The sequence below is a fragment of the Pseudomonas sp. FW300-N2A2 genome, assembly GCF_017351735.1.
GTDB classification, from domain to species: domain Bacteria; phylum Pseudomonadota; class Gammaproteobacteria; order Pseudomonadales; family Pseudomonadaceae; genus Aquipseudomonas; species Aquipseudomonas migulae.
Map to the genome: position 1 here is coordinate 112890 of NZ_JACNDU010000009.1, position 56097 is coordinate 168986.

The window sequence follows — 56097 nt, forward strand, 5'->3', positions numbered from 1 at the left end:
CCTGCCGCCGTGCTGGAAGGCTTGCGTCACGCACTCCGACAGCCTGCTCATTTGCGTCGTGCCCGTAAGATCTGGTGGGAAAAGCTGCACACGGTCTGCCTCAATCATCAGATATGGGACTGGCAGACCAGCGAAGTCGCCGTGGTGAAAAGGATTGCCAGTGCGACCAACATGATTTATTCGGCTTGCTATGAGCCCGAGACGAACAAGACCTTGCTGGCGCTGTTTGGCGTTTCGGAGGGTGTGGAGATCAAGTTATGAAATCGATAGAGGCGAAAACACTGGCGGATCGGCCTGTGACAGAAGCCGCGCTGGATACGGCCATCCGTCGTGGGCAAGCGCGTCACAAAGGTGGTTTTCAGGTGACGGCCGTGTCCTTTGTGGAGCCGTGTCTGGCAGTCAGTTTCGTTGATGGCAGTGGGGTGCTGCTGCCGGTGCAGCACTATCCGGAGTTCGATGGATTCGAGGTCGAGGATTTCGCCGACCTGAAAGTCGGTTTTTCCGGAGCCGCCCTCTGCCATGAGGGCAAGGATTTGCATGTATCCATCGCTGGCATGATCTCGGCGAGCAAGCCGCTGATGGACATGGCCGCCTCGGTCATCGCTTCTCGCAATGGTCGCCAAAGCAGCGCCGCCAAAGCGGAGGCGGCGCGAGCCAATGGTCGCAAGGGCGGACGTCCGCGCAAGCCAGAAATCACCGAATGAGCACGCACAAAAAAGCCGTCGAAATGACGGCTGTTTTGTATCGAACGGCTGCAATCAACGCCGGGTCAACAACACCCCGGATTCCATGTGGTGAGTCCACGGGAACTGGTCGAACATTGCGCATTGGGTAATGCGGTGGGTGTCGTGCAACTGGGCGATGTTGGCCGCGAGGGTTTCCGGGTTGCAGGAGATGTACAGGATATTGTCGAAGCGTCGGGTCAACTCGCAGGTGTCCGGGTCCATGCCGGCGCGAGGCGGGTCGACGAAGACGCTGCCGAACTCGTAGCTCTTGAGGTCGATGCCGTGCAGGCGACGGAACGGGCGAACTTCGTTCAGGGCTTCGGTCAGCTCTTCAGCGGACAGGCGCACCAGCGTGACGTTATCCACCGCGTTTTCGCTGAGGTTGCTCAGCGCTGCGTTGACTGAGGTCTTGCTGATCTCGGTGGCCAGCACTTTGCGTACGCGGGTCGCGAGCGGCAGCGTGAAGTTGCCGTTGCCGCAATACAGCTCCAACAGATCGTCGGGACGATCGCCGAGTGCGTCAAAAGCCCAGTTCAACATCTTCTGGTTCACGGTGCCGTTGGGCTGAGTGAACGCGCCTTCCGGCTGGCGGTAGCTGAACGTGCGGCCACCGACTTCAAGTTTTTCGACGACGTAATCGTGGCCGATGACTTCGCGTTTGCCTTTCGAGCGACCAATCACGCTGACGTTCAAGTCGGCTGCCAGCTTCGATGCCGCCGCGTGCCAGTGTTCGTCCAGTGGACGGTGGTAGCACAACGTGATCATTGCATCGCCGGCCAGGGTGGTCAGGAACTCCACCTGAAACAGCTTGTGGCTCAGGGCCGCACTGGCTTTCCACGCGGCCTTGAGCTGCGGCATCAGTTGATTGATGCGCAGGCTGGCAATCGGGAACTCTTCGATCAGGATCGGCGTGCGTTTGTCTTCCTGGGAAAACATCGCGTAGTGACGCTCGCCGGCTTCACGCCACAGGCGGAATTCGGCACGCAGGCGGAAGTTCTTCAGCGGCGAGTCAAATACGGCTGGCTCAGGCGCATCGAACGGGGCCAGCAGGTCGCGCAGGCGCGTGACCTTTTCTTCGAGCTGAACGGTGTAAGCCTGGGAATCAAAAGTCATGCGTTGAACCAACCCAACTTGATCACAAACAGAATCGACAGAATCACCAGCGCCGGGTTCAGCTCACGGCCGCGACCGGACAGCAGCTTGATGGCGGTCCAGGAAATGAAACCGAAGGCGATGCCGTTGGCGATGGAGTAAGTGAATGGCATGGCCAGCGCAGTGACCACGACCGGTGCGGCAACGGTGATGTCGTCCCAGTCTATTTCGGCCAGGCCGGAAGTCATCAGGACTGCGACGAACAGCAGTGCCGGCGCCGTGGCAAATGCCGGAACACTGGCGGCCAGTGGCGAGAAGAACAGCGCCAGCAGGAACAGGATCGCCACCACAATGGCCGTCAGACCGGTGCGGCCACCGGCGCTCACGCCCGCTGCGGATTCGATGTAACTGGTGGTGGTCGACGTACCCAGCAACGAACCGGCCATGGCCGCGGTGCTGTCCGCGATCAGCGCGCGGCCCATTTTCGGCATGTGGCCGTCCTTGCCCATCAGGCCGGCGCGTTTGGCGACGCCGATCAGAGTGCCGGAGTTGTCGAACAGGTCGACGAACAGGAAGGCGAAGATGACGCTGACCAGACCGATGTCCAGTGCACCCTTGATGTCCAGTTGCAGGAAGGTCGGCGCCAGCGATGGCGGCATCGACATCACGCCGCCGAACGGGGTGAAACCGAGGGCAATCGACGCAATGGTCACGACCAGAATCCCGATCAGCACCGCACCGCGCACGGCGAGGGCTTCAAGGGCAACGATCAGGGCAAAACCCAGGGTGGCGAGGATCGGTGCCGGTTGTTTCAGGTCACCGAGGCCGACCATGGTCGCCGGATTGCTGACCACGATGCCGGCGTTGTGCAGGGCGATCAGCGCCAGGAACAGGCCGATACCGGCAGCAATCGCCGAACGCAGCGGCAGCGGGATGCTGTTGATGATCCATTCCCGGATGCGGAAGATCGACAGCAGGAAGAAGCACACTGCCGAGATGAATACCGCGCCCAGCGCCACTTGCCAGGTGTGGCCCATGTGCAGGACCACGGTGTAGGTAAAGAAGGCGTTCAGGCCCATGCCCGGTGCGAGGGCGATCGGGTAGTTGGCGATCAGGCCCATGGTCGTGGAGCCGATGGCGGCTGCCAGACAGGTGGCGACAAACACCGCACCTTTGTCCATGCCGGTCTCGCCGAGGATGCTCGGGTTGACGAACAGAATGTAGGCCATGGCCAGGAAGGTCGTGACGCCCGCAAGAATCTCGGTCCGCACGTTGGTGTTGTGTGCCTTGAGTTGAAACAGCCTTTCCAGCATGTCTGCTCCCCGTGGCGCGCCCGGCGCCGTGAATGTATCGACCTCAACAGCAAAGCACAGACCGCTGCAGGCGCCTGGTAATTTTCTGTGGGTCGGAAAAAGCCGCGCATCATACCAGCCGCGTGGGGTTGTGGCTGCTTATGGTGGTGATCGTCGTCGATGTTTTGCGTTAAAGCCAAGTGCGCCATACTGCGCGCTGGTTTTGGGGGACATGGGGATTGCATGAAAAAGCGTCTGGTTAACGTATTTGGAGTATTGATTGCCTTGATGCTGGGGGCGCAAACCGCTTCGGCTGCCTCGGCGGCGCCGTTGAGCCAGGTCAAGGTGCTCAAGGTCGAGTCGCCAGCCTGTGGGTTTGAAGACATTGGCGAGGGGCAGGAGGCAACACGCTGCGATCACAGCGGGCCGAGCATCAAGATCTACGTGCTGGAAGTCGGCTATGGCCGCAAGGCGCAAGTCGGGCTGGACGGTTTTGATGTGGACGGCACCCGAACCCCGATCTGCGCCTTTGATAACGGCAACCTGACCGATTGCACCGTCGGCAGAAAAACCGTGGGCTATCTGTATGTCTTCGATCTGGCCGGCAAGCAAGAAGGCACGTTCACCTTCAGCAACACGTCCATCAATGCGCCGGGCAACACGCTGTCGACGCAGCTTTACATCAAGTAACGGCCGGCTCGAACAAGGGTCAGGAAAGCTGACTACGCTTTAAAGATCATCCTGTGGATTGCGCCCATGACCTTTAGAGCCCTGATTACCCTCGCCGAGGGCATCGATGACCTGCAAACCGTGACGCTGATCGATGTGCTGCGCCGCGCCAAGGTTGAAGTGGTGGTGGCCAGCATCGAGGGCCGGCGCATGCTCACCTGTGCCCGCGGCACCCGCGTGACGGCCGATGCAATGCTGGTGGATTTGCTGGCCCAGCCGTTCGACCTGGTCGCGCTGCCTGGCGGTGCCGTCGGCGCGCAACATCTGGCAGGCCATCAACCCTTGCAGCAATTGATCAAGGATCAGGCGGCAGCCGGCCGTCTGTTCGCCGGCATCGCCGAAGCCCCGGCCCTGGCACTTCAGGCCTTTGGCGTCCTGCGTCAACGGCGGATGACGTGCCTGCCGACCGCTAGTCATCAACTGTCGGGTTGCAACTTCGTCGACCAACCGGTGGTGGTCGACGGCAACTGCGTGACCGCTCAAGGTTCAGGCGGCGCTTTGGAGTTTGCCCTGACACTGGTGGAACAACTTTGCGGCAAGGCCATGCGTGCGACGGTGGCGGGGGAGTTGATGGTTTAGAACGTGTCAGGCGTGGACTGCGAGGGGTTTGATGACCGGTTGCTCCCGCTGCTCTGCTTGCCAGAGATCGTAGTCGGTCTGAACCCCTAGCCATATCCGCGCCTTACCAATTCCGGCCCGCTCCAGACGGACTGCCAGGTCTGGACTGATCGGCGCATGGCCATGCAGCACCCGCGAAAGGTGAGGGCGTGCAAACCCCAAATGCCGGGCAAGTTCCGTCACGCTGATGCCCAGTTCGGGCAGGACGTCCATCAACAGTGTTTCGCCAGGGTGTGGCGGGTTGTGCATGGGCATGTCCTGCCTCCTGTCAGTGGTAGTCCAGATAGTCGACCAACTCGATATCCGAACCGATAAAACGAAAAATAACCCGCCAGTTTCCTGAAACGCTCAGTGCCCAGAACTCGGCCAATTCGCCCCTGAGCGGGTGTAATCGCCATCCCGGTAGATCGAGGTCACCCGGTGCCATTGCGCGGTCCATGAATTGCAGCATCCGAGACAGACGCTTTGCATGGTCTGCCCGGATTCCACGCGTCGAACCTGTTTCATAGAAACCGCGAAGGCCTTTGTGCTGAAAGGATTTGATCATGGGTTGAGTGTAAGGCGTTACATTACACTCAATGCACTATCTATGTATTGCACCTGGTCGGCAAATTTGTGCTCTGCCTCAGTATTTCAAACCTTGGCTTCTTCCACTGGCACATGCATGCGATCCCGGTTGGCCAGGGTCGGAAACAGTTTGATCCAGACCCCGGTCACCACCAGCGTGCCGATGCCGCCCATGACCACCGCCGGCACGGTGCCGAACCAATGGGCGGTGAGACCGGATTCGAACTCGCCCAGCTGGTTCGAAGCGCCGATGAACAGGCCGTTGACGGCGCTGACCCGGCCGCGCATTTCATCCGGGGTTTCCAGTTGCACGAAGGACGCGCGGATCACCATGCTGATCATGTCTGCTGCGCCCAACACGACCAGCACCGCCAGCGAGAACCAGAATGAAGTGGACAGGCCGAACGCAATGGTCGCGACGCCGAATACACCGACGGCGGTGAACATCACCCGACCGACCTTGCGATCCACGGAGAACCGCGCCAGCCATAGCGACATCAGCAACGCGCCCACTGCCGGAGCCGAACGCAACAAGCCCAGGCCCCATGGCCCGGTCAGCAGAATGTCCTTGGCAAACACCGGCAGCAAGGCCGTCGCGCCGCCGAGCAGCACGGCAAACAGATCCAGAGAAATCGCCCCGAGAATATCCGGTCGGCTGCGAATGAAGCGGATACCCGCCAGCAGCGAGTCCAGGGTGGCCTTGCCTTTGTTCAATGGCGTTTGCCGTGCGGGCAGGTTGAGCATCAGCAGGCAGGCGATCACATAGAGAATCACGGTCGGGCCGTAGACCCAGACGCTGCCAAAGGCATACAGCAAGCCGCCGAGGGCCGGCGCGACGATGGTCGCCGATTGTTGGGCGGACTGTGCAGCGGCAACGGCGCGGGGGAACAGCGCGGAGGGAACGATACTTGGCAGCAGCGCCTGGGTGGTCGGCATCTCGAAGGAGCGCGCGGCGCCGAGCAGAAACGCGAGGATGAAGATCATTTCCCGGGTGACATGGCCGGTGGCGCCGCCAATCGCCAGGGTCAAGGCAATCAAGGCTTGCAGCGACTGACAGATCGCCGCGACTTTGCGCCGGTCGTAGCGGTCGGCGACATGCCCGGTGTGCAACATGAACAGCACGCGTGGGGCAAATTCCACCAGGCCGACCAGGCCCAGATCCAGCACGTTGCCGGTCAGTTGATAGAGGTTCCAGCCGATGGCCACGGTGAGCATCTGAAAGCCGCTGGCGGTAAACACCCGGGCCAGCCAGAACGCGATGAAAGGGCGGTGATGACGTAACAGCAAAGGCGCTTGGCTGGGCATCGGAGGCAGATCTTGAGCGAGGGGAGGCCCGAGATTATCACCAACCTGTAACCAAAAGTTGCAGAGGCAGGAAATTTAGTTAGCTAGACACCGATCCCGAAATCCCTGAAATCCCCTGTGGGAGCGAGACCGGCTTGCCGGCGAAGGCGTCGGTACATACAACCTATAAGGGACAGACAGACCGCTTTCGCGAGCAGGCTCGCTCCCACAGGAATGTGTTGCCAGCTATGACTGTGGCTATGAGGCAACCTGTCACGCGGCAAAAGACCACACCGTCCATCGCCAAAAACCGGACTACTCTTTTACCCATGCTTGATCCAGATCAAGGCCTTTGCGGAATTGATCTGGTGGCCAGATGGCCGAATTCCCTACGTGTGATGTTTGTAAAAAGAAGAACGAATTCAAATTCGCCACACTCCTATTCGTGGGGGCCGTGGGTGTAGGCCGCAAGCCTTCAGCCGGTATTACCTGACAGAGGAAGACTTATGTTCGGTTTGGAGGCGCTTGATCTCGCCCGAATTCAGTTCGCGTTCACCATCTCGTTCCACATCCTGTTCCCGGCCATCACCATTGGTCTGGCGAGTTACCTGGCGGTACTCGAAGGCCTGTGGCTGAAAACCAATAACGACACCTACCGCGATCTGTACCACTTCTGGTCGAAGATCTTTGCCGTCAACTTCGGCATGGGCGTGGTCTCCGGGCTGGTCATGGCCTATCAGTTCGGCACCAACTGGAGCCGTTTTTCGGACTTCGCCGGTTCCGTCACCGGGCCGTTGCTGACGTACGAAGTACTGACCGCGTTCTTCCTTGAAGCCGGTTTCCTTGGGGTCATGCTGTTCGGCTGGAACAAGGTCGGGCGCAATCTGCACTTCTTCGCCACGGTCATGGTCGCCATCGGCACGCTGATCTCGACCTTCTGGATTCTCGCTTCCAACAGCTGGATGCAGACCCCGCAGGGCTTCGAAATCGTCAACGGCCAGGTAATTCCAACCGACTGGCTGGCGGTGATCTTCAACCCGTCGTTCCCGTACCGCCTGATGCACATGGCGACGGCCGCGTTTGTCGCGACCGCATTCTTCGTCGGTTCCTCGGCGGCCTGGCATTTACTGCGCGGCAAGGACAACCCGGCAATCCGTACCATGCTCTCGATGGCCATGTGGATGGCCTTGATCGTCGCGCCGATTCAGGCGGTCATCGGTGACTTCCACGGTCTCAATACGTTGAAGCATCAACCGGCGAAAATCGCCGCGATCGAAGGCCACTGGGAAAACCACGGCGATGAACCGACCCCGCTGATCCTGTTCGGCTGGCCGGACATGAAAGAAGAGAGGACCAAGTTCGCCATCGAGATTCCGTACCTGGGCAGCCTGATCCTCACGCACTCGCTGGACAAACAGGTGCCGGCGCTCAAGGAGTTCCCGCCGGAAGACCGGCCGAATTCGACCATCGTGTTCTGGTCGTTCCGGATCATGGTCGGCTTGGGCATGCTGATGATCTTTACCGGTCTGTGGAGCCTGTGGCTGCGCAAAAGCGACAAGCTGTACACCTCGCGACCGTTCCTGTACCTGGCATTGTGGATGGGGCCGTCCGGCCTGATCGCGATCCTCGCCGGTTGGTTTACCACTGAAATCGGTCGTCAGCCTTGGGTCGTCTACGGCCTGATGCGCACGGCGGATGCGTCCTCCAATCACAGCTTCATGCAGATGAGCATCACGCTGATCCTGTTCGTCGTGGTCTATTTCGCGCTGTTCGGTGCCGGTCTGGGCTACATGATGCGCCTGGTGCGCAAAGGGCCGAAGATCGACGAAGGCAAGGAAACCAACGACGGTGGTCCCGGCCAGAAACGCACACCGGCGCGTCCCCTGTCTGCGGCTGACGATGATGGCGCCGAAAACGACCACAGCCCCAGCCTGACCAAGGAGATTTGAGTCATGGGTATTGATCTTCCGCTGATCTGGGCCGTGATCATCATCTTCGGCATCATGATGTACGTGGTCATGGACGGCTTCGACCTGGGCATCGGGATTCTCTTCCCGTTCATTCCGGGCAAGACCGACCGTGACGTGATGATGAACACCGTCGCACCGGTCTGGGACGGCAATGAGACCTGGCTGGTGCTGGGCGGTGCGGCGTTGTTCGGCGCCTTCCCGCTGGCGTATTCGGTGGTGCTCTCGGCGCTGTACCTGCCGCTGATTTTCATGCTGATCGGGCTGATCTTTCGCGGCGTGGCGTTCGAGTTCCGCTTCAAGGCCAAGGACGACAAGCGCCACCTCTGGGACAAGGCGTTCATTGGTGGCTCCATCGCTGCGACTTTCTTCCAAGGCGTCGCGTTGGGGGCGTTCATCGATGGGCTGCCGGTGGTCAACCGTCAGTTCGCCGGCGGGTCACTGGACTGGCTGACACCGTTCACGATGTTCTGCGGCGTGGCGTTGGTGGTGGCTTATGCGCTGCTCGGTTGCACTTGGCTGATCATGAAAACCGAAGGCAAGTTGCAGGAACAGATGCACAACCTGGCGCGGCCGCTGGCGTTCGTGGTGCTGGCGGTGATTGGTATCGTCAGCATCTGGACGCCGCTGGCTCACGCGGAGATCGCCGCGCGCTGGTTCACGTTGCCGAATCTGTTCTGGTTCCTGCCGGTGCCGATTCTGGTGTTGGTGACCATGTACGGCCTGATCCGCGCTGTGGCTCGCAATGCGCACTACACGCCGTTTCTGCTGACGCTGGTGCTGATCTTCCTCGGCTACAGCGGTCTGGGCATCAGCCTGTGGCCGAACATCGTGCCGCCGTCGATCTCGATCTGGGACGCCGCCGCACCGCCGCAAAGCCAGGGCTTCATGTTGGTCGGCACCTTGTTCATCATCCCGTTCATCCTGGGTTACACCTTCTGGAGCTACTACGTGTTCCGCGGCAAGGTCACCCATGAAGATGGTTACCACTAATCCTGTAGGAGCAAGCTTGCTCGCGATGGCGTCATCACTGACGCCATCAACCTTGAAGAGGAGGGTTGGAACGCCATGACTGGTAAACACACTTTGGAAGAAATCCAGGCGGCAGAGAAAAAGCCGCTCTGGCAGCGGCTCGGCTGGCTGGCGATGATCTGGACTGGCAGTGTGGTGGCGCTGTTCATCGTTGCGAGCCTGATGCGCATGTTCATGAATGCCGCAGGCCTGTCGACCCACTGAATTCGCAAAATCCCATCCCGATGCCTTGCGGCACGGATTTACAACCCTCCTGCGCTGGAGGGTTTTTTTTGTCCGGGATTATTTTCGGGCTTTGAGGATCACGAACTTCGGTGTGGCCGCCACTTGTTCGACGCCACGGAACAACCGCGCCAGTTTGCTGTGATAACCCAGATGACGGTTGCCGACGATGTACAGCGCGCCGCCCACCACCAGCGCTTCGCGCGCTTGCTGGAACATCCGCCAGGCGAGGAAATCGCCCACGACTTGTTGTTGGTGAAACGGGGGGTTGCACAGCACCACGTCCAGTGACTGCGGCTCCTGCCCGGCCAGACCATCCCCGGCACGCACGATCACGTTCCGGTCACCCAGCGCCGCGCGCCAGTTTTCGGCGGCCGATTGCACGGCCATGAAGGATTCGTCCACCAGCGTGTAATGCGCCTGCGGGTTTTGCAGAGCGCTGGCAATGGCCAAAACGCCGTTACCGCAGCCCAGATCCGCGACCCGTGCCGTGCCGAGGTTTGTCGGCAAGTGCGGCAAAAAGGCTCGGGTACCGATATCCAGCCCTTCGCGGCAGAACACATTGGCGTGGTTGAGCAGTTCAATCGCCGGCGCATCGAGCTGATAGCGAGTCGGGTAGGGCGACGTTGCGGGTGCTTTGGCTTCAACGGTGGTCATCAACAGCCGAGCCTTTTTCACCGCCAGCGAGGCTTGAACCGGACCGATGTAGCGCTCCAGCAAATCCCCGGCGGCGCGTGGCAGATGCTTGATCATGGCGCCGGCAATCACTTGGGCGCCGGGCGCCAGTTGGCTTTGCAGACGGATCAGTTGTTCTTCCAGCAAGGCCAGGGTTTTCGGTACACGAATCAGGACCCGATCAAACGGGCCGCTAAACGCTTCGCTGGCAGGTACGCGAGGCACGGCATCAAATGCCTGAGCGTTACGGATCAGATTTTTTTCCAGGCCCTGAAAGGCCAGGAACGAGTCGCCGCTGCTGGTCACCTGAACCTTGCCAGCGAGGCTGGCAGCCAATGCGCCAAAGCTGTCGTTGAGCACCAAAACACGCGTATCCGGAGTCGGTTGTTGTTCGGCCAGGTGATTGAGCAGGTATTCGTCGGCGGCATCGAACGCTTGCAGCGGTTCGTTCTGCTGTTCTGGCTGGCGGATCAGGTCGAGGCGGGCGAAGGGTGTTTCGAGCAAAGGCATGGGGCGGGGCTCTGGGTAAATCAACGGGTATCCCGCGGCCCAGGGGCGTTGTAGCGGGCGAGGCCGTCCGAGTGCACTGCGTCGTGAAGGTTCACACGTCAACACTCAGGAGGAATCGCAAATGGTACGTTACTCGCAGGTTTTAATCGATCAACGTGTCGAGGTGCTTTTGAGGTGACCGGCCTTGATCGCGGCGATGATCGCGGCAATCTTGTTGCTGACTCCGAGTTTCAAAATCACGCTTTGAATGTGGAAATGGATGGTCCGTGCGCTCAGGTTGAGAATTCGCGCGCTTTCTTCAGCCGTCTTGCCGGCTGCCGCCAGTTCCAATACGTCGATTTCCCGTGGAGATAAATGCGCAGCGGGTGGTTTCAGCATTTTCTTGGGCAGCGATTGCGCGATCAGCGCATGAAGATGACGGCACATGAATACCGAGAAACCGAGGTTTTCATACAGCTCCAGGGCCGTGATCGGGCAATGGCTCCTTGCCAGGCTCAGAATGCTGCACAGGCCGCTGTCTTCGTCATGCAGCGATTGTGACCAGCCGTGCTGCAAACCATGCGTTTCCAAGGCCTCCCACAGGGAAGGAACCTTGGAGAAAAGAGTTTCGCTCCACATAATGGGCAGCATTGAGTGATTGCAATGAGCTACTACCGGGTCCACCGAGCTTAAGTTTTTCTGTTCATAATACTTGTTCCAGATGGTTGGGTAATTGTTGTGTCGGATAGTGTTGAGCTGGTTGTTTTTTGTTTGATAAGTGGTTGAAAAAGCGAAAAATTTAAACCCGATGTTTTTCGCGAATTCAAGTGCGATCGGGTACGCGGCATCAATATGCTTCGTGCTCGATAGTTGGTTGAGTTGTGATTCCTTCCACCGCTCCATCATGTATCTCCATTTTACAATCTGCCGGGGTGCTGATTGGATCCGAAATCCTGCACGAGCCGAGTGTAGGACGAATCCTACATAAAAGTGAGATTTTTTGGCTTTACTGCGCTTTAAAAAATAAATATCAAGTTCTAATGGAGTTTTTAAAAATACGGCGGGTTTTGAATGTTGAGTTTAATTTCATTAACCGTTTTATTAACTGAATGGTACGTCAAAAAAAATCAAATACTCTTTGTAATGTTCAGGTTGATAATAAAAGGCACTACAAATCGTCGGTGTTTGTTTTCCCCGCTTTGCGGGACACTGGATGCTATCTGTTGAATGGAGCGCCCCATGACTGCCAGTGCAGAAAAATTCACGCGCCAGACCCTGCTCGACGTCAAGCCGTTGACCCCGAGCCTGTTCACCCTGCGCACGACACGGGACCCGGGCTTTCGTTTTCGTGCGGGGCAATTCGCCCGTCTGGGCGTGACCAAGGCAGACGGCAGCGTTGTGTGGCGTGCCTATTCCATGGTTTCTTCGCCTTATGACGAGTTCCTCGAATTCTTTTCCATCGTGGTGCCGGGGGGCGAGTTCACCAGTGAGCTGAGTCGGCTGGGCGTCGGCGATACGCTGCTGGTCGACCGCCAGGCCTTTGGATACCTGACGCTTGACCGCTTCATCGATGGGCGTGATCTCTGGTTGTTATCCACAGGCACGGGCGTGGCGCCGTTTCTGTCGATCCTGCAGGACTTCGAGGTCTGGGAGAAGTTCGAGCGAATCATCCTGGTCTACAGCGTGCGCGAAGCCCGGGAGCTGGCGTATCAGGAACTGATCGCGGAATTGATGCAGCGTGACTATCTGGCCGAGTACGCGCACAAGTTTCAGTACATTGCCACCGTCACCCGCGAACAGCATCCAGGTGCCTTGAATGGCCGGATCACCACCTTGATAGAGAGTGGCGAACTGGAGCGGGCGGCAGGCGTGGCACTGACGGCCGAGCATTCAAGGGGCATGCTGTGTGGCAACCCGCAGATGATCGATGACACGCGAAAACTGCTAAAACAGCGTGACATGCACTTGAGTCTCAGCCGACGCCCCGGGCACGTGGCGGTGGAAAATTACTGGTAAAAAAAACGGCGTCACGAAGGCGCCGTTTTTTTATCCGCATCAGATCATTCAGGCCGATTGTTCTGGGCCTTCAACAGATCGCGAATCTCACCCAACAGCTCTTCTTCCTTGGTCGGAACCGGCGGCAGGGTAGGCGCAACGGCTTCTTCGCGCTTCAAGCGATTGATGGCTTTGACGCCCATGAAAATCGCGAACGCGACGATGATGAAGTCGATCATGCTCTGGATGAATTTACCGTACGCCAGCACCACTGCGGGGGCGTCGCCGCTGGCGGCCTTGAGCGTAATGGCGAGATCACTGAAATCCACCCCACCGATCAGCAGGCCGATTGGCGGCATGACCACGTCGCCGACAAACGACGAAACGATCTTGCCGAAGGCGGCACCGATGATGATACCGACGGCCATGTCGACCACGTTGCCTTTTACCGCGAAGGCCTTGAACTCATTTAGCACGCCCATAGGTTATTTCCTTGTTACAGATGAGGTTGGTAACGCAGTGTAAATCAGCCAAATGGTTCTTGCCCGAAACAACTGCTTACAGCGCTTGCCTGCTATCGACCGGGGCAACGGTAAAAAGTTTTCAAAATGCCATCATTGGTGCATTGATCTGCGTTTTTCAGGTGTGTGCCCGCTATCCATCTGAAGGGTGTTGTTCGTCATTCAGTCGCTTGCGCTGATCAGCGATGGAGGTGGTGGTCCTTATCAAAAGTGCGTGCGTCACAGGAGCGACTTGTTGAGTGTAATGGGAGAGTGCGTGCTATAAGTTTTACAGCGGTTAACTTCAAGTATAAGTTCCTGGTTCGGAAAATAGTGGCTGGAAAAACACAGAATGCGTGATGCCGTAAAGCCATCGATTTGATTTTCAGTATTAAACTCTTGGTTTGTTAGGTGATGTTGTACGTTAAGTTTGCAGAGTGTTAAGAGTTGTACAGCTTTGTGGGTTTTGGATTTAACGTTGGTCGAGTTATTTTGGCAGCGCGTTGTACAAGTTATGAAAGTTGCAACGCTGTCGTTGTCTCGAGAATCGAACAAGTTGCCGCCCAATTCCATTGGGCAACTCTGTCGCACTGATCCAGTCCAGCTGAGCTATCATCGCGGTTTTTGCCGGGAGTTCAGATGGCCAAGGCCAAGCGCATGTACGGCTGCACCGAGTGCGGCTCAACCTTCCCCAAGTGGGCCGGCCAGTGCGGCGAGTGCGGGGCCTGGAACACCTTGACCGAAACCATGGTCGAGAGCGGCGGTGCCGCAGCCCCCAGCGGCCGCACCGGCTGGACCGGCCAACAGGCACAAATCAAGACCCTGGCCGAAGTCAGCGTCGAAGAAATACCGCGCTTTTCCACTGCATCCAGTGAGCTCGATCGCGTCCTGGGTGGCGGGCTGGTGGACGGTTCGGTGGTTTTGATCGGCGGTGATCCGGGCATCGGCAAATCAACCATCCTCCTGCAAACCTTGTGCAACCTCGCCAAGAGCATGCCGGCGTTGTACGTCACGGGCGAAGAGTCCCAGCAGCAAGTGGCCATGCGCGCCCGACGCCTGGGATTACCGCAGGATCAACTGCGGGTCATGACCGAAACCTGCATCGAAACCATCATAGCCACCGCCCGGGTCGAAAAGCCCAAGGTCATGGTGATCGACTCGATTCAGACGATTTTCACTGAACAGCTGCAATCGGCACCGGGCGGCGTGTCCCAGGTGCGGGAGAGCGCGGCCTTACTGGTGCGTTATGCCAAACAGAGTGGCACAGCGATTTTCCTGGTTGGCCACGTGACGAAAGAAGGTGCGCTGGCCGGACCGCGCGTGCTGGAGCACATGGTCGATACCGTGCTGTATTTCGAGGGCGAATCCGACGGTCGCTTGCGCTTGCTGCGGGCGGTGAAGAACCGTTTTGGCGCGGTCAACGAACTGGGCGTGTTCGGCATGACCGACAAGGGTTTGAAAGAAGTCTCCAACCCTTCGGCGATTTTTCTTACTCGTGCACAGGAAGAAGTCCCGGGCAGTGTGGTCATGGCAACGTGGGAAGGCACCCGACCGATGCTGGTGGAGGTTCAGGCGTTGGTGGATGACAGCCATCTGGCCAACCCGCGTCGGGTCACGTTGGGGCTGGATCAGAACCGACTGGCGATGTTGCTGGCGGTTCTGCATCGACACGGCGGCATTCCGACCCACGACCAGGACGTGTTCCTCAACGTGGTGGGCGGCGTGAAGGTGTTGGAAACCGCTTCCGATCTGGCGCTGATGGCGGCGGTCATGTCCAGTTTGCGTAACCGGCCATTGCCCCATGACCTGCTGGTGTTCGGCGAAGTCGGTTTGTCTGGCGAAGTGCGTCCGGTGCCGAGTGGGCAGGAACGCTTGAAAGAAGCGGCCAAGCACGGCTTCAAACGGGCCATCGTGCCCAAGGGCAATGCGCCGAAGGAGTCTCCGCCGGGATTGCAGATTATTGCCGTGACCCGCCTCGAACAGGCCCTCGACGCACTCTTCGAATAACCTGCCAGATAGAACACCGATCCTGTGGGAGCGAGCCTGCTCGCGATAGCGGACTGTCAGTCAACATCATCGTTGAATGATAAACAGCTATCGCGAGCAGGCTCACTCCCACATTGGATTGGTGTCGGGTTTTCAGACTTCGATCAGGGCGCCCAACTCGCGCTCCAGCTCCTGCGGATCCCCCAGATTGAGCTCGATCAATCGCCGCAGCCGCTCGATGGATTCCAGGCTGATATATCGGCAAACGAATCCCAAATGGCGAGGATCGTCGTGCGTCAGTTGCACATCCATCTTGATGTCAAAGTCCTTGCTGAGATGAATGTCGACAGAAAAGATCTTTTTCGGGTCGCCCAGCCACGGCTCGGGTCGCTCGATCAGTACTCCCTTGAGCGACAAGTCAATCAGCTTCACTGGCCAGATGAATTCCCCTTGGCAAAGCTCGGTTTTGGCATCGAACGCAATACGTTTGAAGCGGCGGCGATTGGCAGGGTGTTCGCTCATGGCTTATTCCTCTTACATGTCCGCTGACTATAGACCCGCATTGTCAAAGCCTGCCAGCTGACACAGGCGTCTAGACCAATGTCGGGTATGGCCTTTGCCGTCAGGAGAGCTAAACTCGGGGTGGCTGTCTTTCTTGTCCACCCTGGCTGGAATAAAAAAATGAAAAATAATAATAGCCCGCTACGCCACCTACCCTGGCTGCTGCTGGCAATCGTAGGAGCGTGCGCCCTTGGTGTAGTGGCATTGCGCCGCGGCGAGGCAATCAACGCCTTGTGGATTGTGGTCGCTGCCGTGGCCATTTATCTGGTTGCGTACCGTTACTACAGTCTGTTCATCGCTAACAACGTGATGCAACTCGATTCGCGACGGGCCACCCCCGCCGTGCTCAACAATGATGGTCTGGACTATGTCCCTACCAACAAACACATTCTCTTCGGTCACCACTTCGCGGCCATCGCTGGCGCGGGGCCGTTGGTCGGTCCGGTGTTGGCGGCGCAGATGGGCTACTTGCCCGGCACGCTGTGGCTGATCGCCGGCGTGGTGCTGGCCGGTGCGGTTCAGGACTTCATGGTCCTGTTCATGTCCACCCGCCGCAACGGCCGCTCCCTGGGCGATATGGTCCGCGAAGAAATGGGCCGCATCCCCGGCACCATCGCGCTGTTCGGCTGCTTCCTGATCATGATCATCATCCTCGCGGTGCTGGCGCTGATCGTCGTAAAAGCCCTGGCTGAAAGCCCGTGGGGCATTTTCACGGTGATGGCGACCATCCCGATCGCGATGTTCATGGGCATTTACATGCGCTACATCCGCCCGGGCCGCATTGGCGAAATCTCGGTGGTCGGCGTGTTGCTGCTGCTCGGTTCGATCTGGCTTGGCGGGCAGATTGCCGCGGACCCGGTCTGGGCCAAAGCCTTCACCTTCACTGGCGTGCAGATCACCTGGATGCTGGTCGGTTACGGTTTTGTGGCCGCCTCGTTGCCGGTGTGGCTGATTCTGGCGCCGCGTGACTACCTGTCGACGTTCCTCAAAATCGGCACCATCATCGCACTGGCGATCGGCATCCTGGTGACCATGCCCGAGCTGAAAATGCCGGCGCTGACCCAGTTCATCGATGGCACCGGTCCGGTATGGAAAGGCGGCCTGTTCCCGTTCCTGTTCATTACCATTGCTTGTGGCGCGGTCTCGGGTTTCCACGCGCTGATCTCCTCCGGCACCACGCCAAAACTGCTGGATAACGAGGTCAACGCCCGTTACATCGGTTACGGCGGCATGTTGATGGAATCGTTCGTGGCCATCATGGCGATGGTTGCCGCTTCGGTGATCGAGCCAGGCGTGTATTTCGCCATGAACAGCCCGGCGGCCGTCGTCGGTGGTGACGTGGTCGCGGTTGCACAAACTGTCAGCAGCTGGGGTTTTGCAATTACCCCGGAAGCGCTGCAAACGGTGGCCAAGGACATCGGTGAAACCACCATCCTGGCCCGTGCCGGCGGTGCGCCGACCCTGGCGGTCGGTATCGCGCAGATCCTGCACAGTGTCCTGCCGGGTGAAAACACCATGGCGTTCTGGTACCACTTCGCGATCCTGTTCGAAGCGCTGTTCATCCTGACCGCAGTCGATGCCGGTACCCGTGCCGGTCGCTTCATGCTGCAGGACTTGCTCGGCTCCTTCGTGCCGGCGCTGAAACGCACCGAATCCTGGACCGCCAACCTGATCGCCACCGCCGGTTGTGTGGCGATGTGGGGCTGGTTGCTGTATCAGGGCGTGATCGATCCGCTGGGTGGCATCAACACCTTGTGGCCGCTGTTCGGTATCTCCAACCAGATGCTGGCCGGTATAGCGCTGATGCTCGGCACCGTCGTGCTGATCAAAATGAAACGCCAACGCTACGTCTGGGTGACCATGGTGCCAGCGGTCTGGCTGCTGATCTGCACCACCACCGCCGGCTTCATCAAGCTGTTCGACGCCAACCCGGCGATCGGCTTCCTGTCGCTGGCCAAAAAATACAGCGATGCGCTGGCCAACGGTCAGATCCTCGCCCCGGCCAAGGACATCACCCAGATGCAACACGTGATTTTCAACGCCTACACCAATGCAACGCTGACCGCGCTGTTCCTGTTCGTGGTGTTCAGTATCCTGTTCTATGCCCTCAAGGTCGGCATTGCCGCCTGGGGTAAAAAAGAGCGTACGGATAAAGAATCGCCATTCCAGGCCTTGCCGGACGCGTAATCGAGGATTGCAGCATGTTCAATGACCTGAGTCGCCTCGGTAAATACCTCGGTCAGGCCGCGCGCCTGATGGTCGGCATGCCCGACTACGACAACTACGTCGAGCATATGCAGACCAAACACCCGGACAAACCGGTGATGAGCTACGAAATGTTCTTTCGGGAACGTCAGGAAGCCCGTTACGGTGGCAAGGGTGGGCCGAAGTGCTGTTGACCCGGTTGTCGGGTTAACAGCAATCCCTGTGGGAGCTAGCCTGCTGGCGATGGCGGCTGAACATTCAACATCACTGTTGATTGACAGTCCGCCATCGCTAGCAGGCTAGCTCCCACATTTGTTTTATGTTGTTTTCTAATTTTGTAAAGCAGGAGACTCCAGTTGTCCTCTCCCATCCCCGTCACGATCCTCAGCGGCTTCCTCGGCGCCGGCAAGACCTCGCTGTTGCGCCACCTGCTCAAAGCCGAGCACGGCCTGAAAATCGCCGTGATCGAAAACGAATTCAGTGACGCCGGCATCGACACCCAACTGTTGGGCGACGAGCCGGTGCAGGTGATGACGCTGTCCAACGGCTGCGTCTGCTGCACCATCCACACCGACCTGACCAAGGCGCTCTACCTGTTGCTCGAACGCCTGGACAGTGGCGAAATCGCCTTCGACCGTCTGGTGATCGAGTGCACCGGCCTGGCGGATCCGGCACCGGTGGCGCAAACCTTCTTCATCGACGAAGAACTGCGTGAGCGTTACATCCTCGACGGCATCATCACGTTGGTCGATGCAGCGCACGCCGACGTACACCTGACCCAAACCATCGCCCAGGCGCAGATTGGTTTTGCCGACCGCTTGCTGGTGAGCAAACGCGATCTGGTGGACGAGCCGACCTTCACCGCGTTGAGCGAGCGCCTGACCCGTATCAACCGTCGCGCGCCGATTCGCGTGGTCGACCACGGCCAGATCGATCTGGCCGAACTGCTCGATGTGCGCGGCTTCAACCTCAATGCCGACCTGGGTGGCGGCGTGAGTTTGCGCCCAGTCAGCAAAGCGCCTTCCATCGACCGCATTTCCAGCCTGGTGCTGCGCACCGACAAGCCGCTGGATATCGACAAGCTCAGCGAATTCATGAACGAACTGCTGGAAGAACATGGCAAGCAGTTGCTGCGCTACAAAGGCGTGCTGAACATCCTTGGCGAGCCGCGGCGCATGGTGTTTCAGGGGGTGCTGAAGTTGTATGGCTTCGACTGGGACACGGAGTGGGCAGAGGGCGAGGCGCGGGAAAGTGTGATTGTGTTTATTGCCGATGAATTGCCGGAAGAGAAGATCCGCGAGGGGTTTGCGCGGGTGGCGGCGGATTGAATCGTTTCGTTCGTCAGTGATAACGCCTTCGCGGGCAAGCCTCGCTCCTACAGTCGGTGATATCCGTAGGAGCGAGGCTTGCCCGCGAAAGCGGTCTAACCAGCAACACGATCCTGACTAAGCCCAAGTCCTGAGTTCAGCAATATTTCCTCAAGATCATCCAGGTGCCCGCTCAGCAGCGAGACCGCCTTCACCGCATCCCCACGCGCCACCGCATCCAGAATTGCGGAATGCACCCGCCAATCGCAATAACCCTCCGCCGATACATCAAACTGCGCAATCGCCAGCGAAGTCAGTGGCACCAGGCTGCCCAGAAAATGCGCCAACGGTGCATTCCCCGCCATTTCGGCCAGCTGCAGATGAAACGCCCCCGCCAACCTGATCGCCGAGCCATGCGCGGCACATTGGCGCTCGCGATCAATCAACCCACGCAGACACTTCAAGCCTTGTGCACGGGGCTGCTGGCACGCCAGCCGCACCACCGTGGTTTCGGTCAGCCGCCGCGCATGCAGCGTCTGCCGGACTTGCTCATGATCGAGCGCAGCGACTCGGGGGCGATGGTGAGTGCGCAACACGATGATCTGCTGATGGGACAGCTGCGTCAGCACCCCACGCATGTCACTGCGGCGAACGCCGAACATCTGCGCCAGGCTTTCTTCGGTAAAGCGACTGGCCGCATCGATGCGCTGTTCAAGAATGGCGTCGAAGACTCGCGAGTAGAGATCATCCGTCGGCGCGGGAAAGGGCAGGGCAACAAGAGTTTGCGCTGAAGCGAAGCTGTTCATGGCCTGTCTCCGGTTCCAAGAGGGTTCAACTGCCGAGGTTGTCGTCCGGGATATTCAATTCGATGCCCATCCGCTGGCCTTCGCGAAGAATGTGCCGACGCATTTCGGCACTCGCCAGGGCGCTGTTTTTGCTGCGGATCGCGCGTACCACGGCTTCGTTTTCTTCGAGGCGTTCGGCCAGATGCTCAGGTGAGTTGCGCAGCACCTCGGCGCTTTGCTTGAGGGCGTTGCTGGTCTGCTGTACCACGCTCTGGAAAATCGGATTCGAGGTCAGCGTGAACAGCTCTTCGTGGAACGCGATGTAGGCGTTGACCCCGGCTTCGCTGTCGTTCGCCTCCAGGGCTTCGCGCATGTCCATCAGGGTCAGGCGCAATTGCCCGACTTCCTTGCTGCTGATCGACTGCGCCACCAGGCCGACGATAAACGGCTCAAGGGTGTAGCGCAGTTGCAGCACGTCTTCCAGGCTCGCGCCGGCCACTGCACTGTCGTGGCTTTGGCTGTCTGTCAGTTGGGCATCGAGCACCACCACGCCTTTGCCCGGCATCGAGCGCACCAGGCCGAGGGTTTCCAGGACGATGACCGCCTCGCGCAGGCTCGGGCGGCTGATGCCCAGTTGCTCGGCCAGTTCACGTTGCCCCGGCAGCATCTCGCCGGAGCGCCATTGCCCACGTGCCAGCGCAGCACGAAGTTTTTCCACTACTGAATTTACGACGGTTGACGAGGTAATCACTGTTCGCTCCAAGTCGCGATAATGTGCCTGCCCATAGGCAGGCACACGTTGTTTAAAATTCCTGCTGGTGCGCGGGCGCGACCGGTTTTCGAGGCTGGAAGGTATAACCCACCTGACCGGAAAGCACCTTGTTTGCGCGTTGGATATCGATGTCTTTTTCCCATCGGGCGATGGCCACGGTGGCGACGCAGTTGCCGATCAGGTTGGTCAGCGCGCGGCCGATGCCCATGAACCAGTCCACCGCCAATACCAGCACCAGACCGACCACCGGAATCGCCGGGATGGCCGTCAGTGTCGCTGCCAGAATCACCAGCGCCGAGCCGGGAATCCCGTGAGCCCCTTTGGAGGTGATCAACGACACCAGCAAAATGGTCAGCAAATCAGTCATGGCCAACGGCGTACCGGTGGCATTGGCGATGAACACAATGGCCAATGTCAGGTAGATCGAAAAACCGTCGAGGTTGAACGAGTAACCGGTGGGAATCACCAGCCCGACCGTTGAACTGCCGATGCCCAGATGTTCGAGCTTGCGCATGATTTGCGGCAGCACGGCGTCGGACGAGGCGGTGCCCATGACGATCATCAGTTCTTCGCGCAGGTATTTGAGCAGCGGCCACATGCGCAGGCCGGACAGGCGCATCACCAGGCCGAGAATCAGCGCCACGAACGCGACACACGTCAGGTAGAAAAGACCGACCAGACTGCCCAGGTGTTGCAGGGAGTCCAGGCCATATTTGCTGGTGGTGAAGGCAATCGCGCCGAACACGCCGATCGGCGCCAGGCGCACGATCATGCCCATGATGCGGAAGATCACGTGGCTCAGCTCATTGATCAGCCGGGAAATGCCCGACGCGGCTTCGCCCACCAGGTTCAGTGCGCTGCCGAACAGCACTGAAAACAGCAGGACCTGCAGGATGTTGTTGTCGGCAAAGGCGCCGATCACCGAAGTCGGAATCAGGTCCATCAGGAACTGCGTGGTGGTGTGCATGTGCTGGCCGCGCTGGGCGATGTCGCCCATGTCGGCGGCAGACAGTTGCTCCAGATGAATGTTCGCGCCGCTGCCGATGCCGGTGCTGAAGGCGAACACCAGGCCAATCACCAGGGCGATGGTGGTCAGCACCTCGAAGTAGATCACCGATTTGAGGCCGATGCGCCCGACCTTCTTCAGGTCGCCGGCGCCGCTGATGCCGCTGACCACCACGCAGAACACGATCAGACCGATGAGCATCTTGATCAGTTTGATGAAACCGTCGCCGAGGGGTTTGAGCTGGGCGGAGTATTCGGGAAGGGTCAGCCCGCAGACGATGCCGAGCACCAGTCCGAGAACCACTTGAAGGAAGATTGAACGCGAGCACCATCTGAGCATGGGAGGAATCCTGGTCGGTGTCCTGGCTGCCGTGCGCTGCGCGCATCAGATTCAGGACTTAATTATTGTGGTCTTACCGGTATGTCCAGTGCAGGCGCAGTCTACGCCGGATTTTTTTACGATTACAAGTGAAAACCTGAAAATTGGCATGACCGGTCTGACCAGCGAAGCTGGTTGTGTAGGAGCCGGCTTGCTGGCGATGGCGCCAGAAAGATCCCTACAAGGCTCAAGAACAAGCGCTCCAGCCAGCCACCTCCTACAAATCGCAGGCGAAAAAAAACCGGCCATCACTGGCCGGTTTTTTCTAACTACGGTTTAACGGGCTGATTAAGCGCCGTACACCGGCAGCTTCTTGCAGATAGCCTTGACCTTCTCACGAACGGCGTCGATCACCGCTTCGTTGTTCAGGTCAGCCAGGATGTCGCAGATCCAGCCGGCCAGCTCTTTGCACTCTGCTTCCTTGAAGCCGCGAGTGGTCACAGCCGGAGTGCCGAAGCGCAGGCCGGAGGTGACGAACGGGGAGCGTGGATCGTTTGGCACGGAGTTCTTGTTCACGGTGATGAATGCTTTGCCCAGAGCGGCGTCAGCGTCTTTACCGGAGATTTCCTGCTTGATCAGCGACAGCAGGAACAGGTGGTTTTCAGTACCGCCGGAAACCACGTCGAAACCGCGCTCGATGAAGACGCTGGCCATGGCCTGGGCGTTTTTCACCACTTGTTGCTGGTAAGCCTTGAACTCAGGCTGCAGTGCTTCCTTGAAGCAGATCGCTTTAGCAGCGATCACGTGCTCCAGCGGGCCACCCTGGGCGCCCGGGAATACTGCGGAGTTCAGCTTCTTCTCGATGTCGGCGTTGGCGCGAGCCAGGATCAGGCCGCCACGTGGACCGCGCAGGGTCTTGTGCGTGGTGGTGGTCACGACGTCAGCGAATGGCACCGGGTTCGGGTAGACGCCAGCGGCGACCAGACCGGCCACGTGGGCCATGTCGACGAACAGGTAGGCGCCAACCTTGTCAGCGATTGCGCGGAAGCGCGGGAAGTCGAGGATCTGCGAGTAGGCAGAGAAGCCGGCCACGATCATTTTCGGCTTGTGCTCAACGGCCAGGCGCTCGACTTCGTCGTAGTCGATCAGGCCATTGGCGTCGATGCCGTACTGAACGGCGTTGTACAGCTTGCCGGAGGACGAAACGCTGGCACCGTGGGTCAGGTGACCACCGTGAGCCAGGCTCATGCCCAGGATGGTGTCGCCAGCTTGCAGCAGGGCCAGGTAAACGGCGCTGTTGGCTTGCGAACCGGCGTGCGGCTGAACGTTGGCGTAATCGGCGCCGAACAGTTCTTTGGCACGGTCGATGGCCAGTTGCTCAACGACGTCGACGAACTCGCAACCACCGTAGTAGCGCTTGCCCGGATAGCCTTCGGCGTACTTGTTGGTCAGTACCGAGCCTTGAGCTTCCATCACCGCAGGGCTGGTGTAGTTTTCCGAAGCGATCAGCTCGATGTGTTCTTCCTGGCGCTGAGCTTCTTGCTCCATGGCGGCAAAAAGATCGGCGTCGTACTTGGCAATAGTCAAATCACGGCTGAACATGGCGGTCCTCAAGGATCGGGGCAGAAAAGGGGGGCATTCTAACCCAATGGGATTTAGATGGCATATGAAAGGGCATCATGTCGCAGACAAGTGGGCTTCATGTCGGGATCAGCGGTGATCATGCCGCCCACATCGCCGGCAAGCCGGCTCCTACAGGGGAACGCATTCCAAATGTAGGAGCCGGCTTGCCGGCGATGGCGTCATTTGCCTCACCACAAAATTTCAGTCGAACATGAAGAGCGCATCATTACTGAACTGCGCTTCAAACCGGCCCGCCGGCATCGGCCGCCCGAACAGGTAACCCTGAACCTCATCACAGCCATGCTCACGCAGGAAGTCCAGCTGCTCATGGGTTTCCACGCCCTCGGCGATCACCGCCAGGTTGAGGCTGTGGGCCATGGCAATGATTGCCCGGGCGATCTGCGCGTCCTGTTCACCCGACGGCAAGCCATCGACAAAGGTACGGTCGATCTTCAGCACGTCGATCGGGAACTGCTTGAGGTAGTTGAGCGACGAATAACCGGTGCCGAAGTCGTCGACCGCGATGCTCAGCCCGAGGTTTTTCAGCCCGGCCAGAATCTGCATCGCCTCGCTGACTTCGCGCATCAGGATACTTTCGGTCAGCTCCAGCTCCAGGCACGCCGGCGGCAGGCCTGTTTCCTTGAGGATGGTGGCGATCCGCGTGCCGAGCTGGCCGTCGGAGAACTGCCGGGCAGAGATGTTGACCGATACCTTCGGCACCCGCACCTTGGCCTGATGCCAGGTCTTGAGCTGACGGCACGCCTCGCTGATCACCCAGTCGCCGACGTCCACCACCAGGCCCAGTTCTTCGAGCACCGGAATGAAATCCCCCGGCGGCACCAGGCCACGGCGCGGATGACGCCAGCGCAGCAAGGCTTCGGCACCGGTCAGGCGTTTGCCGTCGCCGCTGAATTGCGGCTGGTAGTACAGAACGAATTCGTTCTGTTCCAGGGCGTGACGCAAGTCGCTTTCCAGCTCCAGACGCTCGAGGGCACTGGCGTTCATGTCCGCCTGATAGAACTGGAAGTTGTTCTTGCCGCGTTCCTTGGCGTGATACATCGCGGTGTCGGCGTTCTTCATCAGCTGACTGAGTTCGTTGCCGTCCTGCGGGCTCAGGGCGATGCCGATACTGGCGGTGACGAAGAATTCGCGGCCTTCAAGCACGAACGGTTTCACCAGGCTGGCGAGAATCTGTTCGGCCACGTGAATCGCCCGATTGAGGGCGATTTCACGGTTGGCCCGCGGTTGCAGGAGCAAGGTGAATTCGTCGCCGCCCATACGCGCCACGGTGTCGTCGTCATCGACGCAACCGAGCAGGCGCGTGGCCATTTCCTTGAGCATGCGATCGCCGGCGGCGTGGCCCAGGGAGTCGTTGATCGGCTTGAATCGGTCGAGGTCGAGGAACATCAGCACCACCCAGGACTTCTGCCGTTCCGCCGACTGCAGCGCGGTGTGCAGGCGGTCCTGGAACAGCGTGCGGTTGGGCAGGTGCGTCAGGGCGTCGTAATAGGCGAGGCGGTGAATCCGTTGTTCACTGGCCTTGCGCTCGCTGATGTCGCTGAAGAAACACACGTAACTGGCCAGATCGCCTTCATCGTCGAGCACCGCTGTGATACCGACCCACGCCGGGTAATGCTCGCCGTTACGACGCCTGAGCCAGACTTCGCCTTCCCAGGTGCTGTGCTGATTCAATTGCTTGAGCACATAGCGCAGGTGCGCTTCCTGCTGCTCGTCGACGGTCAGCATGTTCGGCAACTGGTCGAGCACTTGCTCCACCGCATAGCCGCTCACGCGACTGAACGCTTCGTTGGCCTGCACGATATAGCCTGCCGGGTCGGTGATCAGGATCGCCGACGTCGAGTGTTCGAATACCGTGGCCGCCATGCGCAGGTCTTTCTCGGCGCGGCGTTGCTGGCTGATGTCGCGACCGACACCGAGCACGCCTTCGAAGGCGCCGTGTTCGTCCCAGACCAGCACCAGCCGCAACTCGATCGGAATCTTGCGCCCATCGGCACGCAGGCAGTCGAACAGGAACAGTTGGGTCTGCACCTGGCTGCGCAACAGCGCCAGTTGGTCGGGTTTGCCCAGCGCTTTGCTGACGCGGTCCATCAGGTTGTAGATGCCGGTCAACTGTTGCGGGTTGGCGATGGTCGACTGCCAGCCGTTCTGGAAAATCCAGTCGGTGTCGTAGCCCAGCACGGCTTGCACCGACGGGCTGACGTAGTTGAGCGAGAGCTTGCTGTCGGTGGAGAAAATCACGTCGCTGATGCTTTCGGCGAGCATCCGGTAGCGCTGCTCGCTGTCGCGCAGGGACTCACTGGCCTCGATTTGCTCGGTGATGTCCTTGGCCACGCCGATGATCCGTGTGACCTGGTCGTGTTTGTCCCGCGCCAGTGCCTGTTCACGAATATCGAAACGCCGCCATTTGCCGTTGCGGTGACGGAAGCGCAGTTGGCATTGCAGCAATTGCGTATAGCCCGCGTGCCGCTGGGTCTGTCGCGCCCGGTGGTAGTGGTCGGCATCTTCGGGGTGCAGCAGGATTTCCCAGAAGTACTCGCCCATCTGGTGCAGCTCGGTGCGGTTGTAACCGAGTGTCTGGCCCAGGTGGTGGTTGCTGAAGATCATGCGCTGGCTGATCACGTCCTGGACGTACAAATGATCCGGCACGGTGCGCACCACGTCGGACCAGAACCCTTCACGCTCAAGCAGCGACAGTTCGATGAGCTTGCGACTGGTGATGTCGCTGATGCTCAGGATCACCGCTTTATAGTCGTCCTGGTTTTCCGGCAGGCGCATCACCAGCCACAGGTGTTGATCGCGGCCATTGGCGTCTTGCAGTTTTATTTCCAGCTCGAACTGTTTCTGCTGGTTGAGTACCGCTTCGAGCACTTGATTGCCGATGGCGGTGCCATCCAGCGGATTGCCGTCGATCAGCAACTTCCAGGCTTGTTCACAGGAATTGACGTTGAGCAGTTGCAGGGCGACCTGGTTGACCTCGGTGATGCGCAGTTCCTGCAACAGCTGCTGGCGCTGTTCCGGGGTTTCCAGCCAGGTTTGCAGGTGTTCGGTGCTGAGCAACTGGTTTTTGTCGAAGACGTTCTTGAGGCCCGACACATCGAGCACACACAGGGCGACGCCGGTGCCTTCGAAAATATCCTGATAGCGCCGGCGACCTTCACTCACCTGGCGCTGACGACGGCGTATGTTCAACAGGGCGATCAGCGGCAGCAGAGAGAGCGCCAGCCCCAACAGGCATTTACCGATAAACGCCGGCAGCAGTTCTTCGATCACGCGTTGCCGGTCGAACAACCCGCGCAGTTGCCAGTCGCTGCCGGTCAGGGGAACCGTCAGCACGCTGTTGGCCACATCATTTGCGGTCAGCTCGCTCGGCTTGGCCAGGGGCTGTGAATCATCGCGGCTGATGACCTGGTGATTGACGCGGTTTTCCACCAGCCACATTGGGCGGATACCGGCCTCGCCTGGTTTGGTCAATGACGAGAAAAAGCTCGGCGTCAGGCGCAGGACCCAATAGCCCCGAGAGCTGCCGCTGGCTTGATGCAGCAACAGGTGCACCACCGAACCGTTATCGGCGTTGCTGAAATAATGTGCCTGGGTACGGCTGCGGCGTACCAGTTCGACGAGGTAGTCGGCGTCGTCGCTGTCGGCGGTGGTGTCGCTGATGACTTTCCCTGAGGGGCTCAACAACGCGAGGCTGCGCAGGTCGGGCAAGGACTTTTGCAGCTTGCGCAGCAGCTCCTGCTGTTCGTCGGCGCTTTGCGGCTGTTCGACGATCGGTAGCAGGTTGAGGGCGATCTGCGCATTGAGCGACATGTTCAGGCTGACTTGTGCAGCCAGATCGGCGGTGTAGTCGATGGTGTATTGGCGCTGGTTTTTCTGGGTTTCGCGCAGCTGATCCAGCAGTTGCCAGAACAGCAACGCGAGCAGCAAAAGCACGAGTGTCGCCAGCGCACCCTTTAATGTTCCGCGCAGGGGGGAACCGGACACAGCAGTCGGTGCACGGGTGGTCAAGGGCGGAGTGACATTAGACAAACTGTAATCCTGCGATTTAGCTGGACTGGCGCGACGTGCACTATAAGCCGGACGCCCGGAGGGCGGCTAGCATGCCTTGAGTTGTGGCAAAGTGCCAGACCCTCCCGGCTGGACTGCCTTCTGTCAATAAGGTAGCTTTGCCGGTTACGCGGGAGCGTTCCAGCTCCTAGAATCAGGTTTTTTCAGCGCGCAGCATTGATACCTATCAGTCGTCGACGCGCACGGCCTGGCCGGGCATCGCCTGCGCTCCAATCATTCATCTGTCACTGACCCAAGGTTCTCCATGGCTCAATACGTCTTCACCATGCATCGGCTGGGCAAAGTTGTTCCGCCGAAGCGGGAAATCCTGAAAAACATTTCGCTGTCCTTCTTCCCCGGCGCCAAGATCGGCGTGCTCGGCCTCAACGGTTCGGGTAAATCCACGCTGCTGAAAATCATGGCCGGCGTCGACACCGAGTTCGAGGGCGAAGCACGTCCGATGCCGGAGCTGAACATCGGCTACCTGCCACAGGAACCGATCCTTGACCCGACCAAGACCGTGCGTGAAGTGGTCGAGGAAGCGGTCAGCGTGATCAAGAACGCCCAGGCACGCCTGGACGAGGTCTACGCGGCTTACGCTGATGAAGATGCCGACTTCGACAAACTGGCCGCCGAACAGGCCAAGCTCGAAGCCATCCTGCAAGCCAGCGACGGTCACAACCTGGATCGCCAACTGGAAGTCGCCGCCGATGCGCTGCGCCTGCCGGCCTGGGATGCCAAGGTCGAATTCCTTTCCGGTGGTGAAAAGCGTCGTGTGGCCCTGTGCCGCCTGCTGCTGTCCGCACCGGACATGCTGCTGCTCGACGAACCGACCAACCACCTGGACGCCGATTCCGTCGCCTGGCTGGAACACTTCCTCCACGACTTCCCGGGCACTGTCGTTGCGATCACGCACGACCGTTACTTCCTGGACAACGTTGCTGGCTGGATCCTCGAGCTCGACCGCGGCGCCGGTATCCCGTACGAGGGCAACTATTCGGGTTGGCTTGAAGCCAAGTCCGATCGTCTCGCTGCCGAATCCAAGCAGCAGTCGGCCCACGAAAAAGCCATGAAGGAAGAACTGGAATGGGTGCGCAAAGGCGCCAAGGCCCGCCAGTCCAAATCCAAGGCACGTCTGCAACGCTTCGAAGAAATGCAATCGCAGGAATTCCAGAAGCGTTCGGAAACCAACGAGATCTACATCCCGGCCGGTCCGCGCCTGGGTGACAAGGTCATCGAGTTCAAGAACGTTTCCAAGGGCTATGGCGATCGCGTGCTGATCGACAACCTGTCGTTCTCCATGCCTAAAGGCGCCATCGTCGGCGTGATCGGCGGTAACGGTGCCGGTAAGTCGACGCTTTTCCGCATGCTGATGGGCAAGGAACAACCGGATTCGGGCAGCATCGAAGTCGGCGAAACCGTGCAACTGGCCTGCGTCGATCAGAGCCGCGAAGACCTGGACGGCAGCAAGACTGTGTTCCAGCAAATCTCCGACGGTTCGGATCAGATCCGCATCGGCAACTACGAGATCCCGTCGCGTACCTACGTCGGTCGCTTCAACTTCAAGGGCGGCGATCAGCAGAAGTTCGTCAAGGACCTGTCCGGTGGTGAGCGCGGTCGCTTGCACCTGGCCCTGACCCTGAAAGAGGGCGGCAACGTCCTGCTGCTCGACGAACCGTCCAACGACCTCGACGTTGAAACCCTGCGTTCCCTGGAAGAAGCCCTGCTGGACTTCCCGGGCGCCGCCATTGTGATCTCTCACGATCGGTGGTTCCTTGACCGCGTCGCGACGCACATCCTGGCGTACGAAGACGACTCGCAAGCAGTGTTCTTCGAAGGTAACTACACCGAGTACGAAGCCGATCGCAAGAAACGCCTCGGCGAAGCGGCTTCCCAGCCGCATCGTGTTCGGCACAAGAAACTGGCCTGATTTCGGGTTGGTTGCATGAAAAAACGGAGCCTTCGGGGCTCCGTTTTTTTATGGGTTTTTTCAGGTACACCGAGGTGTATTCATCGCGAGCAAGCTTTGCTCCTACAGGGGGACGCGATCAACTGTAGGAGCAAAGCTTGCTCGCGAAAGCGGAATCACTACTGGTGCATGATCCAATTTGTGAATCCCTTTTTAGGTGCGAAATCAGCCTGAAAATGGAGGTTATTTATATCCTGCGCACCATTTAATTTCATAAACGCGACATTTTGCTCTATTACTGTGCGCTCTCCGTTTGCTAAAGTCCGGCCCAATCTCTTCCAACGACAATAAATTTGCCGAGACTTTTCCATGATCGAATCCGTCGAAACCTTCCTTGCCCGACTGAAAAAACGCGACCCGGACCAACCTGAATTCCACCAGGCCGTCGAAGAGGTCCTGCGCAGTCTGTGGCCATTCCTCGAAGCCAATCCGCATTATCTGACCTCCGGCATTCTGGAGCGGATCTGCGAGCCGGAGCGGGCGATTGTGTTCCGCGTTTCCTGGGTCGACGATCACGGCAAGGTGCAGGTCAATCGCGGTTTCCGCATCCAGATGAACAGCGCGATCGGTCCGTACAAGGGCGGCTTGCGTTTCCATCCTTCGGTGAACCTCGGCGTATTGAAATTCCTCGCCTTCGAACAAACCTTCAAAAACTCCCTGACCTCGTTGCCCATGGGCGGTGGCAAGGGTGGCTCGGACTTCGACCCGAAAGGCAAAAGCGACGCGGAAGTCATGCGCTTCTGCCAGGCCTTCATGAGCGAGTTGTACCGCCACATCGGTGCAGACGTTGATGTGCCGGCCGGCGACATCGGCGTCGGTGCCCGCGAGATCGGTTTCCTGTTCGGTCAGTACAAGCGCCTGAGCAACCAGTTCACCAGCGTGCTGACCGGCAAGGGCCCGAGCTATGGCGGCAGCCTGATTCGTCCGGAAGCCACCGGTTTCGGCTGCGTGTACTTCGCCGAGGAAATGCTCAAGCGCAGCGGTGAAGCCGTCGAAGGCAAGCGCGTAGCGATCTCGGGTTCCGGCAACGTTGCGCAGTACGCGGCGCGCAAGGTCATGGACCTGGGCGGCAAGGTGATTTCGCTCTCGGACTCCGAAGGCACGCTGTACTGCGAGGCGGGTTTGACCGAAGAACAGTGGCTGGCGCTGTTGGAGCTGAAAAACGTCAAGCGTGGACGGATCAGCGAGCTGGCCACGCGTTTTGGCCTGGAGTTCCGTGCGGGTCAGTGCCCGTGGGATCTGGTGTGCGACATCGCGCTGCCCTGCGCCACTCAAAACGAACTGGATGCCGAGGCCGCGCGCACGTTGCTGCGCAACGGCTGCATCTGCGTGGCGGAAGGCGCGAACATGCCGACCACCCTGGAAGCCGTGGACCTGTTTATCGAGGCCGGGATTCTGTTCGCGCCGGGCAAGGCGTCCAACGCCGGCGGTGTCGCGGTGAGCGGGCTGGAGATGTCGCAGAACGCCATGCGTCTGCTGTGGACCGGCGGGGAAGTGGACAGCAAGCTCCACGGGATCATGCAGTCGATCCACCACGCGTGCGTGCATTACGGCGAAGAGAACGGCCGCATCAACTACGTCAAAGGCGCGAACATCGCCGGCTTCGTCAAAGTCGCCGACGCCATGCTCGCCCAGGGCGTGGTTTAAGCCGGTTCGATGCGGATGATTTCGATCGTCTGATCGCCGGCCGGGCGTTGCCACAGCACCTCGTCGCCGAGTTGCGCCCCAAGCAATGCCCGGCCCAGCGGTGAACCCCAGTTGATCAGGCCCGCAGACGCGTCGGCCTGGTCTTCCCCGACCAATTGCACGGTTTGCTCGGTGCTGTGCTCGTCGGCGAAGGTCACGCGGCTGCCGATCTGCACCTTTTGCGTTGAACTGGCGGCGGTCACGACTTGAGCGCTTTGCAGGCGCTGATTGAAGTAGCGCAAATCCCGCTCAAGGTCCACCAGGCGTTGCTTGTCGGCCTGCTCGCCTTTGGCCGATTGTTCATTGTGCAATTGTTGCAATCCGGCAACTTTTGCCTGCAACTGGGCAAGGCCTGCGGGCGTGACGTAATTGGGCTGCGTGCTGACCTGCCGTTCGACAGGCTGATCAACTTGCGCGGCGGCATTATCTTCATTGACGAAGGCGCGACTCATGATTTCCTCCCGTTATAGGGTTTAGGCCATGGTCACAGGCTTTTAGTTTCGGCGGATGTCTGTCAGCGACTCATTGCGAGCGAAACGCACGGGCGGCGTCCTGATCTTTCTGTTGTTGCCAGGCTTTTTCACGTTCGTCCCAGTGATGGCTGCGATAGTCCTCGCGGTCTTCGCTTTCGCGCATGGCCTGGCATTGGCGGAAGCCATCGCTCCAGCCTTCGGCGTATGGCTTGTCCTTGAGATACCGCGGCACGTTCTTGCGAAATTCACCGGTGATCGCCCCGGCAGCCTGTCGACCACTGCTGCAGCCGTCATCGAAACCATCGGCGAATGCCGGAGGATAACCCTTGGCAATCAGGTCTTCGTGAGTCGTCTGGCAACCCGCGCACAACAGCAACACACCCATCACACCCACACAACGCCACATCTCGGACTCCCGGCCGTTCAACGGCCTATGGTTCAAGTCTAGAAGTGCATTCGTGAGACCTTCGTGAAAGGCCTGTGATGAATCCGTTGAACAACACAGATCCCTTGTAGGAGCCGGCTTGCTGGCGATCGTATCAACACGGTTTTTCAGATTCACCGCGGTGATGCCATCGTCGGAACGCCGCCCGCAGCAAGCCGGCTCCTACAGGTCAGTAGTGATACCACTTCAGCTCAAGCATCACTTCATTCTCAGGTGTGGCCAGATGGCTGAATTCGCGCTGGGCGCTCAGACGCAGACCCAGGTTGCGCGACAATTCCCACTGCTGGTTCAGACTCAAACTACGGCGCACTTCGCCATTGGTGAAGAAATCCCCCTTGGCCTCCAGGCTGAAATTCCCCAGCGGATTCTTCCATAGCACACCGCTGTTGAAACCCGCCGCCGGGGCGATGAAACCGGCGAAGTCGTTATTGTGTTCGACGCGCACGGTGCCCAAGGCAAAACCGAGCATGTCGTCGCCCAGTTGCCACGTGCCGCCACTACCGCCATTGACATGACTGACGAGGGTTTCATCGTCATGTTTGCCCGGCACCCGCTCCAGGCCGCCGGTGACCTGCCACGACAGCGGTTGCAGCAGCTCGTTGCGCGGGGTCAGGGAGCGAATGGTCGCCAGATCCAGTTGCTGCAACTGCCACTGATTGCCTTCGTACTGGCGCAGTTTCATTTGCAGGATTTCGATCTGCGCGCCGAGGGGAAAGCTTTCCGAGTTGTCGTTGAGATCGTGATACGCCATGCGCAGGCCATATTCACCGAAGGCCTTGTCGCCCCGGGTGCCGAGGCCGGCCTGCCAGGTGCGCGATTCATGGCCATCTTCGGGCAAGCCCGGTTGCGGGATGTCCAGCTCCGGCGCCGGGTTCTGGTTGATCGCCCGCAGCAATTCAAAACTGCGCTGAGCCCGCTGCGGGTCGCGTTCCTGGCCGTTGGCGCGGTAGCGTTCGAGCCGGTAAGCCGCGTCGATGATCAGCGCCTGACGTTCGCGCGGTTGCGCCTTGAACGCCGGTTCCTGCAACTGTTTCTGGTCGGCGCTGACTTTCAGCACCCATTGCTGCTCTTCAGGATTCAACGGTTCGGCGCGGCTCAGCAGTTCGCGTTCGCGGGAAGGCCGATATTGAATGGACTCCACCAGGCCGGCTTCTTTCACCGCTTTGACCGTGTCGGTGGGAATGGCGGTCAGCGGGAACTGTTCGGTCAGGCGCAGGCTTGGACGCGCCACTTGCAGCAGTTCCAGCAGGCGATAGGAGCAGTTTTCGTCGAAGAAGAAATAGTCGAACTGGATCTGCTTGAGTTCCCAGACGTGCTCGACCATGCGCTCGGTTTCCTGCTGTGTCAGGTTCAGCCGGTATTCCCACAGGTCACGGTTTTCGAGGCTGCGGTATTCCGAGAGTTTTTCCTGATACGGCACCAGCGCAAACAGGCCCGGGTAGCCGCCCATCAAACCTTTCCAGGCGTAGAGAATGCTGTTGTCGGAACCTTCGATGTAGGCGCCGAAGTTGATGGCGTAGCTGAGCAATGACGTTTTGTCGCTCTGCACATCCGCCTGATCGATGCGCAGCAGCGTGTGGCCGAACATCGATGACGGACTGTTCAAGTAGGCTGCCGGGAAAATCATCACCGCGCTGTGGGGCGAGACATCCTTGAACCATTGCTTGAATTCGGCACATTCCAGGGCCGGCAAGTCAGTCAGGTTAAGTTGCGCCTTGAGCCAGCGGGTACGCGCCGGGTAGACACATTGCGCATGCTTTTCGCCGGCACTGGCCGGTGCGTACAGCGCCTGTACGGTGGCCGCCAGTTCGTGGTCGGGGTGTTCGTTGCCATCGGGCGCCAGAAAGAACTTCCTGTCGCTGACATAGCTGCGCCAGCCACCGAGCTTGGCGGTTTCGTAATGCCCCAGGGAAATCCAGAAGGGGTCGTTGGCCAGTTGCTGCAAACGTTGATTGTCGATGTGAGGCGCGGCGGACAGCGGGGCGCAGACACAGAGCGCCAGCCAGGCAAGGCGTTTGAGCATAGTGGGCAACTTAAGTCGAAAAAAATAAAGACCCAGCGCGGTAGACACCGTCAATGTAGGAGCTGGCTTGCCAGCGATGGTCTCAAAGGCGCCGTGTTTATCCAGTAAGCACGCGTCATCGTTAACGATCATCGCTGGCAAGCCAGCTCCTACAGTTAAACAGGATTACCAAAGAGGGCAGGTCCAAAAAATAAAACCCGCTCCCCGAAAGGAGCGGGCGGGTCGAGCTTAAGCTTGAGTTGCGTACTTGGCCAGACGAGGGTCGGCCTTCAAAACGGCCAGGGTGTTGGTATGCACATCTTCTGCAGTCACGTCAGCCTTGCTGAAGATCTGCTGGAAGTGCTCGTGAGTCACAGCCGCGAAATGCGCACGGTCTTCCGGCGCCACGCCCAGTACCACGGCGTAGGTCGTCAGCGCTTCGCCGTTACCTTTAGCCATGTCTTCGGACAGCTCGTTCATCATGCCATTCATGGCAAACCAGGATTTGCCGCCATAAGTCAGCGACGCATTAGTCGCGCAACCGTTGGTACCAGAGGTCATACCGAACGTTGCGTTGCCGGAAGTGCCGTTGGTGGTGGATGCCAGGAAGTGTGCCGGGGTGCCACGCTGACCTTCGAACAGCATGTTGCCCCACCCGCAATCCGGGCCGCCTGGCGCCTGTGCCATAGCGTTGATGGATACAGCGGTGAAGAGAGTACCGAGAAGAATCCGTTTCATAGCTTTGTTCTCTTTATGTGCGTACCAATGGACAAGGGTTCTGGCCCGGCTCTGTACGAAAACTGCCTGCGCGACGATCAGGCTGCGTTGAAAATAGACTCGGAATGCTCATGTGGGTCCCCCACACTCCGCTTCCTCGTCTGTTTTCGCCTTGCCTGATCGCCGCTCGGCGAGTTTTCGTACAGACCACTACGGCGCCAGTGGGCCGGTTATTGTTCCAGCCGCGCAGCTTGGAGTTTAGGCACGTTCCAAGGGTTCCGTTACTTTTTACGAAACATTCGTTGAAAACATTGATTTAGACCCGGCCCGCCTGGGGATGCCCGTTTGGCTATGCTTTGGCGAAAGGCGCGCCTTGCAAGTGGGGTATGGGCAGCGCCAGAATGCCGCTATCTGCCCCGCCTGATGTAAGGAAGCCCGATGCCTGATCCTGTTGCTGCCAGCTTGCGTCTAGCGCCCGAAGCGCTGACCCGTCCGTTTTCCGCTGAACAGTTCAGCTTCTCTACCACCAATGATCTGGAGCCCTTCCGCGGTGTGCTTGGCCAGGAACGTGCGGTCGAAGCCTTGCAGTTTGGTGTGGCCATGCCACGCCCCGGTTACAACGTATTCGTCATGGGCGAGCCTGGCACTGGCCGGTTTTCGTTCGTCAAACGCTACCTGAAGGCCGAAGGCAAGCGCCTGCAGACCCCAGCCGACTGGGTCTACGTCAACAATTTCGATGAGCCCCGCGAGCCGCGCGCCCTGGAATTGCCATCGGGCACGGCCGGCGCGTTCATCGGTGATATCAACGCTTTGATCGACAACCTGCTGGCGACCTTCCCGGCGGTATTCGAACATCCGTCTTATCAGCAGAAAAAAAGCGCCATCGACCGCGCCTTCAACCAGCGCTACGACAAGGCGCTGGACATCATCGAGCGCCTGGCGCTGGAAAAAGAAGTCGCGCTGTACCGTGACGCGAGCAACATCGCGTTTACCCCGATGAGCGAAGGCAAGGCGCTGGATGAAGCGGAATTCGCCCAGTTGCCGGAAGCCGATCGCGAACGTTTCCACGAAGACATCTCCGGCCTGGAAGAGCGTCTGAACGAAGAACTCGCCAGCCTGCCGCAGTGGAAGCGCGAGTCGAGCAATCAGCTGCGCCACCTCAACGAAGAAACCATCACCCTGGCCTTGCAGCCGTTGCTGTCGCCGTTGTCGGAAAAATACGCCGAGAACGCGGCGGTGTGCGGTTACCTGCAAGCCATGCAGGTTTACTTGCTGAAAACCGTGGTCGAGCAATTGGTCGACGACAGCAAGGTCGATGCGGTGGCGCGCAAGATGCTGGAAGAGCAATACGCGCCAAGCCTGGTGGTCGGTCACTCGGCCAGCGGCGGTGCACCGGTGGTGTTCGAGCCGCACCCGACCTACGAAAACCTGTTTGGCCGCATCGAATACAGCACCGATCAGGGCGCGCTCTACACCACGTATCGCCAGTTGCGACCGGGCGCGCTGCACCGCGCGAACGGCGGTTTCCTGATCCTTGAAGCCGATAAAATGCTCAGCGAGCCGTTCGTATGGGATGCGCTCAAGCGCGCCCTGCAATCGCGCAAACTGAAAATGGAATCACCGCTGGGTGAGCTGGGGCGTCTGGCCACCGTGACCCTGACACCGCAACACATTCCGTTGCAGGTCAAAGTCGTCATCATCGGTGCCCGGCAGTTGTATTACACGCTGCAAGACCTCGATCCGGACTTCCAGGAGATGTTCCGCGTTCTGGTGGACTTCGACGAAGACATCCCGATGGTCGACGAAAGCCTGGAGCAGTTCGCCCAGTTGCTCAAAACCCGTACCTCCGAAGAAGGCATGGCACCGCTGACCGCCGATGCGGTGGCGCGTCTGGCGACCTACAGCGCGCGTCTGGCCGAGCACCAGGGGCGTTTGTCGGCGCGGATCGGTGACTTGTTCCAACTGGTCAGCGAGGCGGATTTCATTCGTCACCTGGCCAGCGATGAAATGACCGACGCCGGGCACATCGAGCGTGCGCTCAAGGCCAAGGCCACCCGCACCGGGCGCGTTTCGGCGCGGATTCTCGATGACATGCTGGCCGGGATCATCCTGATCGACACCGATGGCGCGGCCGTGGGCAAGTGCAACGGGCTGACGGTGCTGGAAGTCGGGGATTCGGCGTTTGGCGTCCCGGCGCGGATTTCCGCCACGGTGTATCCGGGTGGCAGCGGCATTGTCGACATCGAGCGTGAGGTCAACCTCGGCCAACCGATTCACTCCAAAGGCGTGATGATCCTCACCGGGTATCTGGGCAGCCGTTACGCCCAGGAATTCCCGTTGGCGATTTCCGCGAGTATCGCCCTGGAGCAGTCCTACGGTTATGTCGATGGCGACAGTGCGTCGTTGGGCGAGGCGTGCACGTTGATTTCGGCGTTGTCGAAAACACCGCTCAAGCAATGCTTTGCAATCACCGGCTCGATCAACCAGTTCGGCGAAGTGCAGGCGGTGGGCGGGGTCAACGAGAAGATCGAAGGCTTCTTCCGTCTCTGCGAAGCCCGCGGGCTGACCGGTGAGCAGGGGGCGATCATTCCTCACGCCAACGTGGCGACGCTGATGCTGGACGAGAAAGTGCTGGCGGCGGTGCGCGCAGGGCAATTCCACGTTTACGCAGTACGCCAGGCTGACGAAGCGCTGAGCCTGTTGGTCGGCGAGCCTGCCGGTGCGCCGGATGAAAATGGCGAATTTCCAGAAGGCAGCGTGAATGCGCGGGTGGTGGAGCGCTTGCGGGTGATCGCGGAAATGATCAGCGAAGAAGACCTGAAAGAAGCCGAGAAAGAAGCGGCACAGGAAGCGTTGGTCGAAGCCAAGCCGGCCTGACACAGAGGAGTCCCTGTAGGAGCGAGGCTTGCCCGCGAAGAACGATAACGCGGTTATTCCGGCAAACCGCGTCATGGCTTTCGCGGGCAAGTCGGATCGCCGCACCGCTCGCTCCTACAAGTGCCATCACTCTGACGTCAATATTCACACAATGACCATTCGGCGCCTTCTGGTCTCAGTTGGCGTGCGGGCCTGACTTTTCTTCTATTCTCAGCTCAAGGATATCGACAGTAATCACTGGATCGAGACAGTTCTCCCGTGGGAGCTGAATACCGGATCTACCGAGGGTCGCCGCCATGTCGCGCAACCTCTGCCTCACCCGTCAATGCCTGGGCCTTGTGACCCGTATCGAATGTGCCATCAAGCCATTGGCTGGTGATACGGGCATGTGGACTTTGCTTTTCGCCGCCGGAATGGCTGGCGAACAACCCTCAGCCATCAAAGCCCAAGGTCCGTTTCCTGGGCCCTTCGCGGCTGAATCGATCCTCGACACCATCGTTGAAAGCCTGACGTTGCATGGCTATGAACTGGCCGATGACCCGCAAATCTGGTGCCTGCACCTGCAAGCCCAGCTACGGGAAATCAATGGTGGGCGCTGCCGCAACATGGGCGGCTTCGAGTTCCGCCCCGATCACTGAGACGACTATTGGGCGAGGCTGGACGTATCAGCCTTGTCGAGTTTGACCTCGAATCCATATTGCACCGTGGTGAGATCGGTTCGCTGGTAGGTTTCCAGCTGCGCCGGCTGGCCGTAGAAGTAATGCACGCTGAATAACGCCGGGCCCTGCGCACTTGCATCGTGAATGACCGAAAGAATCTCCTTGAGATAGTGGCCGCTATTGTCCCTGGCGAAAAAGCGCCAGTCCTGGGCGGGGAACAGCTTCAGATCAACCACCAGTGCATTGCCTTTCAGTTCCAGGCCTTTGGGCAGCCGGTCTGTTTCAAGTGTCTGCTTATCGACGGTGGCCAGGAACAGCGGCATGGAACCCACCGCAAACGCCGGCGTTTGCGCGAACAGGTTCAGGTCATAAGTGATGATGCCGCGCAGGGGATCGACCTGGTAAGCCTCGGGCGGCAGTTCGATCGGCTCATCGCGTTGACCGCTGCTGTCCTCGGTAAAGAAACTGACCGGGCTATCGCCAGGGCTGAAGGACGTGCCGAGCAGTTCATCGTTGAAGCTTCGGGTGTGATCGAACTCGATGCGCGCCGCGCTCGGGTCGTCCACCGATTGGCGGATGCTGACGCTCTTCTTCAGTTGCTCCTCGCTGAGCGTTGCGCCTTTCAGCCAGGTCGGTGCCTGATCGTCGTACACGACCACGGGTAAAGTCAGTGGCTGGATGGTCTTTGCCGTGGTGTGTTGATCGAAGCGACGGATCGGCAGGTCCAGGTCCTTGCGCGTGACCGTGGCCGCCGAAAAGTCCAGCAGGCTGACTTCAAGGGTCTCGATCGGGCCGTTGAAATACACCTTGGAGTAATGCCTGGTTTGTTGCTTCTCAAACGCGCGTTGTTCTTCATCGAGCTGCCTTTCGAAGGCTTCGCTCCAGCTCTTCTGCTGTTGCATTTTCGCCAGTTGTTTCTGGTAGAAGGCAATTTGCGCGGCGGTTTGGTTGATCGAGCCCGAGCGTGAGAGAAATTGCCCGGTGGCGTCCCTGGCCTGGACGACCGACGGGTTGAAGGGTATCTCGCTGACTTCCGGGGCCAGCGGCGCGCTGTTGCTGAACTCGATTTCGGCGTAGTTGTTTGTCAGCTTCAGCAGCGTGACGCTCAGGTTGTCATTGCTGCGAGTCTGGCCGACGTCTTTTTTTGTCAGTTCGAAGCTATAGAGCCTGCGCGGGGCGATGACTTCGACCTTGCCTTGCAGGCTGACGGGCTGCGGCTGGTTCTTGATTTCCATGCCCAGGCCGTCGATGAAGGGGTAAGTCACCGTGAGATCGTCGGGGCTGGTCAGGTTGGAGCTCGACGGGCTCAGTTGAATGCCCGGATCGGTTTCCGACCACTCCGGCTGGAACGGGATCACGCGTTTGTTGCTCAAGGTCACCGACTGCCATTCCAGGCCATGGGGAAAGAGAAACTCGGCCGGAATGTTGAAGTTGAACGGGAACACCGGTTGCAGATCGGTCAGGTAGTCGGAGCTGGAATCCTTGTGCAGCACGAACAGGCCGTTAATGTACGTGTCGACCAGCGCCTGTGGCGTGGGGTAGTGCTTGAGCACGGCGAGGACATCTGCGCCGTACTCGGTTTCCACCGGTTTGCTGTCGAGTTTGAGTTGCGCACGTTCGAGCAGCAGCAGGGAGCCACCGAGTTCGGCCACGGCATCCTTGAGTTTCGGGTCCTGGATTGCGTCGAGGGAGGTTTCGAATTGCGCGGTCTTTTCCTCAAGGCTGACCTGGCGTTTGTCATCGTCCGGTGAACAGCCGCTCACCAGCAGGGCCAGACAAATCCCGGCGCTCATTAAAGGCAATCGCACATCCATTTCCCGTCGTCCTGTCCGATGTCGCAGAGGTGTCAATGCTTTGGACACTAGCAGAAAAACCTTGTCACACACGCGCAGGTGGCGGATTTTCCGAGTGTTTCTGGCTGTAACGGGTGGCTGGTATACTCGCGGCCATTTCCAGCCCACGTGTGAGATTCAATGGAACGCTTTATCGAAAATGCAATGTACGCCTCCCGCTGGCTGCTGGCGCCGATCTACTTCGGTCTGTCCCTCGGGCTGCTGGCCCTGGCGCTGAAATTCTTCCAGGAAGTCTTCCACGTCATCCCTAACGTGTTCTCGATGGCCGAATCGGACCTGATTCTGGTGCTGCTGTCGTTGATCGACATGGCGCTGGTGGGCGGTTTGCTGGTGATGGTGATGATTTCCGGCTACGAGAACTTCGTTTCCGAGCTGGATATCGATGACAACAAGGAAAAGCTCAACTGGCTGGGCACCATGGATTCGTCTTCATTGAAGATGAAGGTCGCGGCGTCCATCGTGGCGATTTCGTCGATTCACCTGCTGCGGATCTTCATGGACGCCAAAAACGTCGATCCCGAGCATTTGAAGTGGTACGTGATCATCCACATGACCTTCGTGGTATCGGCGTTTGCCATGGGGTATCTGGATAAACTCACCAAGCACTGATCCACGCGGCCTCTGTAGGAGCGTGCGGTGCGGCGATCCGACTTGCCCGCGAATAGGCCGGGTCAGTCGACATAGGTGTTGTCTGTCACGCCGCCTTCGCGGGCAAGTCGGATCGCCGCACCGCACGCTCCTACATGGGCAGTGTGAAACAGACGGGCGGTGGCGTTTATGGCTTGTACTTTGATGCTGTGAGGCCTATGCCTGTATGAATGCTGGCTCGCCACTGCGTGAGGTGCGTTCATGAACTTCGTAGAGTTACGTGCTTATGCCATCGCAGGGAAAGTCGATGAGCTGAACCTGATCTCCATGGAAGGCGGAATCTACCTGTTGGAGGCGCGCATGCACGGGGCCGCCTACCCGTTGAGTGATGCTCACGGCGAGATGGTCCACCTGCGCTCGGTCGAGCATGCGCGTGAAGTGCTGCATAACTTTCCCACCTTGCCATTCAACCTTGTGCATACATCGGTTCACGATGAAATGTGCGGGTTGGGTGCGAGTGCGGGGGAAAGCCTGAAGGTGCCGATTGCCTTCGGTTCTGCCTGGCAGCACTGACACCCCCTCATCAGCGCAACGACATCTGTGCTAGTCTGCTGGCCCTTTTGGTTCCGGGCGTTCCGGGACGCGCTGTGCACGCACGGCAAGTTCCAGGGCCGTCCGCACAGCGGAGCAGTGTCATGTCCGAAGTAAATCTGTCCACCGACGAAACCCGCGTCAGCTACGGCATTGGCCGTCAGTTGGGCGACCAACTGCGCGACAACCCGCCGCCGGGCGTTAGCCTGGACGCAATCCTGGCAGGTCTGACTGACGCTTTCGCCGGTAAGGAAAGCCGTGTAGGTCAGGAAGAAATGTCCGCCAGCTTCAAGGTTATCCGCGAAATCATGCAAGCCGAAGCAGCTGCCAAAGCTGAAGCGGCTGCTGGCGAAGGCCTGGCATTCCTGGCTGAAAACGCCAAGCGCGATGGCATCACCACCCTGGCTTCCGGTCTGCAATTCGAAGTGCTGACCGCCGGTGAAGGCGCCAAGCCGACCCGTGAAGACCAAGTGCGTACTCACTACCACGGCACCCTGATCGACGGCACTGTGTTCGACAGCTCCTACGAGCGCGGTCAGCCTGCAGAATTCCCGGTAGGCGGCGTGATCGCTGGCTGGACCGAAGCCCTGCAACTGATGAACGCTGGCAGCAAATGGCGTCTGTACGTGCCGAGCGAACTGGCTTACGGCGCTCAAGGCGTTGGCAGCATTCCGCCGCACAGCGTACTGGTCTTCGACGTCGAGCTGCTCGACGTTCTGTAAGCCTGACTACCTTGTAGGAGCCGGCTTGCTGGCGATCCATGCGCCTCGGTGTTTCAGTTGCACCGCGGTGATGCAATCGCCAGCAAGCCGGCTCCTACACGGTTTGGGGTTTCTCATATTTCCAGCTTGTGATGCAGTTCATGCGACGGGCGCAACGCCCGGGCATAGCAGAACAGAAACAGATTGCGCACCAGTTCCTTGAGCACCACCGGCTCGCTGGAACTCAAGCCGTTGACGTCCAGGTCACCCTGATCCTGCAGCTCGTTCAAGGCTTCTTCTTCAAGCACCGCACAGACTTCCCCGGTTTCCCGATGCAGGATCCTGAGGTAGGGGTGTGGGCGGTCCAGCCAGGCATCGATCAAATAAGTCATGGGTCTCATCTCCATTGATTGGTTTCAATGAGAATAATTCTTATTCATCAAATAGCAAGGGCCTATTGGCGGTTTGTGATTTTTTCCGGGTAAAGATTGCGTAAGGTCAAAGCGGCTGGCGTTTGGCTATTGCGAGGAAATACGGGGCGAAGCGGGGGAGGACGAAGCACCATCCCACGCCGGGCGCGGGATGGAATACAGCAGGTTCAGACTTTTCTGACGAACTCGGATTTGAGCTTCATCGGGCCGATGCCGTCGATCTTGCAGTCGATGTCGTGATCGCCATCGCACAAGCGGATGTTCTTGACCTTGGTGCCGACCTTGACCACCAGCGATGTGCCTTTGACCTTGAGGTCCTTGATCACGGTGATGGTGTCGCCGTCTTGCAGGACATTGCCCACCGAATCCTTTTTCACGGCGTCATCGGATGCCGCTTCAGCTTCGCCGCTGGCGGACCATTCGTGGGCGCACTCCGGGCAGATCAGCTGCGCGCCGTCTTCATAGGTGTATTCGGAATTGCATTTCGGGCAGGGTGGCAACGTGCTCACTAAAGCTCCTTGGATTCAGGATCGCTAAAAAGCGCACATTATATAGGGTTTTAGCCGGGAGGGGGGGCTGTAGGAGCCGGCTTGCCGGCGATGGCATCACCGCGGTGTTTCTGGAACACCGCAGCGACTGGATCGCCAGCAAGCTGGCTCCTACAAATTAGCGGATCAGTGAGTGCGGGCGACCGCGAATTCACTCAGCTCGACCAATGCATCGCGGTATTCGCTGGCGGGCAGCGCGTCGAGGCATTTGATCGCACGGGCCACGTAGTCGCGGGCCAGTTGCGCGGTGTACTCAAGCGAACCGGAAGCATCAACGGCTTCGCGAATGCTTTCCAGGTCCTCGATGCCACCTTTCTGGATCGCCTTGCGCACCAGGGCAGCCTGCTCCGGCGTGCCTTCGCGCATGGTGTAGATCAGCGGCAGGGTCGGCTTGCCTTCGGCCAGATCGTCACCGACGTTCTTGCCCAGGGTCTCTGCGTCACCTTTGTAGTCCAGCAGGTCGTCGACCAGCTGGAAGGCTACGCCCAGGTGATCGCCAAACGTGCGCAGGGCTTCAGCCTGTTCCGGCGTGGCTTCGCAGAGGGCGGCGGCGCTGTGGGTCGAAGCCTCGAAAAGCATCGCGGTCTTGCCGCGGATGACTTCCATGTAGGTTTCTTCGGTGGTGCTCGCGTCACGAACCTTCGACAGCTGCAATACTTCGCCTTCGGCGATGATGCGCGTGGCTTGCGAAAGGATCTTCATCACCGGCATGGAGCCCAGTTCGACCATCATTTCGAAGGAGCGCGAGTATAGGAAGTCGCCCACCAGCACGCTTGGTGCGTTGCCCCACATGGCATTGGCAGTCGAGCGGCCGCGGCGCATGCCGGACATGTCGACCACGTCATCGTGCAGCAGGGTGGCGGTGTGCAGGAACTCGATGGTCGCGGCCAGCAGGCGCAGGTCGTCGCCTTCGCGGCCAAGGGCCTTGCCACACAGCAGCACTAATAAAGGACGCAGGCGTTTACCGCCAGCCGAGGTAATGTAATCGCCGATTTTCGATACCAGCGGCACTCGGGAAGTCAGCTGCTTCTTGATGATGCCGTCGACGGCGCTAAAATCGTCCGCCACCGCGCGGTAGAAAGCTTGGGGTTGCATCAGCGACAGTCGCTCCAGAAGGGTTGCGCGGCATGCTAGGACCCACGTCGGCGGGTGTCAAGGCGCGATGGACGGCCTCTTGCAACGCCACGGCAGCTTGCGTACAATCGCGCACCCTGAACTTCCTGGGCAGCACCTGCCTTACGCAATTGCAAACTGGCCTTCCAGCCATATGCAGCCATGCCAGCCAATACCTCTTCTTATAAAGAGCTGGGTGAGCAGGATTATCGGAGAAATACCATGTCGTACGCAGTAATTGTTACTGGTGGCAAGCAATACAAGGTCGCCCCAGGTGAATACCTGAAGATCGAAAAACTGGAAATCGCTACCGGCGAATCCGTTACTTTTGATCGCGTTCTGTTGGTCGCCAATGGCGATGACGTGAACATCGGCGCTCCAGTTGTTGCTGGCGCTACCGTTGTGGCTGAAGTGATCTCCCAAGGTCGTCACGATAAAGTCCGCATCATCAAGTTCCGTCGTCGTAAGCACCACATGAAGCGTATGGGCCACCGCCAGTGGTACACCGAGATCAAAATCACCGGTATTCAGGCTTAATTTCAGCCTAATTCCTCACTAGGAGAATTGACTCATGGCACACAAAAAAGCTGGTGGTAGTACCCGTAACGGTCGCGACTCAGAAGCCAAACGCCTTGGCGTGAAGATGTATGGCGGCCAGGTTATCATTCCGGGCAACATCATCGTGCGTCAGCGCGGCACCCAATTCCACGCCGGTTACGGTGTTGGCATGGGTAAAGATCACACTCTGTTCGCTAAAATCGACGGCGTGATCAAGTTTGAAGTAAAAGGCGCTTTCAACCGCCGTTACGTGAGCATTGTCCCGAAGACTGAAGTCGTCGCGGCATAATTACGTAGATGCTGGAAAAGCCCTGTCTCGCGACGGGGCTTTTTCGTTTGTGGGGTGAGTCTCTTGCAAAGCTGTTTGTAATGAGCTCCAGCGCTGGATTTGCGGTCGTTGATTGAGGTCGCTGCGCTCATTTTTGCAAGAGTCTTATGTCTGGATTTTTTCGGCTCGTCCGTATGGCGAGAGGCGTTTTGTTATGAAGTTTGTTGATGAAGTATCGATTCGAGTAAAGGCCGGTGACGGCGGCAACGGTTGCATGAGCTTCCGTCGCGAGAAATTCATCGAAAACGGCGGCCCGAACGGCGGCGACGGTGGTGATGGCGGCTCGGTCTACATGATCGCCGACGAAAACCTCAACACCCTGGTGGACTACCGTTACACCCGGCACTTCGATGCCGAGCGCGGTTCCAACGGCGGCAGCACCGACTGCACCGGTAAGAAGGGTGAAGAGCTGGTGCTGCGTGTGCCGGTCGGCACCACGGTCATCGACGCTGCCACTCAGGAAGTGATCGGCGACCTGACCAAAGCCGGTCAAAAGCTGCTGGTGGCCCATGGCGGCTGGCACGGTCTGGGTAACACCCGTTTCAAATCCAGTACCAACCGTGCTCCGCGTCAGACCACTCCGGGTAAGCCGGGTGAGGCACGTGACCTGAAGCTGGAAATGAAGGTGTTGGCGGACGTTGGTCTGCTGGGTTTGCCAAATGCTGGCAAAAGTACCTTTATCCGTTCGGTATCGGCCGCCAAGCCGAAAGTCGCCGACTACCCGTTCACCACGCTGGTGCCGAACCTGGGTGTGGTCAGTGTTGATCGCTGGAAAAGCTTCGTGGTTGCGGACATTCCGGGCCTGATCGAAGGCGCTTCCGACGGTGCTGGCCTGGGGATTCGATTCCTCAAGCACTTGTCGCGTACCCGTTTGCTGCTGCACCTCGTGGACATGGCGCCACTGGATGACACCAGTGCCCCGGATGCGGCCGAAGTGATCGTCAGTGAGCTGACCAAGTTCAGCCCGTCCCTGGCTGAGCGTGATCGCTGGCTGGTACTGAACAAGTGCGACCAGATCCTTGAAGAAGAGCACGATGCTCGCGTCAAGGAAATCGTTGATCGCCTGGAGTGGACCGGTCCGGTTTACGTGATCTCCGCCATCTCCAAGCTCGGTACCGAGCGTCTGTGCCACGACATCATGCGTTACATGGAAGATCGTGCTGACCGCCTGGTGAACGACCCGGCCTACAAGGAAGAGCTGGCCGAGCTCGATCAGCGCATCGAAGACGAAGCGCGCGCTCAGTTGCAGGCCCTGGATGACCAGCGTGCCCTGCGTCGCAGCGGCGTGAAGTCGGTCCATGACATCGGTGACGATGATTGGGACGAAGAAGATGTGGATGACGAAGACGGTCCGGAAATCATTTACGTGCGTGACTGATCTGTTGCGATAAACTTGAACGCCGCTCCCTGGAGCGGCGTTTTAGTATCTGGAAATCGATTGTTGGTAACAAATAGCCACGATTAACGTCACGGGCAGCGCTGGGTCGCGCTGCCCTCAAGCTAAGGTTGAAGATGATGCGGAGCAAGGTGACAGGTGCGCAGCGTTGGGTCGTGAAAATCGGCAGCGCGTTGCTGACGGCGGACGGCAAGGGCCTGGATCGCGCGGCAATGGGTGTCTGGGTCGAACAGATGGTGGCCTTGCATGAGGCGGGCGTCGAGCTGGTGCTGGTGTCCTCCGGGGCGGTAGCGGCGGGCATGAGCCGTCTGGGCTGGACCGTGCGACCCAGTGCAATGCACGAATTGCAGGCAGCTGCCGCCATCGGTCAGATGGGTCTGGTTCAGGCGTGGGAGTCGAGCTTTGCCGAGCATGGCCGGCACACTGCGCAGATTCTTCTGACTCATGACGATCTGTCCGACCGCAAGCGCTACCTGAATGCTCGCAGCACCTTGCGTGCCTTGGTCGAGTTGAAAGTGATCCCGGTGATCAATGAAAACGACACCGTGGTCACCGACGAAATCCGTTTCGGCGACAACGATACGCTCGCGGCGCTGGTGGCCAACCTGGTCGAGGCTGATTTGCTGGTGATCCTGACGGATCGCGACGGCATGTTCGACGCCGATCCGCGCAACAATCCCGATGCCAAGCTGATTTACGAAGCGCGCGCTGATGATCCGGCGCTGGATGCAGTGGCGGGCGGTACCGGTGGTGCGTTGGGTCGTGGCGGCATGCAGACCAAGTTGCGTGCGGCGCGCCTGGCGGCCCGTTCCGGTGCGCACACCATCATCGTCGGTGGGCGCCTTGAGCGTGTGTTGGATCGCCTGAAGGCGGGCGAGCGCATCGGCACCTTGCTGTCGCCGGAGCGCGGCATGCTGGCGGCGCGCAAGCAATGGCTGGCCGGGCATCTGCAAACTCGCGGCACGCTGGTGCTGGATGCCGGTGCGGTGACGGCCTTGTCTCAAGGCAATAAAAGTCTGCTGCCGGTGGGTGTCAAGCTGGTTCAGGGCAGTTTCCGTCGCGGTGAAATGGTGGTGTGCGTCGCGCCGGACGGTCGTGAAATCGCCCGTGGCCTGGCCAACTACAGCGCGCTGGAAGCACAAAAAATCATCGGTCAGTCGTCTGAGGCGATTGTCGGTCTGTTGGGTTACATGGCGGAGCCGGAACTGGTTCACCGCGATAACCTGATCCTGGTCTGAAGGAATATTTGAATGCGCGTGGCAAAAGGATTGTTGGGCCTGCTGTTGGCAATGCCGCTGCTGGCTTCGGCCGAGGAGATTGGTCAGGTGTCGACGGTGTTCAAGTTCGTCGGCCCGAACGACCGCATCGTCGTTGAGGCATTTGATGATCCGAAGGTCGAAGGGGTGACGTGCTACCTGTCCCGAGCCAAGACGGGCGGTGTGAAGGGTGGCTTGGGTCTGGCTGAAGATCGAGCGGAAGCGTCCATTGCGTGCCGTCAGGTTGGTCCGATCAACTTCAAGGGTGAGTTGAAGGATGGCGAAGAAGTGTTCAAGGAGCGTACGTCGCTAGTCTTCAAGACCATGCAGGTGGTGCGTTTCCTCGACAAGAAGCGCAATACGCTGGTGTATCTGGTGTACAGCGATCGCTTGATTGAGGGTAGTCCGCAGAATGCGGTGACGGCGATTCCTATCCTGCCTTGGGCTCATCAGTGATCTGAAGACCGCTATCGCCAGCAAGCTGGCTCCTACAAGGATTGCGCAATACCTGTAGGAGCTGGCTTGCTGGCGATCAGTTTCAATGGGATCTCAGGCGTGCAACACAATTCGCAGGCAATAAAAAACCGACCCTGAGGTCGGTTTTTTAACAAGCGTGTTACTTAGGCAGCAGCAAGGTTCAGAGCCTTGACGTGGCCATTCAGGCGGCTCTTATGGCGAGCAGCCTTGTTCTTGTGGATGATGCCTTTATCGGCCATACGGTCGATAACTGGCACGGCCAGAACGTAAGCAGCTTGAGCTTTTTCAGCGTCTTTTGCGTCGATGGCTTTAACTACATTCTTGATGTAGGTACGAACCATGGAACGCAGGCTGGCGTTGTGGCTGCGACGCTTCTCAGCCTGTTTTGCACGTTTTTTGGCGGAAGGTGTGTTGGCCACCGTCGAGCTCCTCGAAAGACTTTTTAGGAAATAGCAAACAAAATAGGCCGCGAATCATGCCGATGAGTTGATGTCTTGTCAAGGGCGGTTGAGACGTTCCGCTAAGTGGTAGGTATAAAGAGGCGGGATATTTATTTCCGGCGCTTGACCTGTAAACTCGCGAGCTTTGGCTCTGTGCTGCTGCGGCGCGGAGTATCGCATAAGTGGGCGCTTTGTTCGCCTGCTGTTTATCGACAGGCACAAACTCTTTCAATGAATCTGCTCAAATCGTTGGCCGCCGTCAGCTCTATCACGATGCTTTCCCGGATTCTGGGGTTCGTCCGTGACACCCTCATTGCGCGTATTTTTGGTGCGGGAATGGCCACCGACGCCTTCTTTATCGCCTTCAAACTGCCCAATCTGCTGCGCCGGATCTTCGCCGAAGGGGCGTTTTCCCAGGCGTTTGTGCCGATTCTTGCTGAATATAAAAGCCAGCAAGGCGAAGAGGCGACACGAACCTTTATTGCTTACGTCTCCGGACTGCTGACCCTGGCGCTGGCAGTGGTCACTGCGTTGGGCATGCTCGCTGCGCCGTGGGTCATCTGGGTGACCGCGCCCGGTTTCACCGATACCCCGGAAAAATTCGAGCTGACCTCCAGCCTGTTGCGGGTGACATTCCCTTATATATTGCTGATCTCCCTGTCTTCATTGGCCGGGGCGATCCTCAACACCTATAACCGCTTCTCGGTGCCGGCCTTCGTGCCGACCTTGCTCAACGTCAGCATGATCATCTTTGCGGTGTTCCTGACACCGTATTTCGATCCGCCGGTCATGGCGCTGGGTTGGGCGGTGCTGGCGGGTGGTCTGGCGCAGTTGCTCTATCAACTGCCGCACCTGAAAAAGATCGGCATGCTGGTGCTGCCACGCCTGAACCTGCGTGACAGTGGCGTGTGGCGGGTCATGAAACAGATGCTGCCGGCGATTCTCGGCGTTTCGGTGAGCCAGATTTCGCTGATCATCAACACCATTTTTGCCTCGTTCCTGGTCGCCGGTTCGGTGTCGTGGATGTATTACGCCGACCGCCTGATGGAATTGCCCTCTGGCGTGCTGGGTGTGGCGCTGGGCACGATCCTGCTGCCGACCCTGGCCAAGACCTACGCCAGCAAGGATCGCGCAGAGTATTCGCGGATTCTCGATTGGGGGCTGCGCTTGTGCTTTGTGCTGGTGCTGCCGTGCTCGCTGGCGTTGGGGATTCTCGCTGAGCCGCTGACGGTCTCACTGTTTCAATATGGCCAGTTCAACGCCTTCGATGCGTCAATGACTCAGCGGGCGCTCATTGCGTATTCGGTCGGGTTGCTTGGGATTATCGTGATCAAAGTGCTGGCGCCGGGCTTTTATGCGCAACAAAACATTCGCACGCCGGTGAAAATCGCAATTTTCACCCTGGTGGTTACCCAGTTGTTCAACCTGGTGCTGATCGGGCCGCTGGCCCATGCCGGTCTGGCTCTGGCGATTAGCGCCGGTGCCTGCCTTAACGCCGGGTTGCTGTTCTATCAGCTGCGCAAACAGCAGATGTATCAGCCGCAGCCGGGCTGGGCGAAGTTCGGTGCCAAACTGGTGGTAGCGGTCACGGTGATGTCCGCGGTGTTGCTGGCCGGGATGCATTTCATGCCGGCCTGGGATCAGGGCCACATGCTTGAGCGATTCCTGCGTCTGGGCGCTCTGGTAGGGGCTGGCGTGGTCTCGTATTTCGGCATGTTGCTGTTGATGGGCTTCCGTTTGCGCGACTTCAATCGCAAGGCGCTGAACTGAGGCTTTTGCCTCGATAAACACGGGCGGGCCGGCGGTTTTGTCGGTTCGATCACTTTGGGTTACGGTGTTGCCTGTCGTCGGCCGCCGGGTGTGGTTATAATCGACCACTTTATGAGCAAGAAGCGCGTTATGCAGCTGGTTCGAGGCCTCCACAACCTGCGCCCCCAGCATCGGGGCTGTGTCGCCACTATTGGCAACTTTGACGGTGTTCACCGTGGCCACCAGGCTATCCTGGCGAGGCTGCGTGAGCGAGCGCTCGAGTTGGGCGTGCCCAGCTGCGTGGTGATTTTCGAGCCGCAGCCACGGGAGTTTTTCGCCCCGGAGACAGCGCCGGCCCGCTTGGCGCGCCTGCGCGACAAACTCCAGCTGCTGGCTGACGAAGGCGTCGACCGGGTCCTGTGCCTGGCTTTCAACCAGCGCCTGAGCAAGCTCAGCGCCAGCGAATTCGTTGATACCATTCTGGTGGACGGTCTCGGCGTGCAGCATCTTGAGGTCGGTGACGACTTCCGCTTCGGCTGTGACCGGGTAGGGGATTTCGATTTCCTGCAACAGGCCGGCGTCATGCAGGGCTTCACCGTCGAAGCGGCGCAAACCGTTGAGCTGGACGGCATTCGCGTCAGCAGCACCCAGGTGCGAAATGCCCTGGCCGCTGCCGATTTTGCCTTGGCAGAGCGCCTGCTCGGTCGGCCGTTCCAGATTACCGGGCGAGTCCTGCATGGTCAGAAACTGGCGCGCCAGTTGGGTACGCCAACCGCCAACATTCAACTCAAGCGCCGTCGCGTGCCGCTCACCGGGGTTTACCTGGTCAACGTCGACATCGACGGCAAGACCTGTCCAGGCGTCGCCAATATCGGCGTGCGGCCCACGGTCCAAGGGGATGGCAAAGCCCACCTCGAAGTACATCTTTTAGATTTTGCCGGCGATCTGTATGACCGGCGTTTGACGGTGGTTTTCCACCACAAGCTGCGTGAAGAGCAGCGTTTCGCCTCTCTGGAGGCGCTTAAGACGGCGATCAATGCGGATGTCGCCGCCGCCCGTGCCCTGTCGCACCTAGCGCCAATCGCTAATGAAGAGCCATAAATGACCGACTATAAAGCCACGCTAAACCTTCCGGACACCGCCTTCCCAATGAAGGCCGGCCTGCCACAGCGCGAACCGCAGATTCTGCAGCGCTGGGACAGTATTGGCCTGTACGGTAAGTTGCGCGAGATTGGCAAGGATCGTCCGAAGTTCGTTCTGCACGACGGTCCTCCGTACGCCAACGGCACGATTCACATCGGTCATGCGCTGAACAAGATCCTCAAGGACATGATCATCCGCTCGAAAACCCTGTCGGGTTTCGACGCGCCTTATGTTCCGGGCTGGGACTGCCACGGTCTGCCGATCGAGCACAAAGTCGAAGTGACCCACGGCAAGAACCTGGGCGCGGACAAGACCCGCGAACTGTGCCGTGCCTACGCCACCGAGCAGATCGAAGGCCAGAAATCCGAATTCATCCGTCTGGGCGTGTTGGGCGACTTCGCCAACCCGTACAAGACCATGGACTTCAAAAACGAGGCCGGTGAAATCCGCGCACTCGCCGAAATCGTCAAGGGCGGTTTCGTGTTCAAGGGCCTGAAGCCTGTGAACTGGTGCTTCGACTGCGGTTCGGCCCTGGCTGAAGCGGAAGTCGAGTACGAGAACAAAAAGTCCTCGACCATCGACGTAGCGTTCCCGATTGCCGATGAAGCCAAGCTGGCTGCCGCTTTCGGTCTGCCGTCGCTGGGCAAGCCTGCTTCGATCGTGATCTGGACCACCACCCCGTGGACCATCCCGGCCAACCAGGCGCTGAACGTTCACCCGGAATTCAACTACGCCCTGGTCGATGTCGGCGACAAGTTGCTGGTGCTGGCTGAAGAGCTGGTTGAATCCTGCCTGGTCCGTTACAGCCTGGAAGGTTCGGTCATCGCGACCACCACCGGTAAAGAACTGGAACTGATCAACTTCCGTCACCCGTTCTACGACCGTCTGTCGCCGGTTTACCTGGCCGACTACGTTGAACTGGGCGCTGGCACTGGCGTGGTTCACTCCGCTCCGGCCTACGGCGTGGACGACTTCGTGACCTGCAAGAAATACGGCATGGTCAACGACGACATCCTCAACCCGGTACAAAGCAACGGTGTATACGCGACTTCGCTGGAGTTCTTTGGCGGCCAGTTCATCTGGAAAGCCAACCCGGCCATCGTCGACAAGCTGACCGAAGTCGGTGCGCTGCTGCACACCACCATCATCGAACACAGCTACATGCACTGCTGGCGTCACAAGACCCCGCTGATCTACCGCGCCACCGCGCAGTGGTTCATCGGCATGGACAAAGAGCCTGTCAGCGGCGACACCCTGCGCAAACGCGCTCTTAAAGCCATCGAAGAAACTCAGTTCGTTCCGGCCTGGGGCCAGGCGCGCCTGCACTCGATGATCGCCAACCGTCCGGACTGGTGCATCTCCCGTCAGCGCAACTGGGGCGTGCCGATTCCGTTCTTCCTGAACAAGGAAAGCGGCGAGCTGCACCCACGTACCGCCGAGCTGATGGAAGAAGTCGCCAAGCGCGTTGAAGTCGAAGGCATCGAAGCCTGGTTCAAGATGGACGCTGCCGAGCTGCTCGGTGACGAAGCGCCGCAGTACGACAAGATCAGCGACACCCTGGACGTCTGGTTCGATTCGGGCACCACGCACTGGCACGTCCTGCGCGGTTCGCACCCGATGGGCCACGAAACCGGTCCACGCGCCGACCTTTACCTGGAAGGCTCGGACCAACACCGTGGCTGGTTCCATTCGTCGCTGCTGACCGGTTGCGCCATCGACGACCACGCGCCATACCGCGAGCTGCTGACCCACGGCTTCACCGTCGACGAGTCCGGCCGCAAGATGTCCAAGTCGCTGGGCAACGTGATCGCGCCGCAAAAGGTCAACGACACCCTGGGCGCCGACATCATGCGTCTGTGGGTAGCTTCCACCGACTACTCGGGTGAAATGGCGGTTTCCGAGCAGATCCTGCAACGCAGTGCGGACGCCTACCGGCGTATCCGTAACACCGCGCGCTTCCTGCTCTCCAACCTGACCGGTTTCAACCCGGCCACCGACATCCTGCCGGCCGAAGAAATGCTCGCGCTGGACCGTTGGGCCGTGGATCGCACCTTGCTGCTGCAACGCGAACTGCAAGAGCACTACGGCGAATACCGCTTCTGGAACGTCTACTCCAAGATCCACAACTTCTGCGTGCAGGAGCTGGGCGGTTTCTACCTCGACATCATCAAGGACCGTCAGTACACCACTGGCGCCAACAGCAAGGCCCGCCGTTCGGCGCAAACCGCGCTGTACCACATCTCCGAAGCGCTGGTGCGCTGGATCGCGCCGATCCTCGCGTTCACCGCCGACGAACTGTGGGAATACCTGCCGGGCGAGCGCAACGAATCGGTGATGCTCAACACCTGGTACGAAGGCCTGACCGAGCTGCCGGAAAACGTCGAACTGGGCCGCGCCTACTGGGAGCGGATCATGGCGGTGAAGGTCGCTGTGAACAAAGAAATGGAAATCCAGCGCGCGGCCAAAGCCGTCGGTGGCAACCTGCAGGCCGAAGTGACGCTGTTCGCCGAAGACGCCCTGAGCGCCGACCTGGCCAAGCTGAGCAACGAACTGCGCTTCGTACTGATCACCTCGACCGCCAGCGTTGCGCCGTTCGTACAGGCTCCGGCCGATGCAGTGGTCACCGAAGTCAGCGGCCTGAAGCTGAAAATCGTCAAGTCGGCCTTCGCCAAGTGCGCCCGTTGCTGGCACTGCCGTGAAGACGTCGGCGTGAACCCGGAACATCCGGAAATCTGCGGTCGTTGCGTCGATAACATCAGCGGCACTGGCGAGGTTCGTCACTATGCCTAACGCCATTGGCCGTTTCGGACGGCTGGGCTGGCTCTGGTTGAGTTTGCTGGTCCTGGTCATCGACCAGGCCAGCAAGTTCTACTTCGAAGGCAAGCTTGAGATGTACCAGCAAATCGTGGTGATCCCCGATTACTTCAGCTGGACCCTGGCCTACAACACAGGCGCGGCGTTCAGCTTCCTGGCCGACAGCTCGGGCTGGCAGCGCTGGTTGTTCGCCCTGATCGCGGTCGTGGTCAGTGCGGTGCTGGTGGTGTGGCTCAAGCGTCTGGGGCGCAACGAAACCTGGCTGGCCATCGCGTTGGCGCTGGTCCTGGGTGGTGCGCTGGGCAATCTGTACGACCGCATAGCCCTAGGCCATGTGATCGATTTCATCCTGGTGCATTGGCAGAACCGCTGGTACTTCCCGGCGTTCAACTTCGCCGACAGTGCAATTACTGTGGGTGCGGTGATGCTGGCGCTGGACATGTTCAAATCAAAGAAGACGGGAGAAGCAGTTCATGACTGAACAGGTATTGGCTGAGCAACGCATCCGCCAGAACACGGAAGTCACCTTGCATTTTGCACTGCGCCTGGAGAACGGCGACACCGTCGACAGCACCTTCGACAAAGCCCCGGCGACCTTCCAGGTCGGCGACGGTAACCTGTTGCCAGGTTTCGAAGCGGCCCTGTTCGGCTTCAAGGCCGGTGACAAGCGTGCGCTGACGATTCAGCCGGAAAACGCTTTCGGTCAGCCGAACCCGCAAAACGTGCAGATCATCCCGCGTTCGCAGTTCAAGGACATGGACCTGTCACCGGGTTTGCTGGTGATTTTCAACGATGCGGCGAATACTGAGCTGCCTGGCGTGGTGAAAGAGTTCGATGACGAGCAAGTGACCATCGACTTCAACCATCCGTTGGCCGGCAAGACATTGACCTTTGACGTGGAAATCATCAACGTCAAATCGCTGTAAACGCTGTTCTGTAGGAGCTGGCTTGCCAGCGATGGGGCCATCAGGCTCGCTGCAACGCCAAGGGCCTCATCGCCGGCAAGCCGGCTCCTACAAAGATCTAATTTTCCTGCGCGCAAGACACGAGGCACAGCATGCAAATCAAACTCGCCAACCCCCGTGGCTTCTGCGCCGGTGTGGACCGGGCGATCGAAATCGTCAACCGCGCCCTGGAAGTCTTCGGGCCGCCGATCTATGTGCGCCACGAAGTGGTCCACAACAAATTCGTCGTCGAAGACTTGCGCGCTCGCGGCGCGATCTTCGTTGAAGAGCTGGATCAGGTACCGGACGACGTCATCGTGATCTTCAGTGCACACGGCGTTTCCCAGGCGGTGCGTACCGAAGCCGCCGGCCGTGGCCTGAAGGTGTTCGACGCCACCTGCCCGCTGGTGACCAAAGTGCACATCGAGGTCGCGCGCTACAGCCGTGATGGCCGTGAATGCATCCTCATCGGCCACGCCGGTCACCCGGAAGTCGAAGGCACCATGGGCCAGTACGATGGC

Annotated in this window: 53 protein-coding genes and 1 pseudogene (2 of these 54 running past the window's edge); 31 read left to right on the forward strand and 23 right to left on the reverse strand. The window is 59.2% G+C overall.

Annotated features, from left to right (window positions below):
* Together J4E42_RS14625 and J4E42_RS14630 are read left to right on the forward strand one after the other, a co-directional pair.
* Positions 1–261 (forward strand): annotated as a pseudogene (locus J4E42_RS14625) (DUF4160 domain-containing protein); it begins 167 nt to the left of the window's first position.
* On the forward strand, positions 258–704 hold the full coding sequence (locus J4E42_RS14630; RefSeq protein ID WP_207285509.1) for a DUF2442 domain-containing protein: 447 nt from the start codon (positions 258–260) through the stop codon (positions 702–704). The pseudogene J4E42_RS14625 and the gene J4E42_RS14630 overlap by 4 nt, the downstream one beginning before the upstream one ends.
* Before the next feature lie 54 nt (positions 705–758).
* Here J4E42_RS14630 and trmA read toward each other — a convergent pair whose 3' ends face one another.
* Both trmA and J4E42_RS14640 read right to left on the reverse strand, forming a co-directional pair.
* Positions 759–1838 carry a tRNA (uridine(54)-C5)-methyltransferase TrmA gene (gene trmA / locus J4E42_RS14635; protein WP_008040292.1) on the reverse strand — a complete coding sequence of 360 codons (1080 nt, stop codon included), beginning with the start codon at positions 1836–1838 and terminating at the stop codon, positions 759–761.
* Positions 1835–3130 carry an NCS2 family permease gene (locus tag J4E42_RS14640; RefSeq protein ID WP_008028910.1) on the reverse strand — a complete coding sequence of 432 codons (1296 nt, stop codon included), beginning with the start codon at positions 3128–3130 and terminating at the stop codon, positions 1835–1837. The genes trmA and J4E42_RS14640 overlap by 4 nt, the downstream gene beginning before the upstream one ends.
* Before the next feature lie 222 nt (positions 3131–3352).
* Between J4E42_RS14640 and J4E42_RS14645 the strand changes: the two genes are divergently transcribed.
* Together J4E42_RS14645 and J4E42_RS14650 are read left to right on the forward strand one after the other, a co-directional pair.
* Complete coding sequence (locus J4E42_RS14645; RefSeq protein ID WP_207285510.1) at positions 3353–3799, forward strand: DUF4879 domain-containing protein; 447 nt, start codon at positions 3353–3355, stop codon at positions 3797–3799.
* A gap of 66 nt (positions 3800–3865) precedes the next feature.
* A complete protein-coding gene (locus J4E42_RS14650) occupies positions 3866–4417 on the forward strand; it encodes a DJ-1 family glyoxalase III (RefSeq protein ID WP_207285511.1) in 552 nt (183 codons plus the stop codon).
* A gap of 6 nt (positions 4418–4423) precedes the next feature.
* Here J4E42_RS14650 and J4E42_RS14655 read toward each other — a convergent pair whose 3' ends face one another.
* The 3 genes from J4E42_RS14655 to J4E42_RS14665 all read right to left on the reverse strand — a co-directional run bounded on the left by J4E42_RS14655 (position 4424) and on the right by J4E42_RS14665 (position 6328).
* Positions 4424–4711: a HigA family addiction module antitoxin gene (locus J4E42_RS14655; RefSeq protein WP_207285512.1), complete on the reverse strand. Its 288-nt coding sequence runs from the start codon at positions 4709–4711 to the stop codon at positions 4424–4426.
* Between the two features lie 13 nt (positions 4712–4724).
* Positions 4725–5003, reverse strand: coding sequence for a type II toxin-antitoxin system RelE/ParE family toxin (locus J4E42_RS14660; RefSeq protein ID WP_192228017.1), 279 nt, complete (start codon positions 5001–5003; stop codon positions 4725–4727).
* An 86-nt stretch (positions 5004–5089) separates the two neighbouring features.
* On the reverse strand, positions 5090–6328 hold the full coding sequence (locus J4E42_RS14665) for an MFS transporter (protein WP_207285513.1): 1239 nt from the start codon (positions 6326–6328) through the stop codon (positions 5090–5092).
* A 485-nt stretch (positions 6329–6813) separates the two neighbouring features.
* On the opposite strand from J4E42_RS14665, the gene J4E42_RS14670 reads away from it, so the two are divergent.
* The 3 genes from J4E42_RS14670 to J4E42_RS14680 all read left to right on the forward strand — a co-directional run bounded on the left by J4E42_RS14670 (position 6814) and on the right by J4E42_RS14680 (position 9510).
* The gene (locus J4E42_RS14670; protein ID WP_207285514.1) at positions 6814–8256 is read left to right on the forward strand and encodes a cytochrome ubiquinol oxidase subunit I; all 1443 of its coding nucleotides are present in this window, start codon (positions 6814–6816) and stop codon (positions 8254–8256) included.
* Between the two features lie 3 nt (positions 8257–8259).
* Positions 8260–9267, forward strand: coding sequence for a cytochrome d ubiquinol oxidase subunit II (cydB, locus tag J4E42_RS14675; protein WP_008028900.1), 1008 nt, complete (start codon positions 8260–8262; stop codon positions 9265–9267).
* Positions 9268–9342: 75 nt separating this feature from the next.
* Complete coding sequence (locus tag J4E42_RS14680) at positions 9343–9510, forward strand: DUF2474 domain-containing protein (protein WP_192418926.1); 168 nt, start codon at positions 9343–9345, stop codon at positions 9508–9510.
* A 78-nt stretch (positions 9511–9588) separates the two neighbouring features.
* On the opposite strand, the gene J4E42_RS14685 is transcribed toward J4E42_RS14680, so the two are convergent.
* Together J4E42_RS14685 and J4E42_RS14690 are read right to left on the reverse strand one after the other, a co-directional pair.
* The gene (locus J4E42_RS14685) at positions 9589–10713 is read right to left on the reverse strand and encodes a methyltransferase (protein ID WP_207285515.1); all 1125 of its coding nucleotides are present in this window, start codon (positions 10711–10713) and stop codon (positions 9589–9591) included.
* A 150-nt stretch (positions 10714–10863) separates the two neighbouring features.
* On the reverse strand, positions 10864–11595 hold the full coding sequence (locus tag J4E42_RS14690) for a LuxR family transcriptional regulator (protein ID WP_008040318.1): 732 nt from the start codon (positions 11593–11595) through the stop codon (positions 10864–10866).
* 336 nt (positions 11596–11931) lie between these two features.
* On the opposite strand from J4E42_RS14690, the gene J4E42_RS14695 reads away from it, so the two are divergent.
* Positions 11932–12708 carry a ferredoxin--NADP reductase gene (locus tag J4E42_RS14695; protein WP_008040319.1) on the forward strand — a complete coding sequence of 259 codons (777 nt, stop codon included), beginning with the start codon at positions 11932–11934 and terminating at the stop codon, positions 12706–12708.
* Between the two features lie 44 nt (positions 12709–12752).
* Here J4E42_RS14695 and mscL read toward each other — a convergent pair whose 3' ends face one another.
* The gene (mscL, locus tag J4E42_RS14700) at positions 12753–13169 is read right to left on the reverse strand and encodes a large-conductance mechanosensitive channel protein MscL (RefSeq protein WP_008040320.1); all 417 of its coding nucleotides are present in this window, start codon (positions 13167–13169) and stop codon (positions 12753–12755) included.
* Between the two features lie 657 nt (positions 13170–13826).
* On the opposite strand from mscL, the gene radA reads away from it, so the two are divergent.
* A complete protein-coding gene (gene radA / locus J4E42_RS14705; RefSeq protein ID WP_008028888.1) occupies positions 13827–15194 on the forward strand; it encodes a DNA repair protein RadA in 1368 nt (455 codons plus the stop codon).
* A 132-nt stretch (positions 15195–15326) separates the two neighbouring features.
* On the opposite strand, the gene J4E42_RS14710 is transcribed toward radA, so the two are convergent.
* Positions 15327–15695 (reverse strand): PilZ domain-containing protein, encoded by a 369-nt coding sequence (locus J4E42_RS14710; protein ID WP_207285516.1) that lies wholly within the window; start codon positions 15693–15695, stop codon positions 15327–15329.
* A gap of 159 nt (positions 15696–15854) precedes the next feature.
* Between J4E42_RS14710 and J4E42_RS14715 the strand changes: the two genes are divergently transcribed.
* The 3 genes from J4E42_RS14715 to yjiA all read left to right on the forward strand — a co-directional run bounded on the left by J4E42_RS14715 (position 15855) and on the right by yjiA (position 19267).
* Positions 15855–17921 (forward strand): carbon starvation CstA family protein, encoded by a 2067-nt coding sequence (locus J4E42_RS14715; protein WP_207285517.1) that lies wholly within the window; start codon positions 15855–15857, stop codon positions 17919–17921.
* 14 nt (positions 17922–17935) lie between these two features.
* On the forward strand, positions 17936–18133 hold the full coding sequence (locus J4E42_RS14720) for a YbdD/YjiX family protein (protein ID WP_007895266.1): 198 nt from the start codon (positions 17936–17938) through the stop codon (positions 18131–18133).
* 162 nt (positions 18134–18295) lie between these two features.
* On the forward strand, positions 18296–19267 hold the full coding sequence (gene yjiA / locus J4E42_RS14725; RefSeq protein WP_207285518.1) for a GTPase: 972 nt from the start codon (positions 18296–18298) through the stop codon (positions 19265–19267).
* 95 nt (positions 19268–19362) lie between these two features.
* Here the strand turns inward: yjiA and J4E42_RS14730 are convergent, their stop codons facing one another.
* The 3 genes from J4E42_RS14730 to J4E42_RS14740 are packed head-to-tail and all read right to left on the reverse strand — an operon-like array spanning position 19363 to position 22148.
* On the reverse strand, positions 19363–20052 hold the full coding sequence (locus J4E42_RS14730) for a GntR family transcriptional regulator (protein ID WP_207285519.1): 690 nt from the start codon (positions 20050–20052) through the stop codon (positions 19363–19365).
* Between the two features lie 25 nt (positions 20053–20077).
* Complete coding sequence (locus tag J4E42_RS14735) at positions 20078–20782, reverse strand: FadR/GntR family transcriptional regulator (protein ID WP_008040325.1); 705 nt, start codon at positions 20780–20782, stop codon at positions 20078–20080.
* A 52-nt stretch (positions 20783–20834) separates the two neighbouring features.
* Entirely contained in the window at positions 20835–22148 is a 1314-nt protein-coding gene (locus J4E42_RS14740) for a C4-dicarboxylate transporter DctA (protein WP_008040326.1), read from the reverse strand.
* On the opposite strand from J4E42_RS14740, the gene J4E42_RS14745 reads away from it, so the two are divergent.
* On the forward strand, positions 22147–22467 hold the full coding sequence (locus J4E42_RS14745; RefSeq protein ID WP_207285536.1) for a hypothetical protein: 321 nt from the start codon (positions 22147–22149) through the stop codon (positions 22465–22467). The genes J4E42_RS14740 and J4E42_RS14745 overlap by 2 nt on opposite strands.
* 8 nt (positions 22468–22475) lie before the next feature.
* Here J4E42_RS14745 and glyA read toward each other — a convergent pair whose 3' ends face one another.
* Together glyA and J4E42_RS14755 are read right to left on the reverse strand one after the other, a co-directional pair.
* The gene (gene glyA / locus J4E42_RS14750; RefSeq protein WP_008028869.1) at positions 22476–23729 is read right to left on the reverse strand and encodes a serine hydroxymethyltransferase; all 1254 of its coding nucleotides are present in this window, start codon (positions 23727–23729) and stop codon (positions 22476–22478) included.
* A gap of 222 nt (positions 23730–23951) precedes the next feature.
* A complete protein-coding gene (locus J4E42_RS14755) occupies positions 23952–27800 on the reverse strand; it encodes a bifunctional diguanylate cyclase/phosphodiesterase (RefSeq protein ID WP_207285520.1) in 3849 nt (1282 codons plus the stop codon).
* Between the two features lie 283 nt (positions 27801–28083).
* Here J4E42_RS14755 and ettA point away from each other — a divergent pair, with 283 nt between their 5' ends.
* Both ettA and gdhA read left to right on the forward strand, forming a co-directional pair.
* Complete coding sequence (ettA, locus tag J4E42_RS14760; RefSeq protein WP_008028865.1) at positions 28084–29748, forward strand: energy-dependent translational throttle protein EttA; 1665 nt, start codon at positions 28084–28086, stop codon at positions 29746–29748.
* A 348-nt stretch (positions 29749–30096) separates the two neighbouring features.
* Positions 30097–31434 (forward strand): NADP-specific glutamate dehydrogenase, encoded by a 1338-nt coding sequence (gene gdhA, locus J4E42_RS14765; protein WP_192418945.1) that lies wholly within the window; start codon positions 30097–30099, stop codon positions 31432–31434.
* On the opposite strand, the gene J4E42_RS14770 is transcribed toward gdhA, so the two are convergent.
* The 4 genes from J4E42_RS14770 to J4E42_RS14785 all read right to left on the reverse strand — a co-directional run bounded on the left by J4E42_RS14770 (position 31431) and on the right by J4E42_RS14785 (position 35131).
* The gene (locus J4E42_RS14770; RefSeq protein WP_008037922.1) at positions 31431–31925 is read right to left on the reverse strand and encodes a GreA/GreB family elongation factor; all 495 of its coding nucleotides are present in this window, start codon (positions 31923–31925) and stop codon (positions 31431–31433) included. The two genes, gdhA and J4E42_RS14770, sit on opposite strands and share 4 nt — an antisense overlap.
* A gap of 70 nt (positions 31926–31995) precedes the next feature.
* The gene (locus tag J4E42_RS14775; protein WP_008037920.1) at positions 31996–32352 is read right to left on the reverse strand and encodes a hypothetical protein; all 357 of its coding nucleotides are present in this window, start codon (positions 32350–32352) and stop codon (positions 31996–31998) included.
* Positions 32353–32560: 208 nt separating this feature from the next.
* Positions 32561–34414, reverse strand: coding sequence for a DUF4105 domain-containing protein (locus J4E42_RS14780; RefSeq protein ID WP_207285521.1), 1854 nt, complete (start codon positions 34412–34414; stop codon positions 32561–32563).
* Between the two features lie 228 nt (positions 34415–34642).
* On the reverse strand, positions 34643–35131 hold the full coding sequence (locus J4E42_RS14785) for a DUF3015 domain-containing protein (protein WP_008028855.1): 489 nt from the start codon (positions 35129–35131) through the stop codon (positions 34643–34645).
* A gap of 417 nt (positions 35132–35548) precedes the next feature.
* On the opposite strand from J4E42_RS14785, the gene J4E42_RS14790 reads away from it, so the two are divergent.
* Positions 35549–37987 (forward strand): Lon protease family protein, encoded by a 2439-nt coding sequence (locus J4E42_RS14790; protein ID WP_008028854.1) that lies wholly within the window; start codon positions 35549–35551, stop codon positions 37985–37987.
* A gap of 296 nt (positions 37988–38283) precedes the next feature.
* Positions 38284–38625 carry a hypothetical protein gene (locus J4E42_RS14795; RefSeq protein WP_008028851.1) on the forward strand — a complete coding sequence of 114 codons (342 nt, stop codon included), beginning with the start codon at positions 38284–38286 and terminating at the stop codon, positions 38623–38625.
* A 5-nt stretch (positions 38626–38630) separates the two neighbouring features.
* Here J4E42_RS14795 and J4E42_RS14800 read toward each other — a convergent pair whose 3' ends face one another.
* The gene (locus tag J4E42_RS14800) at positions 38631–40460 is read right to left on the reverse strand and encodes a hypothetical protein (RefSeq protein WP_008037915.1); all 1830 of its coding nucleotides are present in this window, start codon (positions 40458–40460) and stop codon (positions 38631–38633) included.
* Between the two features lie 159 nt (positions 40461–40619).
* On the opposite strand from J4E42_RS14800, the gene J4E42_RS14805 reads away from it, so the two are divergent.
* The 3 genes from J4E42_RS14805 to J4E42_RS14815 all read left to right on the forward strand — a co-directional run bounded on the left by J4E42_RS14805 (position 40620) and on the right by J4E42_RS14815 (position 42400).
* Positions 40620–41108: a TIGR00645 family protein gene (locus tag J4E42_RS14805; RefSeq protein WP_008037914.1), complete on the forward strand. Its 489-nt coding sequence runs from the start codon at positions 40620–40622 to the stop codon at positions 41106–41108.
* A gap of 240 nt (positions 41109–41348) precedes the next feature.
* Positions 41349–41660, forward strand: coding sequence for a DUF6482 family protein (locus tag J4E42_RS14810; RefSeq protein ID WP_008028846.1), 312 nt, complete (start codon positions 41349–41351; stop codon positions 41658–41660).
* A 122-nt stretch (positions 41661–41782) separates the two neighbouring features.
* Positions 41783–42400 (forward strand): FKBP-type peptidyl-prolyl cis-trans isomerase, encoded by a 618-nt coding sequence (locus J4E42_RS14815; protein ID WP_008028844.1) that lies wholly within the window; start codon positions 41783–41785, stop codon positions 42398–42400.
* A 113-nt stretch (positions 42401–42513) separates the two neighbouring features.
* On the opposite strand, the gene J4E42_RS14820 is transcribed toward J4E42_RS14815, so the two are convergent.
* The 3 genes from J4E42_RS14820 to J4E42_RS14830 form a co-directional block, all read right to left on the reverse strand.
* Positions 42514–42771, reverse strand: a complete 258-nt coding sequence (locus tag J4E42_RS14820; RefSeq protein WP_008028843.1) for a hypothetical protein — start codon at positions 42769–42771, stop codon at positions 42514–42516.
* A gap of 206 nt (positions 42772–42977) precedes the next feature.
* Complete coding sequence (locus J4E42_RS14825) at positions 42978–43319, reverse strand: zinc ribbon domain-containing protein YjdM (RefSeq protein WP_008028840.1); 342 nt, start codon at positions 43317–43319, stop codon at positions 42978–42980.
* Positions 43320–43484: 165 nt separating this feature from the next.
* Positions 43485–44453, reverse strand: coding sequence for a polyprenyl synthetase family protein (locus J4E42_RS14830; protein ID WP_008028837.1), 969 nt, complete (start codon positions 44451–44453; stop codon positions 43485–43487).
* A gap of 240 nt (positions 44454–44693) precedes the next feature.
* On the opposite strand from J4E42_RS14830, the gene rplU reads away from it, so the two are divergent.
* The 5 genes from rplU to J4E42_RS14855 all read left to right on the forward strand — a co-directional run bounded on the left by rplU (position 44694) and on the right by J4E42_RS14855 (position 48465).
* The gene (gene rplU, locus J4E42_RS14835) at positions 44694–45008 is read left to right on the forward strand and encodes a 50S ribosomal protein L21 (RefSeq protein WP_003176051.1); all 315 of its coding nucleotides are present in this window, start codon (positions 44694–44696) and stop codon (positions 45006–45008) included.
* A 34-nt stretch (positions 45009–45042) separates the two neighbouring features.
* Complete coding sequence (gene rpmA, locus J4E42_RS14840) at positions 45043–45318, forward strand: 50S ribosomal protein L27 (protein WP_003215862.1); 276 nt, start codon at positions 45043–45045, stop codon at positions 45316–45318.
* Positions 45319–45511: 193 nt separating this feature from the next.
* Positions 45512–46735 (forward strand): Obg family GTPase CgtA, encoded by a 1224-nt coding sequence (gene cgtA, locus J4E42_RS14845; protein ID WP_207285522.1) that lies wholly within the window; start codon positions 45512–45514, stop codon positions 46733–46735.
* A 137-nt stretch (positions 46736–46872) separates the two neighbouring features.
* A complete protein-coding gene (proB, locus tag J4E42_RS14850) occupies positions 46873–47991 on the forward strand; it encodes a glutamate 5-kinase (protein ID WP_017340857.1) in 1119 nt (372 codons plus the stop codon).
* A 12-nt stretch (positions 47992–48003) separates the two neighbouring features.
* The gene (locus tag J4E42_RS14855) at positions 48004–48465 is read left to right on the forward strand and encodes a CreA family protein (protein ID WP_008028828.1); all 462 of its coding nucleotides are present in this window, start codon (positions 48004–48006) and stop codon (positions 48463–48465) included.
* A 164-nt stretch (positions 48466–48629) separates the two neighbouring features.
* On the opposite strand, the gene rpsT is transcribed toward J4E42_RS14855, so the two are convergent.
* On the reverse strand, positions 48630–48905 hold the full coding sequence (gene rpsT, locus J4E42_RS14860) for a 30S ribosomal protein S20 (RefSeq protein WP_008028826.1): 276 nt from the start codon (positions 48903–48905) through the stop codon (positions 48630–48632).
* A gap of 252 nt (positions 48906–49157) precedes the next feature.
* On the opposite strand from rpsT, the gene murJ reads away from it, so the two are divergent.
* The 6 genes from murJ to ispH all read left to right on the forward strand — a co-directional run.
* Complete coding sequence (gene murJ, locus J4E42_RS14865) at positions 49158–50696, forward strand: murein biosynthesis integral membrane protein MurJ (RefSeq protein WP_008037902.1); 1539 nt, start codon at positions 49158–49160, stop codon at positions 50694–50696.
* A gap of 129 nt (positions 50697–50825) precedes the next feature.
* Positions 50826–51776: a bifunctional riboflavin kinase/FAD synthetase gene (ribF, locus tag J4E42_RS14870; RefSeq protein WP_008028822.1), complete on the forward strand. Its 951-nt coding sequence runs from the start codon at positions 50826–50828 to the stop codon at positions 51774–51776.
* Positions 51777–54608 (forward strand): isoleucine--tRNA ligase, encoded by a 2832-nt coding sequence (gene ileS, locus J4E42_RS14875; RefSeq protein ID WP_008028820.1) that lies wholly within the window; start codon positions 51777–51779, stop codon positions 54606–54608.
* On the forward strand, positions 54601–55113 hold the full coding sequence (gene lspA / locus J4E42_RS14880) for a signal peptidase II (RefSeq protein ID WP_008028819.1): 513 nt from the start codon (positions 54601–54603) through the stop codon (positions 55111–55113). Before ileS ends, lspA begins: the two co-directional genes overlap by 8 nt.
* A 7-nt stretch (positions 55114–55120) precedes the next feature.
* Positions 55121–55558 carry an FKBP-type peptidyl-prolyl cis-trans isomerase gene (fkpB, locus tag J4E42_RS14885; protein WP_207285535.1) on the forward strand — a complete coding sequence of 146 codons (438 nt, stop codon included), beginning with the start codon at positions 55121–55123 and terminating at the stop codon, positions 55556–55558.
* Between the two features lie 131 nt (positions 55559–55689).
* A protein-coding gene (gene ispH / locus J4E42_RS14890) for a 4-hydroxy-3-methylbut-2-enyl diphosphate reductase (protein ID WP_008028815.1) crosses the window boundary here: on the forward strand, positions 55690–56097 show its 5' portion. The gene runs 540 nt beyond the window's last position; 408 of the gene's 948 nt are visible here — the first part of the coding sequence; it begins with the start codon at positions 55690–55692; the stop codon falls past the right edge of the window.

What these genes read in the sequence shown, in the direction of transcription:
- J4E42_RS14630 (WP_207285509.1), top strand. Translation starts at nt 258, where the DNA reads ATGAAATCGATAGAGGCGAAAACACTGGCGGATCGGCCTGTGACAGAA.
- trmA (WP_008040292.1), bottom strand. Translation starts at nt 1,838, where the DNA reads ATGACTTTTGATTCCCAGGCTTACACCGTTCAGCTCGAAGAAAAGGTC.
- J4E42_RS14640 (WP_008028910.1), bottom strand. Translation starts at nt 3,130, where the DNA reads ATGCTGGAAAGGCTGTTTCAACTCAAGGCACACAACACCAACGTGCGG.
- J4E42_RS14645 (WP_207285510.1), top strand. Translation starts at nt 3,353, where the DNA reads ATGAAAAAGCGTCTGGTTAACGTATTTGGAGTATTGATTGCCTTGATG.
- J4E42_RS14650 (WP_207285511.1), top strand. Translation starts at nt 3,866, where the DNA reads ATGACCTTTAGAGCCCTGATTACCCTCGCCGAGGGCATCGATGACCTG.
- J4E42_RS14655 (WP_207285512.1), bottom strand. Translation starts at nt 4,711, where the DNA reads ATGCCCATGCACAACCCGCCACACCCTGGCGAAACACTGTTGATGGAC.
- J4E42_RS14660 (WP_192228017.1), bottom strand. Translation starts at nt 5,003, where the DNA reads ATGATCAAATCCTTTCAGCACAAAGGCCTTCGCGGTTTCTATGAAACA.
- J4E42_RS14665 (WP_207285513.1), bottom strand. Translation starts at nt 6,328, where the DNA reads ATGCCCAGCCAAGCGCCTTTGCTGTTACGTCATCACCGCCCTTTCATC.
- J4E42_RS14670 (WP_207285514.1), top strand. Translation starts at nt 6,814, where the DNA reads ATGTTCGGTTTGGAGGCGCTTGATCTCGCCCGAATTCAGTTCGCGTTC.
- cydB (WP_008028900.1), top strand. Translation starts at nt 8,260, where the DNA reads ATGGGTATTGATCTTCCGCTGATCTGGGCCGTGATCATCATCTTCGGC.
- J4E42_RS14680 (WP_192418926.1), top strand. Translation starts at nt 9,343, where the DNA reads ATGACTGGTAAACACACTTTGGAAGAAATCCAGGCGGCAGAGAAAAAG.
- J4E42_RS14685 (WP_207285515.1), bottom strand. Translation starts at nt 10,713, where the DNA reads ATGCCTTTGCTCGAAACACCCTTCGCCCGCCTCGACCTGATCCGCCAG.
- J4E42_RS14690 (WP_008040318.1), bottom strand. Translation starts at nt 11,595, where the DNA reads ATGGAGCGGTGGAAGGAATCACAACTCAACCAACTATCGAGCACGAAG.
- J4E42_RS14695 (WP_008040319.1), top strand. Translation starts at nt 11,932, where the DNA reads ATGACTGCCAGTGCAGAAAAATTCACGCGCCAGACCCTGCTCGACGTC.
- mscL (WP_008040320.1), bottom strand. Translation starts at nt 13,169, where the DNA reads ATGGGCGTGCTAAATGAGTTCAAGGCCTTCGCGGTAAAAGGCAACGTG.
- radA (WP_008028888.1), top strand. Translation starts at nt 13,827, where the DNA reads ATGGCCAAGGCCAAGCGCATGTACGGCTGCACCGAGTGCGGCTCAACC.
- J4E42_RS14710 (WP_207285516.1), bottom strand. Translation starts at nt 15,695, where the DNA reads ATGAGCGAACACCCTGCCAATCGCCGCCGCTTCAAACGTATTGCGTTC.
- J4E42_RS14715 (WP_207285517.1), top strand. Translation starts at nt 15,855, where the DNA reads ATGAAAAATAATAATAGCCCGCTACGCCACCTACCCTGGCTGCTGCTG.
- J4E42_RS14720 (WP_007895266.1), top strand. Translation starts at nt 17,936, where the DNA reads ATGTTCAATGACCTGAGTCGCCTCGGTAAATACCTCGGTCAGGCCGCG.
- J4E42_RS14730 (WP_207285519.1), bottom strand. Translation starts at nt 20,052, where the DNA reads ATGAACAGCTTCGCTTCAGCGCAAACTCTTGTTGCCCTGCCCTTTCCC.
- J4E42_RS14745 (WP_207285536.1), top strand. Translation starts at nt 22,147, where the DNA reads ATGGGAGGAATCCTGGTCGGTGTCCTGGCTGCCGTGCGCTGCGCGCAT.
- J4E42_RS14740 (WP_008040326.1), bottom strand. Translation starts at nt 22,148, where the DNA reads ATGCTCAGATGGTGCTCGCGTTCAATCTTCCTTCAAGTGGTTCTCGGA.
- glyA (WP_008028869.1), bottom strand. Translation starts at nt 23,729, where the DNA reads ATGTTCAGCCGTGATTTGACTATTGCCAAGTACGACGCCGATCTTTTT.
- ettA (WP_008028865.1), top strand. Translation starts at nt 28,084, where the DNA reads ATGGCTCAATACGTCTTCACCATGCATCGGCTGGGCAAAGTTGTTCCG.
- gdhA (WP_192418945.1), top strand. Translation starts at nt 30,097, where the DNA reads ATGATCGAATCCGTCGAAACCTTCCTTGCCCGACTGAAAAAACGCGAC.
- J4E42_RS14770 (WP_008037922.1), bottom strand. Translation starts at nt 31,925, where the DNA reads ATGAGTCGCGCCTTCGTCAATGAAGATAATGCCGCCGCGCAAGTTGAT.
- J4E42_RS14775 (WP_008037920.1), bottom strand. Translation starts at nt 32,352, where the DNA reads ATGTGGCGTTGTGTGGGTGTGATGGGTGTGTTGCTGTTGTGCGCGGGT.
- J4E42_RS14780 (WP_207285521.1), bottom strand. Translation starts at nt 34,414, where the DNA reads ATGCTCAAACGCCTTGCCTGGCTGGCGCTCTGTGTCTGCGCCCCGCTG.
- J4E42_RS14785 (WP_008028855.1), bottom strand. Translation starts at nt 35,131, where the DNA reads ATGAAACGGATTCTTCTCGGTACTCTCTTCACCGCTGTATCCATCAAC.
- J4E42_RS14790 (WP_008028854.1), top strand. Translation starts at nt 35,549, where the DNA reads ATGCCTGATCCTGTTGCTGCCAGCTTGCGTCTAGCGCCCGAAGCGCTG.
- J4E42_RS14795 (WP_008028851.1), top strand. Translation starts at nt 38,284, where the DNA reads ATGTCGCGCAACCTCTGCCTCACCCGTCAATGCCTGGGCCTTGTGACC.
- J4E42_RS14800 (WP_008037915.1), bottom strand. Translation starts at nt 40,460, where the DNA reads ATGGATGTGCGATTGCCTTTAATGAGCGCCGGGATTTGTCTGGCCCTG.
- J4E42_RS14805 (WP_008037914.1), top strand. Translation starts at nt 40,620, where the DNA reads ATGGAACGCTTTATCGAAAATGCAATGTACGCCTCCCGCTGGCTGCTG.
- J4E42_RS14810 (WP_008028846.1), top strand. Translation starts at nt 41,349, where the DNA reads ATGAACTTCGTAGAGTTACGTGCTTATGCCATCGCAGGGAAAGTCGAT.
- J4E42_RS14815 (WP_008028844.1), top strand. Translation starts at nt 41,783, where the DNA reads ATGTCCGAAGTAAATCTGTCCACCGACGAAACCCGCGTCAGCTACGGC.
- J4E42_RS14820 (WP_008028843.1), bottom strand. Translation starts at nt 42,771, where the DNA reads ATGACTTATTTGATCGATGCCTGGCTGGACCGCCCACACCCCTACCTC.
- J4E42_RS14830 (WP_008028837.1), bottom strand. Translation starts at nt 44,453, where the DNA reads ATGCAACCCCAAGCTTTCTACCGCGCGGTGGCGGACGATTTTAGCGCC.
- rplU (WP_003176051.1), top strand. Translation starts at nt 44,694, where the DNA reads ATGTCGTACGCAGTAATTGTTACTGGTGGCAAGCAATACAAGGTCGCC.
- rpmA (WP_003215862.1), top strand. Translation starts at nt 45,043, where the DNA reads ATGGCACACAAAAAAGCTGGTGGTAGTACCCGTAACGGTCGCGACTCA.
- cgtA (WP_207285522.1), top strand. Translation starts at nt 45,512, where the DNA reads ATGAAGTTTGTTGATGAAGTATCGATTCGAGTAAAGGCCGGTGACGGC.
- proB (WP_017340857.1), top strand. Translation starts at nt 46,873, where the DNA reads ATGCGGAGCAAGGTGACAGGTGCGCAGCGTTGGGTCGTGAAAATCGGC.
- J4E42_RS14855 (WP_008028828.1), top strand. Translation starts at nt 48,004, where the DNA reads ATGCGCGTGGCAAAAGGATTGTTGGGCCTGCTGTTGGCAATGCCGCTG.
- murJ (WP_008037902.1), top strand. Translation starts at nt 49,158, where the DNA reads ATGAATCTGCTCAAATCGTTGGCCGCCGTCAGCTCTATCACGATGCTT.
- ribF (WP_008028822.1), top strand. Translation starts at nt 50,826, where the DNA reads ATGCAGCTGGTTCGAGGCCTCCACAACCTGCGCCCCCAGCATCGGGGC.
- ileS (WP_008028820.1), top strand. Translation starts at nt 51,777, where the DNA reads ATGACCGACTATAAAGCCACGCTAAACCTTCCGGACACCGCCTTCCCA.
- lspA (WP_008028819.1), top strand. Translation starts at nt 54,601, where the DNA reads ATGCCTAACGCCATTGGCCGTTTCGGACGGCTGGGCTGGCTCTGGTTG.